52 protein-coding genes (2 of these 52 running past the window's edge) are annotated in these 56345 nt (G+C 66.2%); 24 read left to right on the top strand and 28 right to left on the bottom strand.

Annotated features, from left to right (window positions below):
• Nucleotides 1-1054: the 5' portion of a lipopolysaccharide biosynthesis protein gene (locus AC56LY_RS06760; RefSeq protein WP_499577701.1), read on the bottom strand. 254 nt of this gene lie to the left of the window's left edge; 1054 of the gene's 1308 nt are visible here — the first part of the coding sequence; the start codon lies at nucleotides 1052-1054; its stop codon lies off the left edge, out of view.
• Nucleotides 1055-1297: 243 nt separating this feature from the next.
• Complete coding sequence (locus AC56LY_RS06755) at nucleotides 1298-1774, bottom strand: GNAT family N-acetyltransferase (RefSeq protein WP_499577699.1); 477 nt, start codon at nucleotides 1772-1774, stop codon at nucleotides 1298-1300.
• Between the two features lie 174 nt (nucleotides 1775-1948).
• On the opposite strand from AC56LY_RS06755, the gene AC56LY_RS06750 reads away from it, so the two are divergent.
• Nucleotides 1949-2929: a PP2C family protein-serine/threonine phosphatase gene (locus AC56LY_RS06750; protein ID WP_499577696.1), complete on the top strand. Its 981-nt coding sequence runs from the start codon at nucleotides 1949-1951 to the stop codon at nucleotides 2927-2929.
• A gap of 138 nt (nucleotides 2930-3067) precedes the next feature.
• Nucleotides 3068-4663 (top strand): FHA domain-containing protein, encoded by a 1596-nt coding sequence (locus tag AC56LY_RS06745; RefSeq protein WP_499577693.1) that lies wholly within the window; start codon nucleotides 3068-3070, stop codon nucleotides 4661-4663.
• A gap of 201 nt (nucleotides 4664-4864) precedes the next feature.
• Here the strand turns inward: AC56LY_RS06745 and AC56LY_RS06740 are convergent, their stop codons facing one another.
• The 8 genes from AC56LY_RS06740 to AC56LY_RS06705 form a co-directional block, all read right to left on the bottom strand.
• Nucleotides 4865-5755 carry a pirin family protein gene (locus AC56LY_RS06740; RefSeq protein WP_499577690.1) on the bottom strand — a complete coding sequence of 297 codons (891 nt, stop codon included), beginning with the start codon at nucleotides 5753-5755 and terminating at the stop codon, nucleotides 4865-4867.
• A 69-nt stretch (nucleotides 5756-5824) separates the two neighbouring features.
• Nucleotides 5825-8101, bottom strand: coding sequence for an SUMF1/EgtB/PvdO family nonheme iron enzyme (locus AC56LY_RS06735; protein ID WP_499577686.1), 2277 nt, complete (start codon nucleotides 8099-8101; stop codon nucleotides 5825-5827).
• 7 nt (nucleotides 8102-8108) lie between these two features.
• The gene (locus AC56LY_RS06730; protein ID WP_499577683.1) at nucleotides 8109-10163 is read right to left on the bottom strand and encodes a coiled-coil domain-containing protein; all 2055 of its coding nucleotides are present in this window, start codon (nucleotides 10161-10163) and stop codon (nucleotides 8109-8111) included.
• Nucleotides 10164-10323: 160 nt separating this feature from the next.
• Nucleotides 10324-11331 carry a hypothetical protein gene (locus tag AC56LY_RS06725; protein WP_499577682.1) on the bottom strand — a complete coding sequence of 336 codons (1008 nt, stop codon included), beginning with the start codon at nucleotides 11329-11331 and terminating at the stop codon, nucleotides 10324-10326.
• Nucleotides 11328-12416, bottom strand: coding sequence for a hypothetical protein (locus AC56LY_RS06720; RefSeq protein ID WP_499577681.1), 1089 nt, complete (start codon nucleotides 12414-12416; stop codon nucleotides 11328-11330). The genes AC56LY_RS06725 and AC56LY_RS06720 overlap by 4 nt, the downstream gene beginning before the upstream one ends.
• A gap of 30 nt (nucleotides 12417-12446) precedes the next feature.
• Nucleotides 12447-13010, bottom strand: coding sequence for a hypothetical protein (locus tag AC56LY_RS06715; RefSeq protein ID WP_499577678.1), 564 nt, complete (start codon nucleotides 13008-13010; stop codon nucleotides 12447-12449).
• On the bottom strand, nucleotides 13007-14347 hold the full coding sequence (locus tag AC56LY_RS06710; RefSeq protein WP_499577673.1) for a hypothetical protein: 1341 nt from the start codon (nucleotides 14345-14347) through the stop codon (nucleotides 13007-13009). The genes AC56LY_RS06715 and AC56LY_RS06710 overlap by 4 nt, the downstream gene beginning before the upstream one ends.
• Nucleotides 14348-14384: 37 nt before the next feature.
• Nucleotides 14385-17471: a penicillin-binding transpeptidase domain-containing protein gene (locus tag AC56LY_RS06705; protein ID WP_499577669.1), complete on the bottom strand. Its 3087-nt coding sequence runs from the start codon at nucleotides 17469-17471 to the stop codon at nucleotides 14385-14387.
• A 225-nt stretch (nucleotides 17472-17696) separates the two neighbouring features.
• On the opposite strand from AC56LY_RS06705, the gene AC56LY_RS06700 reads away from it, so the two are divergent.
• Together AC56LY_RS06700 and AC56LY_RS06695 are read left to right on the top strand one after the other, a co-directional pair.
• Entirely contained in the window at nucleotides 17697-17927 is a 231-nt protein-coding gene (locus AC56LY_RS06700; protein WP_499577666.1) for a hypothetical protein, read from the top strand.
• A 163-nt stretch (nucleotides 17928-18090) separates the two neighbouring features.
• The gene (locus AC56LY_RS06695; protein WP_499577664.1) at nucleotides 18091-18666 is read left to right on the top strand and encodes a thrombospondin type 3 repeat-containing protein; all 576 of its coding nucleotides are present in this window, start codon (nucleotides 18091-18093) and stop codon (nucleotides 18664-18666) included.
• Between the two features lie 9 nt (nucleotides 18667-18675).
• Here the strand turns inward: AC56LY_RS06695 and AC56LY_RS06690 are convergent, their stop codons facing one another.
• Nucleotides 18676-20631, bottom strand: coding sequence for a S9 family peptidase (locus AC56LY_RS06690; protein WP_499577662.1), 1956 nt, complete (start codon nucleotides 20629-20631; stop codon nucleotides 18676-18678).
• An 87-nt stretch (nucleotides 20632-20718) separates the two neighbouring features.
• On the opposite strand from AC56LY_RS06690, the gene AC56LY_RS06685 reads away from it, so the two are divergent.
• The 3 genes from AC56LY_RS06685 (at nucleotide 20719) to AC56LY_RS06675 (ending at nucleotide 23371) form a co-directional block, all read left to right on the top strand.
• On the top strand, nucleotides 20719-21387 hold the full coding sequence (locus AC56LY_RS06685) for a ribonuclease HI family protein (RefSeq protein WP_499577660.1): 669 nt from the start codon (nucleotides 20719-20721) through the stop codon (nucleotides 21385-21387).
• On the top strand, nucleotides 21381-22040 hold the full coding sequence (locus AC56LY_RS06680) for an HD domain-containing protein (protein ID WP_499577659.1): 660 nt from the start codon (nucleotides 21381-21383) through the stop codon (nucleotides 22038-22040). The genes AC56LY_RS06685 and AC56LY_RS06680 overlap by 7 nt, the downstream gene beginning before the upstream one ends.
• A 68-nt stretch (nucleotides 22041-22108) precedes the next feature.
• Nucleotides 22109-23371, top strand: coding sequence for a TCR/Tet family MFS transporter (locus AC56LY_RS06675; protein ID WP_499577657.1), 1263 nt, complete (start codon nucleotides 22109-22111; stop codon nucleotides 23369-23371).
• A gap of 261 nt (nucleotides 23372-23632) precedes the next feature.
• Here the strand turns inward: AC56LY_RS06675 and AC56LY_RS06670 are convergent, their stop codons facing one another.
• Nucleotides 23633-25786 carry a TonB-dependent receptor plug domain-containing protein gene (locus AC56LY_RS06670; protein ID WP_499581974.1) on the bottom strand — a complete coding sequence of 718 codons (2154 nt, stop codon included), beginning with the start codon at nucleotides 25784-25786 and terminating at the stop codon, nucleotides 23633-23635.
• Nucleotides 25787-26082: 296 nt separating this feature from the next.
• Between AC56LY_RS06670 and asd the strand changes: the two genes are divergently transcribed.
• Complete coding sequence (gene asd, locus AC56LY_RS06665; protein WP_499581972.1) at nucleotides 26083-26916, top strand: archaetidylserine decarboxylase; 834 nt, start codon at nucleotides 26083-26085, stop codon at nucleotides 26914-26916.
• A 6-nt stretch (nucleotides 26917-26922) separates the two neighbouring features.
• Here asd and AC56LY_RS06660 read toward each other — a convergent pair whose 3' ends face one another.
• Nucleotides 26923-27894: a LysR family transcriptional regulator gene (locus AC56LY_RS06660; protein WP_499577656.1), complete on the bottom strand. Its 972-nt coding sequence runs from the start codon at nucleotides 27892-27894 to the stop codon at nucleotides 26923-26925.
• 108 nt (nucleotides 27895-28002) lie between these two features.
• On the opposite strand from AC56LY_RS06660, the gene AC56LY_RS06655 reads away from it, so the two are divergent.
• The 3 genes from AC56LY_RS06655 to AC56LY_RS06645 all read left to right on the top strand — a co-directional run bounded on the left by AC56LY_RS06655 (nucleotide 28003) and on the right by AC56LY_RS06645 (nucleotide 30085).
• Nucleotides 28003-28599 carry an FMN-dependent NADH-azoreductase gene (locus AC56LY_RS06655; protein ID WP_258837767.1) on the top strand — a complete coding sequence of 199 codons (597 nt, stop codon included), beginning with the start codon at nucleotides 28003-28005 and terminating at the stop codon, nucleotides 28597-28599.
• Nucleotides 28600-28717: 118 nt separating this feature from the next.
• Nucleotides 28718-29533, top strand: coding sequence for a pirin family protein (locus AC56LY_RS06650; RefSeq protein WP_499581970.1), 816 nt, complete (start codon nucleotides 28718-28720; stop codon nucleotides 29531-29533).
• Nucleotides 29534-29614: 81 nt separating this feature from the next.
• Nucleotides 29615-30085, top strand: a complete 471-nt coding sequence (locus AC56LY_RS06645; RefSeq protein WP_499577652.1) for a hypothetical protein — start codon at nucleotides 29615-29617, stop codon at nucleotides 30083-30085.
• A gap of 16 nt (nucleotides 30086-30101) precedes the next feature.
• On the opposite strand, the gene AC56LY_RS06640 is transcribed toward AC56LY_RS06645, so the two are convergent.
• Nucleotides 30102-30737: a hypothetical protein gene (locus tag AC56LY_RS06640; protein ID WP_499577650.1), complete on the bottom strand. Its 636-nt coding sequence runs from the start codon at nucleotides 30735-30737 to the stop codon at nucleotides 30102-30104.
• Between the two features lie 169 nt (nucleotides 30738-30906).
• Between AC56LY_RS06640 and AC56LY_RS06635 the strand changes: the two genes are divergently transcribed.
• Nucleotides 30907-31881, top strand: a complete 975-nt coding sequence (locus AC56LY_RS06635; protein ID WP_499577647.1) for a succinylglutamate desuccinylase/aspartoacylase family protein — start codon at nucleotides 30907-30909, stop codon at nucleotides 31879-31881.
• Between the two features lie 3 nt (nucleotides 31882-31884).
• Here AC56LY_RS06635 and sugE read toward each other — a convergent pair whose 3' ends face one another.
• Nucleotides 31885-32205 (bottom strand): quaternary ammonium compound efflux SMR transporter SugE, encoded by a 321-nt coding sequence (gene sugE / locus AC56LY_RS06630; protein ID WP_499577645.1) that lies wholly within the window; start codon nucleotides 32203-32205, stop codon nucleotides 31885-31887.
• Between the two features lie 148 nt (nucleotides 32206-32353).
• Here sugE and AC56LY_RS06625 point away from each other — a divergent pair, with 148 nt between their 5' ends.
• The 6 genes from AC56LY_RS06625 to AC56LY_RS06600 all read left to right on the top strand — a co-directional run bounded on the left by AC56LY_RS06625 (nucleotide 32354) and on the right by AC56LY_RS06600 (nucleotide 39022).
• Nucleotides 32354-32650, top strand: a complete 297-nt coding sequence (locus AC56LY_RS06625; protein ID WP_499577640.1) for an ArsR/SmtB family transcription factor — start codon at nucleotides 32354-32356, stop codon at nucleotides 32648-32650.
• A gap of 9 nt (nucleotides 32651-32659) precedes the next feature.
• The gene (locus AC56LY_RS06620; protein WP_499453349.1) at nucleotides 32660-33721 is read left to right on the top strand and encodes an alkene reductase; all 1062 of its coding nucleotides are present in this window, start codon (nucleotides 32660-32662) and stop codon (nucleotides 33719-33721) included.
• A 172-nt stretch (nucleotides 33722-33893) separates the two neighbouring features.
• The gene (locus AC56LY_RS06615) at nucleotides 33894-34862 is read left to right on the top strand and encodes an IS1595 family transposase (protein WP_499577635.1); all 969 of its coding nucleotides are present in this window, start codon (nucleotides 33894-33896) and stop codon (nucleotides 34860-34862) included.
• A 179-nt stretch (nucleotides 34863-35041) separates the two neighbouring features.
• Complete coding sequence (gene pepN, locus AC56LY_RS06610; protein WP_499577634.1) at nucleotides 35042-37696, top strand: aminopeptidase N; 2655 nt, start codon at nucleotides 35042-35044, stop codon at nucleotides 37694-37696.
• Nucleotides 37697-37703: 7 nt separating this feature from the next.
• Nucleotides 37704-38471, top strand: coding sequence for a hypothetical protein (locus tag AC56LY_RS06605; protein WP_499577632.1), 768 nt, complete (start codon nucleotides 37704-37706; stop codon nucleotides 38469-38471).
• Nucleotides 38472-38569: 98 nt separating this feature from the next.
• The gene (locus AC56LY_RS06600; protein ID WP_499577631.1) at nucleotides 38570-39022 is read left to right on the top strand and encodes an acyl-CoA thioesterase; all 453 of its coding nucleotides are present in this window, start codon (nucleotides 38570-38572) and stop codon (nucleotides 39020-39022) included.
• Here AC56LY_RS06600 and arsC read toward each other — a convergent pair.
• The gene (gene arsC, locus AC56LY_RS06595; RefSeq protein WP_499577628.1) at nucleotides 39006-39353 is read right to left on the bottom strand and encodes an arsenate reductase (glutaredoxin); all 348 of its coding nucleotides are present in this window, start codon (nucleotides 39351-39353) and stop codon (nucleotides 39006-39008) included. The two genes, AC56LY_RS06600 and arsC, sit on opposite strands and share 17 nt — an antisense overlap.
• 190 nt (nucleotides 39354-39543) lie before the next feature.
• Between arsC and AC56LY_RS06590 the strand changes: the two genes are divergently transcribed.
• Nucleotides 39544-40176, top strand: a complete 633-nt coding sequence (locus AC56LY_RS06590) for a 1-acyl-sn-glycerol-3-phosphate acyltransferase (RefSeq protein ID WP_499577627.1) — start codon at nucleotides 39544-39546, stop codon at nucleotides 40174-40176.
• 40 nt (nucleotides 40177-40216) lie between these two features.
• On the opposite strand, the gene AC56LY_RS06585 is transcribed toward AC56LY_RS06590, so the two are convergent.
• Complete coding sequence (locus AC56LY_RS06585; RefSeq protein ID WP_499577624.1) at nucleotides 40217-40663, bottom strand: ester cyclase; 447 nt, start codon at nucleotides 40661-40663, stop codon at nucleotides 40217-40219.
• 145 nt (nucleotides 40664-40808) lie between these two features.
• On the opposite strand from AC56LY_RS06585, the gene AC56LY_RS06580 reads away from it, so the two are divergent.
• Nucleotides 40809-41669 (top strand): LysR family transcriptional regulator, encoded by an 861-nt coding sequence (locus AC56LY_RS06580; RefSeq protein WP_499577622.1) that lies wholly within the window; start codon nucleotides 40809-40811, stop codon nucleotides 41667-41669.
• A gap of 38 nt (nucleotides 41670-41707) precedes the next feature.
• Here AC56LY_RS06580 and AC56LY_RS06575 read toward each other — a convergent pair whose 3' ends face one another.
• The 10 genes from AC56LY_RS06575 to AC56LY_RS06530 form a co-directional block, all read right to left on the bottom strand.
• Nucleotides 41708-43402 (bottom strand): SulP family inorganic anion transporter, encoded by a 1695-nt coding sequence (locus tag AC56LY_RS06575; protein WP_499577620.1) that lies wholly within the window; start codon nucleotides 43400-43402, stop codon nucleotides 41708-41710.
• A 73-nt stretch (nucleotides 43403-43475) separates the two neighbouring features.
• Nucleotides 43476-44054 (bottom strand): HupE/UreJ family protein, encoded by a 579-nt coding sequence (locus tag AC56LY_RS06570; RefSeq protein ID WP_499577617.1) that lies wholly within the window; start codon nucleotides 44052-44054, stop codon nucleotides 43476-43478.
• A gap of 15 nt (nucleotides 44055-44069) precedes the next feature.
• Nucleotides 44070-44693, bottom strand: coding sequence for an urease accessory protein UreG (ureG, locus tag AC56LY_RS06565; protein WP_499577614.1), 624 nt, complete (start codon nucleotides 44691-44693; stop codon nucleotides 44070-44072).
• Between the two features lie 23 nt (nucleotides 44694-44716).
• Nucleotides 44717-45382: an urease accessory protein UreF gene (locus AC56LY_RS06560; protein WP_499577611.1), complete on the bottom strand. Its 666-nt coding sequence runs from the start codon at nucleotides 45380-45382 to the stop codon at nucleotides 44717-44719.
• 7 nt (nucleotides 45383-45389) lie between these two features.
• Nucleotides 45390-45923, bottom strand: a complete 534-nt coding sequence (gene ureE, locus AC56LY_RS06555; protein WP_499577608.1) for an urease accessory protein UreE — start codon at nucleotides 45921-45923, stop codon at nucleotides 45390-45392.
• Between the two features lie 9 nt (nucleotides 45924-45932).
• On the bottom strand, nucleotides 45933-47633 hold the full coding sequence (gene ureC, locus AC56LY_RS06550; RefSeq protein ID WP_499581968.1) for an urease subunit alpha: 1701 nt from the start codon (nucleotides 47631-47633) through the stop codon (nucleotides 45933-45935).
• On the bottom strand, nucleotides 47633-47971 hold the full coding sequence (locus AC56LY_RS06545; RefSeq protein ID WP_499577606.1) for an urease subunit beta: 339 nt from the start codon (nucleotides 47969-47971) through the stop codon (nucleotides 47633-47635). The genes ureC and AC56LY_RS06545 overlap by 1 nt, the downstream gene beginning before the upstream one ends.
• A 12-nt stretch (nucleotides 47972-47983) precedes the next feature.
• On the bottom strand, nucleotides 47984-48286 hold the full coding sequence (locus AC56LY_RS06540) for an urease subunit gamma (RefSeq protein WP_499577604.1): 303 nt from the start codon (nucleotides 48284-48286) through the stop codon (nucleotides 47984-47986).
• A gap of 27 nt (nucleotides 48287-48313) precedes the next feature.
• Nucleotides 48314-49153: an urease accessory protein UreD gene (locus AC56LY_RS06535; RefSeq protein ID WP_499577603.1), complete on the bottom strand. Its 840-nt coding sequence runs from the start codon at nucleotides 49151-49153 to the stop codon at nucleotides 48314-48316.
• Nucleotides 49154-49256: 103 nt separating this feature from the next.
• Nucleotides 49257-50729: a GGDEF domain-containing protein gene (locus tag AC56LY_RS06530; RefSeq protein WP_499577600.1), complete on the bottom strand. Its 1473-nt coding sequence runs from the start codon at nucleotides 50727-50729 to the stop codon at nucleotides 49257-49259.
• 176 nt (nucleotides 50730-50905) lie between these two features.
• Between AC56LY_RS06530 and AC56LY_RS06525 the strand changes: the two genes are divergently transcribed.
• Genes AC56LY_RS06525 through AC56LY_RS06515 form a run of 3 tightly spaced genes read left to right on the top strand, consistent with a single transcriptional unit; the run spans nucleotide 50906 to nucleotide 53187 of the window.
• Nucleotides 50906-51871, top strand: coding sequence for an SDR family oxidoreductase (locus AC56LY_RS06525; RefSeq protein WP_499577595.1), 966 nt, complete (start codon nucleotides 50906-50908; stop codon nucleotides 51869-51871).
• Between the two features lie 24 nt (nucleotides 51872-51895).
• A complete protein-coding gene (gene ku / locus AC56LY_RS06520; RefSeq protein WP_499577591.1) occupies nucleotides 51896-52951 on the top strand; it encodes a non-homologous end joining protein Ku in 1056 nt (351 codons plus the stop codon).
• Between the two features lie 2 nt (nucleotides 52952-52953).
• Nucleotides 52954-53187 (top strand): hypothetical protein, encoded by a 234-nt coding sequence (locus AC56LY_RS06515; RefSeq protein WP_482898439.1) that lies wholly within the window; start codon nucleotides 52954-52956, stop codon nucleotides 53185-53187.
• Nucleotides 53188-53209: 22 nt separating this feature from the next.
• Here the strand turns inward: AC56LY_RS06515 and ligD are convergent, their stop codons facing one another.
• Nucleotides 53210-55768, bottom strand: a complete 2559-nt coding sequence (gene ligD, locus AC56LY_RS06510; protein WP_499577588.1) for a DNA ligase D — start codon at nucleotides 55766-55768, stop codon at nucleotides 53210-53212.
• Between the two features lie 123 nt (nucleotides 55769-55891).
• Here ligD and AC56LY_RS06505 point away from each other — a divergent pair, with 123 nt between their 5' ends.
• Nucleotides 55892-56345, top strand: the 5' end (the start) of a protein-coding gene (locus tag AC56LY_RS06505; RefSeq protein WP_499577586.1) for a D-2-hydroxyacid dehydrogenase. Its footprint extends 488 nt past the window's final position; 454 of the gene's 942 nt are visible here — the first part of the coding sequence; its start codon is at nucleotides 55892-55894; the stop codon falls past the right edge of the window.

Below are 56345 nucleotides of genomic sequence, written 5' to 3'. Positions count from 1 at the left end.
TGAAACGTTGTGCCAGCGTCCAGCTGGCCCCGCCAATCACGCATTCGAACAACAGAATGGCAAACGGCATCGTCATCGCCGCAAACGACTTGCCATACACCAGATTGAGCAGCCAGGGCGACAGTGCCGCGCCGAGCGCGGCCAGTATCATCAGCGGCATGAACGTCACGCGGAACGTGGTGCGCACGGCCTGGCTCAGGGCTTGTTCATCCCGCCCGGCAAAGCGCGAGAACAGCGCGACCGAGGCCGATTCCTGCACCGCGCCGATCAGGCGCGACGTCGTGAATGCGAGCGCGTAAAAGCCGTATTCGCGGATCGTGCCGCGATTGAGCAAAAACAGCTTGTCAAAATTGACCAGAAACAGGCTCAGCAAACCAATGCCCTGCTGGTGAAAACCATAGCGCAAGACGCCCCAAGGCTGCACCGGCGCCTTGACCTCGGTGTTCAGTTGCCAGATCCGGTGCTTGCGCGCCCACCACAGCCCCATGGTCGTGACACCGACCAGCATCAGCAACTGCGTGGCCAGAATCTGTTCGAACGTCACCACGTCGAACCACAGCACCAGCGGCAGCATCAGGACCAGATTGCCGAACACCTGGGTAAACCGCAGGATGTTGAAGAAATGGAGATCCGAGTGCAGCTGCGTGAGCGTGAAGACATACATCTGGCTCGCCATGAATGCGGCGAACGCCAGCACCAGCCACATGAACCGGTGCAGCTGCACCGCGTCGCTCAATTGCAGGCCGGCTGCCGCCAGTGCAACGGCGAAGATGCTGATACTCAGCAGTGACAGAAGAAAGAAGCGCAGATACGGAAACTGCCTCGCCGCGCCAAAGTGATACAGATAGCTACTGCCCATGCCGCACTGCGCGACACCGGCAGAAAGCGAGGAGATCAGGATGGCGGCCGACAGCAGGCCGCGCCCTTCCGGGCCCAAGATGCGCGCGGTAATCACGGAGGAGATGAAACCCACCACAGTCATGCCCATCGTGGTCATCAGGGTCTTGCCAAACGCGCGCGACATGGAAGGCATCGACGACGCTGTCGCGCTCATGCCCATGTCCCCCGCGCCGCCCCGGCCGGGACGTTTGCAGGAAGTTCGCGGATCAGGTTATTCAGGGTCATCATCATCAAAACTCTTCGAGCACGGCGCACCAATGCGCCGCTCAGGCCCGATCGATACGGAGCGACCGCCATTGTAACCTGCTGCCAAAACGAAAACTTTTGTCGCGCGGCAATATATACTGAAAGTGCACAGCGTGTCACCTGGCGCTTGCGCGACGACGGCCCAACCCGTTCAATCCCCTGCCCAGCCGAGCAGCATCGGATTGAACGACAGTCCCTTGACGCACTGGATCGGCGCCACCCGCACGAAGCCCAACCGTTCATATGCAGGCACGGCGTAGTTCGATGCGTTGACCGTGAAATTGCCGTCCCCGCCGCGCGCGATGGCGGCAGCGCGCGCGGTGTGCCACAAGCGCCGCGCGAGGCCTTGCCGCTGCCAGGCCGTGCCGACGAACAGATGAAACAGATGGCTGTTATCGCGGATCGCGATGAAGCCGGCCAGCCGGTCGCCGTCGAGCGCCACATGGCAGACGTACCCGCGCGCCAGGTAGCCGCGGATGCCGTTCTCGTCATTTTCAGCCAGAAAAGTCGCGGCGCCGAGCGGTGTCGATTCGTGCACGATGAATTCCAGCGCCAGGCTGCGCAGCAGCGCGGCCATGGCCGGCGCCAGGACCGGCACGTCAGCAGCATCGAGGGGGCGAATGTCCATGGCACGATTTAAAAAAGGTGGTGGAAACGTCAACATACCATGACCGCTGTCCCGGGTTGCAGTTTCATTGCCGGTGAGTGAAGCGGATAACAGCCTTTGCTCGACGCATGGCTTGCCTGCAAACAGTAGTACAGTGACATCACTCTGTGTCATCAAACCACCCTGCCCCTGCCCATGCCACCGACGCTTGCCGACTTTCGCTTTGCCCCCTCCTTCGACGTCGCCGTGGCCAGCCGCGTGGGCGTGGGCACCGCCATGCGCAGTGAAAACCAGGACAACCTCGTGCTCATCGATTTCGACGGCCGAGCCTGCCATCTGCACGACCAGCAGCCGCTCGTCACGACGATTGCCGGCTGGCCCGCCGGGCACGGCCGCCTGGCGGTCCTCGACGGGATGGGCGGCCATGGTCACGGACGCGAAGCGGCCGAAGCGCTCGCTGCCGGTCTTCTCGCCATGCCGCCCTGCACATCGCTCGACGGGTTGACAGCGCATCTCGATGCGCTGCACGCGACGCTGCAGGCGCGATTTGCCGATGGCGCCGGCGCAACGGGCCGGCCCGGTACCACGCTGACGCTGCTCGAGCTGCCGCCGGGCGCTGCGCCGCTGCTGTATCACGTGGGCGACTCACGGTTGTACGAACTCGATGCGCAGCAGGCCACGGCGCTGACGGTCGACCACGTGCCGGCGACTGGCGCTGCACTGGCCGGCCGGCTGGGCGAAGCCGAATGGTGGCGCGACGTCCATGGCCGCCACGCGCCGCAGATTGCCCAGGCATTCATTCTGGGCAATGCGTTTGCCGATCCGTCCCGCTTGTCAGACGGCCTGTTCGCCCTGACGCCCGCCAACCTGCCATGCTGGCTGAGCCACCTGCCCGACCGCCGCGCACTGCAATTACGGGCCGACGCCGCGTATCTGCTGGCCACCGACGGGTTCTGGTCGTGCGCGCAGCCGGATGCGTTTGTCGCGCGCTGGCCGGCGCTGCTCGCCGATGCACCGGCGGCGGCAACGCTTGTCGAGCGCCTGTTCGGGCTGATGGAACACGAACCACCGGCCGGCCTGCAGCCGGATAATCTGACGGCGCTCGTCCTGCGCCCCCGGCCGCGCCACGCCGATGAAACGGCCTTGCCACTGGACGACGACAACGTGCATTATTGAACGTTGGAAAGATAACAAATTAATTTGATGCCGTAGGAAAATAATGTTGTTAATCAACGAGCTTGGTGCGCCGTGCCTGATGAAAACAGCGTAAGCTTGCAATACTGTTTTCGACTTTTCCTGACTGGTTAATTTGACATGAATCGCTGCCGCAATCCCGCGCATCCGCATTGCACCGTCTGGGTCGCCCCAGGCGAGGTGCGGTGCGCGCACGGGCATGCCCAGCCCGAGGCAGCGGCCGTTGCCTACCAGGCACATGCGACGCCCTTGCCGCAGTCCGCGCATCCTGTCGTCGATGGCTTGCCGGCCAGTTTCGACACGATCAGCGCCGTGCGCACGCGGCGTGATACGGTCGTCCCGGCAACCTCGCCGGTACCTGAACCGCCCAGCCTGCAGCGTCCGCAATTGCACATCAGCGGGTTCGATCCGCGCGCGGCCGGTGGCCGCCAGGCGCTGCGTCTCGAACTGCGCGGCATGCCGATGGATTGTGCGCCCGACGTGCGCATGCTCGTGCACTCGGCGCTGCGCCTGCACGGCGGCGAAAGCTACGCCTTCCAGCGCACCTCGCGCGGCGACTGGCGGCCGCTGTTTCTCGAATTCTCGTCGCGCGGCCTCGAGCACGGCCAGTACCGCATCGAGATCGAGCTGCACAGCCGCCACGCGCATGCGCCCGAGGCCAGCCGCACCTGGACCTGCTCGCCGGTGATCCTGGTGCCGCGCCAGGACGCGAGCCTGGGCGAAATCCACCAGACCTTCCTCGCCACGCACAAGAACGTGCGCGTCACGGCCGACGATGCCGGCATCGCCCGCGTCAATGCACCGGGCGGCGGCCGGATCGACATCGACGTCGTCGCCCGCAATGCATCCATCGCCCACCTGAACCTGGATGGCGGCAATGGCAGCGGCAAGATCGATATGGGCATGACTACCATTGCCTGGGACGAAGACCTGATCGAGATCGATCTGCCCGCCGAGCCCGCCGCGCATCCGTGCCTGACCGACAGCGCGTGCCTCGTGCACGCCGAAGCCGATTCGGCCACGCAGCGCCACGTGCGCCTGTTCGCGCTGGATGAATTCACGCTCGGCCGCTTCGAACACGACGCACCCGATGCCGACGTGCTGCTGGCCCATCATGGCGACACGGGCATGGATCCCGGTGGCCTGACGCGCCGGCTGTCGGGGCGCCACGCCATCATCCGCCGCAGCCGCGCCGGGTTCGAGATCGAAGACGTGTCGCGCTACGGCGTGCTGCTCGACGGCGTCTGGCCCGGCAAGCACATGCCGGTCCAGCTGCGCCTGGGCATGCGCATCGAACTGACGGCCAGCATCAAGGGCATCGTCACGCTCGAGGTGACGGCGCTGCTGGCGCATGCAGTCGTGCTGCACCGGCTCGACGCCGGCGCCCGCGCCGAGTGTTTTTATCTGATGGCGCCGGATGCCTTGCCGCCTGTTGGTCAGGCGGCGCTCAACGGCGCCAGCGCTGGCGCGCAGCCAGTGACCATGCCGCGCGCTGTCGCCCTGCCGCTGCTGTTCCACCGTGACGGCGGCTTTTGGCAACGCGACCGGGCAAGCGGGCGCGATGCGCCACTGGCTACCAGTGGCACGCTCGATCGCGTGCAACAGCCCGGCATCGGCATGGCGGCGCGCTTTGTCCCCAATGCCTATCCCGAGGCGCGCGCTGACCGCCGCAGCGTCGACCGCCGCAGCCTGCTTGCTGCTGCCCTCAGCGCCTGATCAGCCGTACGACGGCACCAGCACCAGAAAAACCAGCGCCGCACCTGCCAGCATCACTGCCTGCAGGGCGAACACGATCGCCGGCGCACGCAGGTGTTCAGGAATTTTCATGGCATCACCTCATTCGTATTGACACGTACAGGGTGATACCAGATTACGCCCGCCCGCACCGAACGGGCGCGCGTTAGCCGCGCGGCAAGGTCAGTCGCGGCGCCAGGTTGGCGGCCACTGCGGCAGCGGGATGCGTTCGTTGTCGCCTGCCAGGGGCACGAAGCGGTTGTCTTCCCAGTCACGCGCTGCCTGTTCGATCCGCTCACGGCTGCTCGAGACGAAGTTCCAGAAAATGAAGCGCTTGCCGTCGAGCGGCGCGCCGCCGATCACGACAAAGCGTGCGCCGGCAGCGGCGCTCACCCGCACCGCCGCCCCCGGCTCGAGCATGGCCATCGTGTTGGCGGGCACCGGCTCACCGTCGATCTCGATCGTGCCGAATGGCGCGTACAGCGCGGTTTCATCGGGCAAGTCGTCCAGTTCGATGGCGCCACCGGGCGCCAGCTGCACATCGAGATACAGCGTCTGGCTGAAGGTCGGCACGGGCGAGGTCTGGCCGAACGCACTGCCCACCAGCAGCCGCACCGTGGCGCCCGGTAATGTAATTTCGGGAATCCGGTCGGCCGGCGTGTGGCTGAACGCAGCGGGCGTTTCTTCGTGTTCGCGCGGCAGCGCTGCCCACAGTTGCAGCCCGTGCGTGCGGCGCGTGCGCTCGAGCAGATCGTCGGGCGTGCGCTCGGAATGCACGATGCCGCTGCCGGCCGTCATCCAGTTGACAGCGCCCGGCTCAATGCGCTGCTCGGTGCCCAGACTGTCGCGGTGCATGATCGCGCCTTCGAACAGGTACGTGACCGTGGCCAGCCCGATATGCGGGTGCGGCCGCACATCGTGACGGGCGCCGGCAGGCGCTTCCACAGGCCCCATATGGTCGAAAAACAGGAAGGGCCCGATGGATTGCCGGGCCGCAGCGGGCAACATGCGGCGCACGGTGAAACCGCCGCCCAGGTCTTTATCGTGGGATCGAAACAGGTGCGCGATGGCCATGGCAGGTATCGTAAAAAGAAAGGTAATGCCTGACTGTACACCGGATTGCCCGGCGCCTTCCAGTCCTGCCTACATCAGTTCGCGTACCACGCGCAGACCGACGATATCATTCGACAGCACCGCGGAAAAGCCATTGCGCAGCGCCGAGCGCAGGTAGCGCGGGTTATACAGCCACGAGCCGCCACGCAGGATGCGGCGCACCTGGTCGCCCCCCGTTTCCCAGGCGCTGCCGTCGTTTGGCGCGCCGTCGTAGTTGTCGTGCACGACGTCCTGCACCCATTCCCAGACATTGCCGTGCATGTCGTGCAGGCCCCAGGCGTTCGGTGCGAAGGTATCGACCTTCGTGGTGCCGTGCCGGAACTCGCCGCGCGGCCCGCCGTTGTAGGTGAACGTGCCGTCGAAATTGGCCTGCGTCGTGGCGATCGTGTCGCCCGTGTTGAACGCCGTCTTGGTGCCGGCGCGACACGCGTACTCCCATTCGGCTTCGCTCGGCAAGCGATAGCGCTTGCCGGTCGCTGCGCTCAGCCATGCGACGTATTGCAGCGCATCGAACCACGTGACGCCGACCACCGGATGGTCGTCGGTTTGCGGGAAGCCGGGCGCGGCCCAGTCGACTTCACCGGCCGGCTGCCAGGCGCTCGCGCGTGCGAAGGCGCGCCACTCGCCCACCGTCACCGGGTAGCGGCCCATCGCGAACGGGCGCTCGATGCCGATCCAGTGCTGCGGCGTTTCACGCGCGATCCAGTTCTTTTGCGAGCCGGCCGCCATCGCGATGCGGCGCTCGTGCTCAGGCGAGCCCATCTGGAAGCGGCCCGTCTGGATCAGCACCATCGCCGGGCCATTGCCGCTGCCGTCGATGAAGGCATCGCGCAGGATGCCCGTGTCGGCGATCGCCGCCGCCGCCGTTGGCGCATCTGCCAGCGCCACGGCCGCCGCTGCGTCGGGCGCCCGCTCCTGGCTGACCGATTCGCTGGCGCTACCTGCTGCGGCATCCTCGCGTGCTTTTTTCTGCTGCGCCAGATAGGCTGCTGCGGCCTTGAGTTGCGCGGCCTTGCGCGCCGCTTCTTCCTTGGCCGCCTGGGTCTTGGCAACTTCTTCGTCGCGCCGGGCCAGCAATTGCTGGCGCAGCGATTCCTTGCGCGCCAGGCGTGCCTGTTCAGCTTCGAGCCGTTCACGCCGCTGCTGCTCGCGCAGCTGGACGCGGCGCTGCTCGTCCTGCTGCGCCTTGATGACGGCGGCCGCCTCGGCGTCGATCGCACGCCGTGCAGCCAGTTCGCGCGCCACGCGTTCCTGCTCGATGCGCTCGCGGGCATCCTGCGCCGCCAGTTCCACCGCCGACGGCCCGGCCGCCGCGCGGATCGCCGCCAGCAGCGCGTGCACGCTGGCCGGGCGCGCCGCCGGATCGCGCCCGAAGCCGCCGCGCAGCACCTCCCACTGGCGCGCGCCCAGCGTCTCGGGCACGGTGCCGCCGGGCTCGCCGGGCAGCACGCCGGTGAGCAGCTGGTGGATCATGACCGCGACCGCATACACGTCCAGCGTGGGCTCCGGTGTGCGGCCTTCCATCACGGCTTCCGGCGCGCGGTAGCCGGCCGTGCCGGACGTGGCCGGTGCGTCGAGCTGCGACGCCGGGCCACTGGCGCGCGCGCGCGCCGCGATCCCGAAGTCGAGCAGCTTGACGTCGCCCTTGGTCGTGACGAACACATTCCCGGGCTTGATGTCGCGGTGGACCAGGTGATGCCGTTCCCACGCATAGTCCAGCGCAGCGGCGACCGGATCGAGCAAGGCCAGCACGCGCGCCAGTGGCAGGCGGCCTTCGCGCGCCAGTACGGCATCGAGGTCCTCGCCTTCGAGGTATTCCATGATCAGGAAAAAACTCGACGTGGCCGGGTCCTGCGCCCATTCGTAGACGCGCACGATGTGCTCGTGCGCCAGGCGCCGCGCGCGCGTGGCTTCCTGAATCAGGAGCTTGGCGTGGCTGGCGGCGGATGTCGCATGCGCCGGCAGGATCTTGAGCGCGACCTGGGCGCTGTGTCCCAGCTCGGCGTGCGTGGCCAGGTCGGTCGCCTGCCATACCTGGCCCATGCCGCCGTGCGCGATCAGACGTTCGAGCCGGTAGCGCCGGTTTTGCGGGCCGATTTCCTGGCCCGTCATCAGGCCGATTTCGGTGCCCGGGCGCGCTGCAGGCGCAGAAGCGTCGTAGAGCGCATCCGGATCCGCAGGCCGCTCGCCAGGCTGGTAGGCCGCGTCGAGGATCGCGTTCTTGCGCAGCTCGAACTCTTGCCGGCTCAGCAGGCCGTCGTCGTGCAGTGCGCGCAGTTCGCGGATCTTGTCGATGGCTGTTTGCATTGATCGATCAGGCAGACGGCGCCCCGCCGCAGGCGGCGCACACGCGATCGTCGCGTTGCAGGGCGTGGCCGCGCACACACTGGCGCGCGCCCGCCACGCCGGCCTGCGCATGCAGGGCGGCCTTGTTCACGTCGTTTTGAAGGGTCAACAGGTCGAGCTGATGGCGCCGGTCCTTGTCCACTTCGCCTTCGCGCCGCGCCTGTTCATCGCGCACCAGTTGCGCCGCCGCGCGCGCTGCTTCGCCCGGCTCGACCTTGCCGGCGCCGGCGACGCCGGCCAGCGCCGTCAACTGGTCGGCGTCCATGTCGGCATGCACGCGTGTTTTCAGGTAATCGGCCAGCACGACGGCATTGGCGGCGTCGGCCAGGGCCAGCTTGGCCGTGTCGTCCATCGCGCCCAGCGCCGCGGCGCGCTCCAGCGCCAGGCGCGCGAGCGCGATCTCGTGGGCCCGCTCGCCCGCGCGGGCGGCTTCGCCCAGACCGGCGCGGCGTTCGTCGGCATGCAGCGTCACGTCCTGCAGCGAGCGCGCCTGCAGTGCTTCGAGCTCGATCGTGCGCTGCAGTTTGTCCTGCTGGGCCTCGGCATCGAGCTTGCCGGCGCCGCGCCGCGCGCCTTCGATGCGCTGGCGTGCCTGTTCGTCTTCCCATTCCTGCGTGCGGCCGGCCTCGCGCAGGCGCGCATCGTTAGCAAGCTTCAGGGCCTGGTGGCGCGCCTGGTACTCGGCTTCGTCGATTTCGCGCATGCGGCGCGCCGCTTCGGCTTCGCTCTCGCGCAGGCGAATCAGTTCGTCACGCTGGCGCGTCGCGTCCTCGATCAGGCGCGCCTGGTCGATCTTGTGGCGGATCTGCTGCTGCAGCAACTGCTGCGAGAAACGCTGCTGCGCCGACTGGCGCGCATGCTGTGCTTCCTGCTGGGCGCTGGCGACTTCGGCGCGCATGTGCACGCCGGCCAGCGCGCGCAGGTGCTGCCACTGCGCCGCTTCGTCGGCGCGCTGCGCCCCTTTTTGCGCGGCCTCGTGCTGCAGCTCGGCCAGCACCTGGCCAGCGCCCTGCGCCATTGCCTGCTCGCGCGAGGTGGCTTCGAGGATGCGGCCATACAGTTCGATCTGGCGTGCACGCACGCCGTGTGCGCGGTCGGCGCCCTGCAGCGACATTTCGGCGCGCGCAATCGCGTCGTCCTGGCGCAGTTCGGCGCGCCGGATGCGCAGGCGCGCCTCTTCTTCGCTGCGCTTGATGCGCTGCCATTCTTCGGCCGTGTACAGCTCGTCCAGATGGCGCTTGTGCGCCAGTTGCACGTGCTGCTCGTCGGCCGCCAGCCACATGCTGCCCACGCGCGCGCGATTGGCGTCGTATTTGTCGTGGCGCAGCTCCACCGTCTGCACGCTCGTCACGGCCAGGCCATAGTCGGCCAGCAGGAGCTTGAGGCCGCCCTGCAGGCGTTCGTCGAGTTCTTCGCGCAGCGCGCCGCCAGCGGCCATCTCGCGGATCGAGCGCGCGCCGATGAATTCCAGCGCCAGCTGGCGCACCGGATGCGCGAGCAGTTCGCGCAACTCGGGCGTGCCGATGGTGCCAGGCGTGGTCATGAAGTGACGCGCAAAGGCCGGAACGTTCTCGATTTTAATGCTGACCGTGAAGCGCACCGAAATCGCAAGCTGTTCGCAGGTGGGAATGTCGTCGAAGTCGAATGGCACCGGCAGCGCCGTCGTGCGCGTGACGAGGATTTCGGCGTGCTGGTCGCGCAGCAAATGGTTCAGGCGCGTGAAGAAGCCTTCGAGTTCATATTCACCCTGCGGCACCTCGGTCGCCTTGTCGCCCTGCAGGATGAAGCCGCGCGCCGTGGCGGGCACGCGCAGCGTCTTGACGAACAGCCCGGACAATTCACGCAGCCCGAAGAACACGGCCAGTTCATCGGGCGCGGGCACCCAGCGGTTCTCGACCAGTACCGGCTTGCTGCGCGGCGCGCCCAGGATCACGCCGCAGCCCGCGCAGTAGCGTGCATCGACCGCATTCTTGCGCTCGCAGCGCGGGCAGCTGGCGCCATTTACTCCGAACATGTGCAACATAGCCGACTCCGTTTTCTCTCTTGCCTTCTGCTTGCCAACCTGCTGTCGAACCTGTCGACGAATCTGCCGACGAACCTGCCGACGAACCTGCCGATTCTAGCAGCGCACGATCTCTGGCCGCGGTGCGCTCGCGCACACCCGCGATGTCAAACCCGCGATCTCAAATGATGCCGATGCGCTCAACACACGCGAGGCTCGCGCCGCGCGCGCGCAACGCTTCGCGCATGCCCTGGGGCAGCGCGTGTTCCCACGCCTTGGGCAGCAGGATGCGGTCGCCCGGCCCCGCTTCGCGCAGGATCAGCGCGCACTTCGGCGCCAGCGCGTCCACCGCCTCGACCTTGCCTGCATGCCAGGCGCTCGACGTGCCGGTGGCGATCACCCTGCCCCGCGCCATGAATTCGCGGCCCCGCGCGATCCGGTCGGCCATCACCAGCGCCAGGCCGTACGAGTCGCCCGAAAACCCCGTTTCGCCAAAGCGCACCGTGGTTTTCCACTGACCCTGGCCACGGCCATCGAAATGCCGGGCGCCGGCCAGCACGGATCGCACCTGGCCCTGACGCAGTGCATCGAGGTCCGGCACGCTGATCGCGTCGTCATCGTCGCCACCAAGGGCATTCGCCAATGGCCGTACGCTCACCTCGACCCAGCCAAGATCATCGCGGTCGCCGCCGCTGTGCAGCGGGAACCAGGCGCGCGCGCTGGCTGTCGCTGCGCCCGGATCCGGCTGGCCCGTCAGCGCGCCCAGGTGCGGCAAGGCGTCCGGGCCGCCCGCCAGCACGCCATCCGGCACATTGACCAGTGCGCGGCCGTCGATCCGTCCCAGGTGCCAGGCGTCGGACCAGCCATTGGCCACCACGGGTCGCGCCGCTTGATACACGCCGCGTACGATACGGTCGGCCAGCACCGCGGCCAGTTCCCAGTCGCGCGCGGCCGGATCCAACGCGCGATCCGCGCTGAGCACCACCTGGTCGCGGCTGTCGTAACGCGGCTCGGTATGGCGCGCCAGGCGCACCACCTGCTGCATCCGTTCAACCTGCGCCGGCGCACCGGGCACGCTGCACTTGACGTCGGCGCGGCCCGCGCGTGGGCGACGCGTCGCAGTGATCGTGAGCATGCTGCCGTCCGGCAGGATACTGCGGCAGCTTGCTTCAAGAACGGGCGCCGTCATGCCGTCACCTCATCCTGCACCTGCGTGAGACGGCGCGCGCCAGTTTCGACCTCGAGATTGGCAACGATGCGGTCGGCTTCATCGAACAGCACGTCGAGCGGTCCCTCGCCGGCGACCTTCATGCGCGCCAGCAGCGCCCAGGCTTCGTCGAGCGCGGCGGCGGCGCGGCGGCTGTGGCGCGCGCGGCGCAGCTGCTCCTCGGGTGCCAATGGCTGGCCGGGCGCGGCCAGTTCCAGCGCCGGCATTGTGCCGACCGACAGGCTGACCAGATCGAGCCGGCGCAGCAACTCCTGGTGCTGGCGGAACCGCCCCTGATCGGCCGGCAGCACTGCCATGCGCACCGCGCACATCAGGCACGGCAGCTCCAGGAACAGGCGCCGCAATGCGCGGGCATCTTCGCAGGCCGGCACGAATGCTTCCGCTGGCATGATCGTCAACGCCGCAGCGGGTCCGGCCGACGCCCCCGCAGTCGCAAGCACGGCCTGCGCTGCCAGGCGTGCTTCGAGCAGCGCCGAGTAATCGTGCGTTGCGGCGAGATCGACCGGCACGCAATCGTCGACGGTCACGCCAAAGCGCGTGTACATCAACTGGTTGAATCCCGACCGGAACGTATTCCATTCTTCGAGCGTCGTGCAGGGCGGCAGTTCGAGGTTGCCCTGGGCCAGCTCGCGCTGCAGCGCAGTTTGCGCCAATCCGCCAAAGCCCGCGAGGTCGACCGCGCTACCCGCTTCGCTGGCCAGGAACAGGTCGAAACGCTGGTGCGTGGCGCGTGGATCGCTGGCATCCACCGCAAAACTCACGCGCAGGCCGATCTCGGGCGCGCCTGCAAACGGGACGAGGTCACAGGTGTACGGCCCCGGATGAACGCACCAGGCGGTTTCCCCTTCCAGCGCTGCGATGCGGCTGCCCGATGCCAGACGCCGGCTGCGGCCACCACGGTCGACCAGCACGGCAGCGCATGGCGCAGGAATGGTGATGCCCGATGGCGCCGGCAACGCGATCGCCACGCTGCCGAGCAGGGTCGCGTCGAACGCGTCCTGGCGTGGCGGGCGTCGCAGGGGATTCCTGAACAGTGAACCTAGCATCGTTATCCTTGAGCGAATTCGGGAACTGCACTATGTGGATGGGGGCACGGGCATCGCGATGGGCACTACATCGAAGCGCGCCCCGTGCCGTTGAAAATGAAGCGACGGGGTGGCTGCAAACGGCCACGGGCCTTCGCACTCGCCGTCCGCGTCCAGGCTGCCCTGCACGATCACGCTGCCGGCGCCATCGCGCACGGCGATCGTCGCGCGCGATGCCAGCAATTGCGCCGCGCCCGGTGCGTCCAGGTCGAGTTGCACGACAACGCCGGGCACGCCGCCCTGGTCGACGAAGTGAAGGCGCCACATCCGGTCATCCGTGCGCAGCACGTCCAGCGGGGCGCCGCTGTCGGCCGCGCGCAAGAGCCCCGCGCTGCCGGTCCAGCTCATGTGCTGCGTGCGGCGCACATCGGCCAGATGGCGCATGCGGCGCAGTGTCAGGGGCGACGCTTGCAGCGCCGCGCGTTCGCCATGCGTCAGCGGCCGGCTGCCGTCCAACGCCTGCAGCAGAATGGCGTCGGCCAGCATCAGGCCATCGCCTTCCACGCGGCGCGCCAGCAGCGCGCCGGCTTGCAGTTTGCGATCCAGATTCGTCATGCCCATCGTTGTTCCTCCTGTGTTCCAGCCACCTCGTTCAGGCGCAGTATCGCGGCGTCGCGCCGCTTGCGCAGGGTTGGCAGCGAGACGCCGTCGAGCAAGGCCAGCTGGCCCATCGTCGGCAATTCGCCCGTGGCGGGGTCGCACCATTCGGAAGGGTAACAGTCGTCGAATGGTCCGAGCAGCTTGAGGTACACCGCCAGGCGTACCGGCAAGCTGTCCTGCGCCATCCGGCGCGCTGCCCAGCTGGCGCGGTCCTCGACCGTCGCTGCCACCACCAGGTAGTTGGGGGGAAGTGAAACGCAGGGCGCGATGGAGGTCAGTGGTGCAGTCATTGGCGCTTCGATTTCCGGCTCTGCATCCAGGTCGATGTCCAGCGCTTCCTGGCGCGCTTCGAGGATCTGGTCCGGGCCCGGCGTGCTGCCCTGTTCGGACTCGTTCAGCACGCGCCAGTAATCGTCGAGCCAGGCATCAGACGTGCTGGCGTCCTGCAACCAGTCGCTGTCGCGGTTGGCCGACAGCGCGTCGTACTCGCCGATTTCGCGCAGCATCGCGCCGATCTTCACAGGATTCGATTTGAGACTGGCAAAGCGTTTCGAGCGTGTGTGCAGCGGGCCCGGCGCGCCCGTGTGCGCTTCCAGGCTTTCGCTCCAGCGCATGATCCATTCGGGCTTGCAGTCGACGATCGAGCGCAACTGGCGCGCTTCGATCGGCATCGCGTCGATGCTGCGGCCGAGGATCGCGCCGACCTGCGGCGCATGTTCGCGCCAGCTCTCGAACAGGCGCGCGATGTCGTGGTACGCCGTGTCGAGCATGCGGTAGGCGTACATACGGTTCGGGCTGCAGGGCCGGCCGCACGCCACCTGATAGTGATCGCTGTCGACCTTGTCGCGCAACACCGCAAACAAGTCATTGAATTTCTTGCGCAGCAGCGCGTCGCCACCCGCCTGCGTCCAGAACGGGCCGATGCGCGCAGATTCGGTGGCTACGGCCGTGCACAGTGCGGCCCAGTCGGCGGGCCGCGCCTGCAATTCGTAGACGAGGCTCAGGGCCAGCTCGGCAGTCGTTTCGCCATAGCTGTTGCCGGGGGCATGGGCGCGGCTGCCGCCCGCGTGCAGGACCGGCGCGACCGCCTCGATGTACGCGGCGAGCGACCCGTCCGTATCGGCGCCCTGCAAACTGGCGGGGTCGATGCGGGCGAGCGCCTGCAGGGAACACTGACCCAGCAACTTGCGGACCTGCTCCCAGCCGTGCTCCTGATACCGGGTCCCCGGTAAACGCATACCTTCCTCGTCCTCGATTTCGCTGCGCACGTGTTGCACAGTGAAATAGATCATGCCATACAACTACAGCATTCAGGCGCGGTGGAGACCCCTATTTGTGCCTCTTTTCCAACGACTGCCCGGCCATGGATTGCAGCAGCGCCGCGACGACGGGGGCCGCGTGGCCGCCGCCCGTCAACGCCGAGTGGCTGACAAAGGCGGCAAACGCCAGCCGGCGGGTCTGGCCCGGCAAGCTGCCCGGCTCCAGATAACCCATGAACCAGACCGTGGCCAGATCGTCGTTGCCGACCGGCGCGGTGCCTGTCTTCGCATACAGGCCGGGACGCAGCGCATCGAACGCCGGGCTGCGGAATGCACCGGCCGCCGTACCGTAGTCGATCACGCCCTTCATGCCGGCGCGTACACGGTCCAGCCGCACGCCAAGCGGCGCGCCGTCGCTGGAAGCACCGTCGCGACCGTCGAGCGCCAGCAGCAGGCGCGGCGTCACACTGCGTCCTTCGCCGACGCTTGCCGCCACCAGTGCCATTTGCAGGGGCGTCGTCTGCATCCGCAGGCCAATCGCCATCTGGCGCAGTTCATGGCGGCTGTGGACCGGATCGAGCTGCGACGCGGACGCCGACAGCGCATCCCAGTCATTCCACCGATAGTCCGGCGGGAGCAAACCGCCATCCAGCCGCAGCGATTGGCCGAAGCCCAGGCGCGCCGCCATCGCCGCCACCGGCCGCGCGGCGTCGAGCGCACCCGGCTCCAGCGCTGCGGCGCCCGGCATGCCGCCGTCCGGCTGGCCGAGCAGCGTGCGGTCGCTCAGTTCACCGGTCCAGGCAAACCACGTATTGACGCTGTGCGCCATGGCGCCGGCCAGGCCCAGGCGCCCGTCGGCAGCGCGCGCGCCGGTGATCTGGTCGCGGAAATTGGTAATGCGGGCACGCGTGCCGCCCGCCGGGTAGCTGGGCGCATCGGTGTGAAAGTCGTAGCCGCCATCGCGCGAGATACGGTCCACCTGCGCCAATGGCAAGCCGCCCAGCAGCGCATCGAGCTGTTTGTCGCCGCGCGCGGCCTGCTCGAGACCGAGCGCGGTGATCACCTTGAAGGTCGATCCGGGCGCGCGGTGGGCGCCGCCGTCGTGCTGGAATGCGGCAATCCGCAGCGGGCTGCGCGCCGGGTCGGCACGGTCGAAGTCGCGCACCTCTGGCCAGTTGTCCGGCGCAGCAGTATTTCCACCACTCGATGCGGCGGCGAGGATGTCGCCCGTGCCGGCGTCGAGCAGCACCAGGCCGGCGCGCCGATCAACAGGCGCCGCCTGGACGTTGCGACAGGTGCGCCCGTCCCACTGACCGCCCTGCTGACCAATGCAATCGAGCAGTACCTGGGCCCGCGCTTGCAACGCCAGGTCGAGCGTCAGGCGCGCGGCATGGTCGCTCCCACCCAGGCGCGCCAACATGCCGGCCACGCTGCCGTCGTGCTGGCGGTGCACGCCCAGAAGCGGCGCCAGGCCGGCCAGCGTGGCCCGGACCGACGGCGCGCCATCCTGCCACAGGGCGTCGCCGTTGCGATCGACCAGGCGTACCGCGGCGCCGGCGGGCCGCACGCTGCGGCTACCGGCCGGCAGCGCCTGCCACGCGAGCACGCCACGTTCGACCTTCAGATGGCGATAGGCGGCGTCGGCGCCGCCGGACAGTCTCGCCAGGTCGAGCGGCTCGATCTCGACCTTGACCGACGTTGCGCCCGGCAGCGGCGACAGCACCAGGTGCTGCACGGCGCCCGCGTCCGGACAGGCGCGCCCGTCGCAAACGCCACGGGCCGCCACCGTGGCGCCCAGCACGCTGCGTACACGACCGGCGACCAGCAATTCCAGCGGCTTGCCCACTGTCCGGGCGCTGAGGCTCACCAGACTGTCCCGCCGACCGCCCTCCCAGCCGCCGACACGGTTCCACGGCGCCCAGTCTTGCGGCAACTGCGCGAACAGGCGCATCGCTGCCAGCGGCAAGCCTGCCTCGCGTACGGCCGGGCTGCCTGCCACCGCCGCTTGCCAGATTGCCGTTGCGCCAGGCCGCACGCGCCATGCCACCAGCCGCCGTTCGCTATTGAACACGCGCACCTGTTCGCGCACGAAGGCGCCGTCGGCCCGGTGATGCAACCGCTCGAGCAGGCGCCGGTCACCGGCGTCGAGCTGAAAATGCTGCCAGCCGGGCAGCGGCGCGCGTACGGATTCGTCCGCCTGGAGCCAGGCCAGCAAGTCGCGCGGTGCCAGTTCGATCAGGCCGTCGCGGCCAAGGCGCAGCAAGCCCCTCGCCCGCAGGGCCTCGAACAACGCCTGGTCTTCCAGACCGGCGCCCGGGACCAGCGGCACGGTCCAGACACCGGGACGCAAACGCAATGTGACCGGGCCCCCGACAGCCGGGAACGCCTGCACCAGCGCTGCCGTCGCGGCCTGTTGACCAGGCTGAAAATGTTGCAGCACCAGTTCACCGGCCTGCGGGCAGGCGCCGCTCGGCTGGCGCGTGAAGCGCAGTGCCTCGCCACGCCACAACAGCCAGCCTGCGCTGCCCAGCGCAGCCTGGCCCTGGCGCGCATGCGTCGCCACCCCGGCCGTTGCATCGCTGATCCAGCTGGCGGTGCCAAAACCTGCATTCCAGGCAATCGTCAGGCCGGCGCCCGCATTGCCGGTGATGTCGGTACGCGGCATGCTGGACCCATCGCGCGCCAGCAACACGCTGCGCGGTGGTCCATTGCTGCTCCGCGCGAGTGCGGCAGCTTCGCCGAACGGATAACCGACTCGCAGCGGCAACAGCCGCCCGTTCGCCGGATCGAGCATCTGCGTGCACAGGTCGACCCGGACCGCCGGCCCGGCCTGCATGCCGCTGGCAATGACGAGCGCCAGCGCGCCGCGCTGCGTCAGCGACACGCCGCTATCGGCCGGCACGACGAGTTCCAGACCCGGCGCCAGCGGCTGCAGCACCGCCAGCGCCTGCGCACCAGGTACATCCTGCGCATCGCTCGGCAAAGCGCGCGCGTGCAGCGCCAGCGCGACGGCGCCGCCCATCACCAGTGCCAGCGCGGCCCAGGCCCAGGCCGGCCCCAGCGAAATGGTCCAGCCCCGGCGCAGATTGCGGGCGCGCCGCCGCGCCGTGCGCGACGCAGCGATGTTGCGGGACAGGGTGGCGAGGGGGCCGGTCATGCACGTTTCCCGAGGATAGCGTGGCGCCCATGCGCCCTTGCGCAAGGCTAGCGGAGGGACGGTGAAACCGCTGAGCGGAGTAACGCTGCAAGCGCATGGTCAGGGCCTCCCTGATGCAGCTCACCCCCCGTTTTCTGCGGCTCGTCGCACACCGCTGGAAGCCTTGCAGGGACGCGCCTAAAGTACACACATCGACACACCACTCACCCACCAAGGAGAAGCAAAATGAACGTCCTCAAACACATGGAAGCCGTCTTCATCGCTGCCGCCCTGATCGCCGTTCCTGTCGGCTATCTGGCCAAGGTATCGGACGCCAACGCCTTCAATGCAAGCAGCGCGGCCATCGCCAGCGGCGCCAAGGTCGCCACCGTGACCGTGACCGCCAAGCGCCTGAGCAGTGCCGAGAAATCGCAGCTGCTGGCACTGGACACCGTCACTGCAGCGAGCCGGCTGTGAGCGCGGGCGGTCGTCGCGGCGCTGCCCACGGGCGGCGCGCGGCGGCCAGGTGGACCGACAACGCCACCAAACTGTGTCAGATGTAATAACTTGCTTCAGGCTTCGCGTCATCGATCCCGGATTGCTATATTTCGCTTATCCGCTTACGGATCTGGAGACGACCATGAAATCCCCGCTTATTCTTGCAGCCCTGATCGCCATTGGCGCGGCTGCCACCATCCCGCTGTCTGCACAGGCCCAGCCACATGTCTCGGTCGTGATCAGCAACGCCCCGCCCGCCCCCATCTACGAGCGCATTCCCGGTCCGCGTCGCGGTCACGTCTGGGCGCCCGGCTACTGGGAATGGCGCGGTCATCGCCATGACTGGGTGCCCGGCCACTACGTCGTCGCGCGGCCTGGTTACGTGTACGCGCCGCCGAGCTGGCACCATCGCGGCAACCGCTGGGTGATGGAACCGTCGCGCTGGAACCGTGGCCCGGGCCACCACTATGGCCCGCAGCCAGTGTATGTGCGCGGCCATGACGGCTATGACCGCGACCGTGGCTATCGGGACCACCGCGATCGCGATCGGCATCACGGCCGCGGGCGCGGACCGGACTTCGACCGCGACGGCGTCCCAAATTACCGCGACCGCGATCGCGACAACGACGGCATCGGCAACCGCCATGACCGGGACCGCGATGGGGACGGCGTGCGTAACCGCCACGACAGCCGCCCGGACAATCCTTATCGCCGTTGATCGACGCGGTTAATTCACGGCCTGGCGTTTCAGGTGCTTGTCCAGAAACGCCAGGATTTTCGCGCTCGCTTCGGTCTGGTTTTTCTTCTTCGAGAAACCATGGCCTTCGTCGTCGAACACGACATACTCGACATCGACCTTGTTCTTGCGGACCGCTTCCACGATCTCGTCGCTTTCGGGCCGGATCACGCGCGGATCGTTCGCGCCCTGGATCACCATCAGCGGCTTGATGATACGGTGCGCATGGAACAGCGGCGACGTCTCGACCAGAAACTCCTTGTCCTTGACCGGGTCGCCGATCTCGTCATACAGCGCCTTGCGCTGCGCTTCCCAATACGGCGGAATGCTCTCGAGCGTGCGTACCCAGTTGCTCACCCCAAAAATGTCGATGCCAACCTTGAATGCCTCGGGCCGGAACGCCAGCGCCGCCAGCGTCATGTAGCCGCCATAGCTGCCGCCCATGATGCCGATGCGCTCGGGATCGATATACGACTGACTCGCCAGCCAGGTCTTCGCTTCGATGCAATCCCACAGTGGCTCCATGCCGTGCTTGCGGTCGTCCGCGCGGAAGAACGTCTTACCATAGCCCGAGCTGCCGCGATTGTTGATGCCCAGGACCGCGTACCCGTGATTGACCAGATACTGGATCTGCGCGCTGTAGCCGCGCATCGTCTGCCCGCCCGGCCCACCGTGCACGTACACGACCGCCGGCACTTTGGCATTCGGCGCCGCACCCTTCGGCTTGTAGTAGATCGACGGAATCACCGTGCCGTCGAACGATTTGAAGCGCACGACCTCCGCTTCCACCAGGTCGTTCGGATCGATGGCCGGGTTCAGGCTGCGCGTGAGCTGCGTGGTCTTCTTGCTGCCAAAATCGTGCACGTACAGGTTGTTCGGCGAGCGGTCGCCATTCAGATAGAACGCCATCAGGCGGCCACTGGCCGAAAACGTCACCTGGCGCATCTCGCCGCCCGGCAGTTTCGGTAGCGTGACCGGCTTGCCGGCGGCGTCGAACACGCGCACGTCGATGCTGCCGTCGCGGTTAACGATGCTGACCCGGTTAGCGCCATTGCGCGAGTAGCTCGTGTCCAGCAGGTCCCAGTCGGCCTTCTCGACATCGCTCGTCGCGCCACTGGCCAGATCGTATGCGGCGATGCGCGTGAACTCGCCGCCGGCATTGGTGGTGAACAGCAGGCGTTTCGATTGCGGATCGAACGTGGCGGCCGAGTGGCTGGCCGGCGCGGTGTGCGGCGTGATGTGCTTCATCGTGCGCGTCGGCAGGTGGTACACGTAGACGTCGCTGTCGGACGTGGTGCTGGACTTGTCGAATGCGAGCCAGTTGCCGTCGCGGCTGATGTCCGAGACATTCATGCCGCTGTCGTTCTGGTACACCATCGTGCGGTCGTAGCTGCCCGCGTCGTACAGGTAGATGTCGAAGAATTTCGGATCGCGCTCGTTGGTGGCGACGTAGAAGCCGCTGCCGTCGGGCTTCCAGCCGGCGAACGAGGCCTTCAGTTTGCCGGGTGTCAGGTCGCGCTCCTTGCCGCCCGGTTCGAGCACGTACAGGTGATTCTGCTCGTCGCCGCCCGTGTCACGCGTAAACAGGATGCGGTCGTCGTTGTAGAAATAGCCCACCGCGTAGGTCGAATCGACGGTGGACGTGGTCAGCGCGCGCGGCGTGCCGCCACCCACCGGCAGCGTGTACGCATTGAAGATGCCGGACGCGTTACTGCTGAACAGGATCTGCCGCTCGTCCTTGCTGAACGAGGCGCCGGTCACGGACGTCGTCGCCATGAACTGCTCGATGGTGTAGCGCTTGACGTGCTTGCCCGGTTTGAGCGGCGCTTTCGTCGGCGGCTGCGCGCCGGGTTTTTCAACCTGCGCCATGGCCTGCAACGGCATCGACACGGCGCCGACCAGCACGGCGAACAGGGACAATCGGACTGCATGACGGGACGGACGCATCGCTTCTCCTCAGGTTGGACAGCACCGATCCAGTGTTTCAAAAGTCTTAACTTCTGTCAACGAATCAAGATCGGTTATGCTCTCGCCATGAACGACCTGAGCCTTCTGCGCGCCGCCGCATTCAAGACCGAACTGGCGGCCAGCGGGCGCCTGATGGCGCGCGCTGGCCTGACTGAGCTCGAGGCGCTGACCCGCACGCTTACGCACAGCGCCGGCGTCGCGGGCCTGGTGCACCTGCTGGCCGAACGCGCGGCGCTGCGCCAGCATGCGGCGCAGCAGCTAGAGCGGCGCGCGGCGCTGGCCAGCGTAGCGCGCACGCGGGGCGCAGGGGCCGGCAAGACGGCGTGGCGCGCCTGGTTCGACGGTTCGGCACGCCCGAATCCCGGCCGCTGCGGCATCGGCGCCGTACTCGAAGGCCCCGGCGGCGTGCGCATCGACATCTCGCGTGACGCCGGCTATGGCAACAGCAGCGAAGCGGAATACCTGGCGCTGATCGCCGTCCTGGACGCCGCCGTGGTGCACGGCGCACACGATGTGCTGGTGGTTGGCGACAGCCAGGTCGTGATCGACGACGTGAATGGGCCCGCCAGCGCAAGTGCGCCGAGCCTGCGTGACTACCGCACCCGCGCCTCTGCGCTGCTCGCCCGCCTGCCCCAGGCGCAGTTGCGCTGGATCCCGCGTCACAAAAATGCACAAGCCGATGCGCTTTCACAGCGCGCCACGGCGCTACCCTTACCGGAAACAACCGAATGCTAGAAGCCACCCCCACCGATTTCACCGCCTGGCGCACGCAACTCGTTGCGCTGGCAGCGCAGGATGCCGGCACCGATGGCGCCCACGATGGCGCCCACCTCGACCGCGTCTGGCGCAACGCCCAGGCGCTGCTTGCGCACCATCCGGAAGCCGACTGCCTGGTGGTACTGGCGGCCAGCTATCTGCACGACCTGGTGAATTTGCCCAAGAACGACCCCGCGCGCAACCAGGCATCGCGCCGCTCGGCCGAGCTGGCGCGCGAGTTGCTCGGGCCGCTGGGCTTCCCGCCGGAGAAGCTCGACGCGGTGGCGCATGCCATCGAAGCGCACAGCTTTTCGGCGGCGATTCCCGCCACCACGATCGAGGCCAAGATCGTGCAGGACGCGGACCGTCTCGACGGCCTTGGCCTGGTGGGACTGGCGCGCATGTTCTATATCGCAGGCCGCATGGAAAGCGGCCTGGCGCATCCGACCGATCCGCTGGGCGACGACCGCGCGCACGACGATCGCCGCTACGCACTCGACCATATCGTCGTCAAGCTCGACAAGCTGCCGGACATGATGCAGACGGAGGCCGCACGCGCCGTGGGCCGCGAACGCCTCGAACAGTTGATGACGTTCCGGGCGCAGTTTGCGGCCGAATGGAGCGGCGTCTAGCGAGACATTGCGGCATGGCACCGTTGCCGCAATGCTAAGATAGGCGACCGCCAACCGCCGAGGTGTCCATGACCAGTACCACCACCACCCCGCAAGCGTCGAGCGGCAATCTCAATTTCGTTCTGGTCTGCGTGTTTATCGACATGCTCGGCATCGGCCTGATCGTGCCCGTGCTGCCGCTGCTGGTCGGCCAGTTCGTCGAAAGCGCCGACATGCGCGCGCTCTGGTACGGCGTGCTGGCCACCGTGTTCGGCCTGCTGCAATTTCTGTTCATGCCGGCGCTGGGCGCGCTGAGCGACCGCGTCGGCCGCCGCCCCGTCCTGCTGTATTCGATGGGCGGCATGTGCCTGAACTTTCTCGTCACCGCCTGGGCACCGAGCCTGGCCTGGCTGTTCCTCGGGCGCGTCATCGGCGGCATGTCGTCGGCCAGCATGTCAGTGGCCTCGGCCTACGCATCCGATATCTCGACCCGCGAGAACCGCGCCAAGAGCTTCGGCAAGATCGGCGCCGCTTTCGGTCTGGGCTTTATCTGCGGCCCCATGCTCGGCGGCGTGCTTGGCGAAACTAACCTGCACCTGCCGTTCTACGTCGCCGCTGCGCTCTCTGGCGCGAACCTGATATATGGCTACTTCTTCGTGCCCGAGTCGCTGGCACCCGGCGCGCGCCCGCCATTCGCATGGGCGCGCCTGAACCCGTTCACGGCGCTGATGCGCCTCGTGCGGCGCCAGGACATCCGCGGCCTCGTCGTCGCCGTGTTCCTGGCCACCTTCGCCCAGATGATGCTGCAATCGACCTGGGTGCTGTACACCACCTTCCGCTTCGACTGGACGCCGCGCGACAACGGCATCGCCCTCTTCTGCGTGGGCCTGACATCCGTCATCGTGCAGGCCGGACTGCTGGGCATCCTGATCCGCCGCTTTGGCGAGCCGCGCCTGGCCCTGCTCGGCCTCGGTTCGGGCGCCATGGCGTATGCCGCTTACGGCCTGGCGACCGATGGCTGGATGATGTACGTCTTCATCATGTGCAATGTGCTGGCCTACGCCGCCGGTCCGGCGCTGCAAGGCCTCGTCTCGAAATCCTCGCCACCCGAGCAGCAGGGCGAGCTGATGGGCTCCCTGCAGGCGATCGGCAGCCTCGCCGTCATCATCACCCCGCTGCTCGGCACCGGCATCCTCAGCGCCGTCAGCCACTTGCCGCAATCCGACTGGCGCGTCGGCAGCAGCTTCTACCTGTGCGCGTTCATGCAACTACTGGCGCTGATCGTGGCCTGGCGCTACTTCCGCCACCACAATATGGACCCGAACCAGACCAAAAGCCGGGGTCAGGTCTGACATTTGGACACGACCCCAGCATTACAAAGCCGGGGTCAGGTCTGACATTCAGACACGACCTCAGCTTTAAGCAGTTGATTGAGTGATGATTGTGCAATTTCGACGTGCCTTGAGATACCAGTGCGAAACTTATTGTCTTTTTCAAGAACAGTGCTGAGCTCGTGTCCGAATGTCAGACCTGACCCCGGCTTTATGCTGAGCTCGTGTCCGAATGTCAGACCTGCCCCCGGCTTTTTCGGGTGTGCTTCAAGGATTGCAGCGTCAAAACGCCAGCTGATACGTCAGCGTGGCGCGCAGCGGGCCGGCGAAGTAGAAACGGCGTTTTTCCAGGCCCGTTGCCGGGTCGGCGTACGACGGTTCGAAGCCTTCGTTTTCGCGCAGCAGATTGGCCAGCGACAGCCGCAACAGACGCTTGGCATCGATGCGCCAGGCGGCGTATGCATCCAGGTCGGTGCGGGGCGCGGTGTAATAACCGCGGTTGGCGGTCACGCGCACCAGGCCATTGCGCTTGTGCGCTACGCTGCTGCCCAGTGTCAGCGCGCCCTGGCGGTAATCGATCCCCAGGTTGGCCGACAGCGGCGTTTGCCGTTCGAGACGATTATCGGGGCCGGGTACCGATTCGACGCGCGACCAGTGACGCGCCACACCCGCCCGCATGTCGATTTCCGGCGCGCCCGCAAACAGGGACTTCAGCGGAAACTTCGTTTCCAGCTCCACTGAGCGGGTCTCGGCGCGGCCGTCGTTCACCGGCGTGAAGATCCAGCGGTAGCCGTCAAAATAAATGCGGTTGCTCGTGTAGTCGTCAATGCGGCGCAGCGAGGTGGCGATCGAGACCATCGCATTCTCGGCCCAGTAATGCTCGTACCCGGCGTCGATGCCCCACGCCAGTTCGGGCTTGAGGTTCGGATTGCCCTGGAAGTCGGCCTCGGTGGCGCTGTTGTTTTCGAACGCCTGGCGCCGTGGCAGCAGGTTCCACAAGTCCGGCTCCTTGTAGGTGCGCGTGAGTGCAAAGCGCATCTGGTCGCCCTTGCGGCCCGGGATCTTCCACAGGGTCTGCATGACCGGACTCCAGACCCCGGAGCCCGAGCGGGTCGACGCAAACGAATTACCGGATGCGCGGGTGCGGATGCCCTCCCAGCGCAGTCCCAGGTACATCGACCAGTACGGCGTGATGTCCCACTCGTCCTGGGCATACATGGCCAGCCGGGTCACGCGCGCCTCGAACGTTTCGTCCAGCGCCAGCCCGGACGGAAACGTGCGCACGCGATCCTGCTCGATGCGCGTCTCGTCGCGCCAGGTGACGCTGCCGTCCCAGCCAGTGGCAAGCGCGTGACCGCTGCCAAGTTTGCGCATCGCCTTGCCGGTCGAATTGACACCCCGGTCGCGCCGCGCGCCGTCGATGCGACCGTCTGTCTCAGGATTGCCGGTCGCGTCGCGCCCATCGCGCAAACTCACGTTCTCGCTGCGCTCACCCGTCAGGCCAAGCTTGGCTTCGATGCTCGCGCCGGACGGAAAGCCCCTGCTCCAGCGCAGGTCGGTGCGCGCCGTTTCGTCATCGGCGCGGTAGTGCGTGACCAGGTCGGGCGCAGGTGGCGGGCCGCCGATCAGCGTGGTGACAAGGGCATGGCCACGGTTGCGAAACCGGGTTACGTTCACAAACGTTTCGGACGTGATCTTGTCGCCGCCAGCCAGTGTCCACTCCAGGCGCGGCGTCAGGTTCAGGCGTCGCATGCGGCCACGTTCATCGGTCGCCGTCGTGCGCAGCAGGTCGAGCGCGCCGTCGGTTCCCGTGTTCTCCAGCACCATCCCATTGACGCGATCGAGCCGTTCGCTCACGCCATCGCCGGCCAGCGACCAGGCGAAGCCCTCGCGCCGGTCGCTCAAATGCAGGGACGCGTTCGGCCCCCTGAACACATCTGAACCGAGCATGCCCAGCTTGAGCTCGCGCTCCCTGGTCTTGGCCACGTGGCGCAGGACGATGTTGACCGTGCCAGCCACTGCCTGCGTCGACAGGTCTGCCGTCGCGGCGCGCAGCACCTCGATGCGCTCGACCACCTCGGGCGACAGCGTGTCGAAGCTGAAGTTGCCAGGTGCCCGTTCGCCGTTGATCAGTACCTGCGTGTAGCCGGCGCCCAGGCCACGCAGCTGGATCGTTCCGCCCTGACCACTGCTGCCGTCGATCGTTACACCAGGCACGCGCCGCAGCGCATCCAGAATGGAGCGGTCACCATAGCGTGTGAGTTCGTCGCGCTTGATGATGGTCCGGGTGGCGGTATCGTCGCGACGCGCATCGTAGCCGGCAGCGCTGCCCCGGATGTCCACCTGCGGGATGCCAGGTTCAGTCTGGGCAGCCGCCGGTATCGGGACGCTTGCAGCGATCAACAGAGACACGGTGTAGTGCGTTGGCAGTTTCATCACGGCGGCTTCTCCAGGTTATTGAACAGGCCGAGCCAGAATATGCCACTTCATAGCAAAGTGTAAACGTAAATATAGAAATTTTTTGTTCTTTTAAATCGCATATGCAATTACTACCTCATGGCACTTATGAATAGCAAGGAAGCGCATGCGTGCGCTGTCCGCCATCCCCAGGCTACCTGCGGTACACTCGCCTCAACAGTGTTAAAAGCGGCAACAGAATTTCCGTCTGACATGCCCAGCTATAATGCGCACTTTTCCGCGAAAGGCGATCGACCGTGTCCAGACTCAAAGTCCTGCCCCAATATGTAATGCCGAAGCAGGCAATGACCAACCTCGCCGGCCGCGTTGCCGGCCATCGTGGCGGGTCGATGACGACTGGCCTGATCCGTTGGTTTGTGGGCAAATACGGCGTCGACATGAGCGAAGCGGCCAATCCGGACATCGCCAGCTACCCGAGCTTCAACGAATTCTTTACCCGCGCCCTGCGCGATGGCGTTCGCCCGTTGGCGCAGGCCGATTATGTGTGTCCGGTCGATGGTGCGATCAGCCAGTTCGGCGACATCGATGACCACCAGATCTTCCAGGCCAAGGGCCACAAGTTCACCACGGTCGAACTGGTCGGCGGCGACCAGACGCTGGCAGCGCACTTCCAGCACGGCCACTTCGCCAATGTCTACCTGAGCCCGAAGGATTACCACCGCATCCACATGCCGTGCGACGGGCGCCTCACGCGCATGATCTATGTACCGGGCAAGCTGTTCTCGGTGAACCCGACGACGGCGCGCGGCGTGCCCGGGCTGTTCGCGCGCAACGAACGTGTCGTGTGCGTGTTCGACAGCGACGAGTTCGGCCCATTCGTGATGACGCTCGTGGGCGCAACGATCGTCGGCAGCATGGCTACCGTCTGGCATGGCGTCGTCAATCCGCCGCGCATGGCGCGCATCTGCGACTGGCAGTACGAGCCGGGCCAGGTCACGCTGAAAAAAGGCGACGAGATGGGCCGCTTCCTGCTCGGCTCCACCGTCGTGATGCTGTTCCAGAAAGGCGCAATCCGCTTCAATCCGGCCTGGGCGCCCGAGGGCAAAGTGCGTCTGGGCGACGTGATGGGCAATCGGCCGCTGCGCTGAGCGGTCTCAGGCAACGTCCGACGCACCGTTCTCCAGCGCGGCCTTCGCCCTGAAGGCCGCAGCGATCTGTTCCGGCCCGTGTCCGTGGGCCGTACAGGTTTCTTCCATCATGGCCAGAAATGCGCGCGTCTTGGCCGGCATCAACTTGCGGCTCGGGAACACGGCCCAGCCATTCGCGGTCGGCATTTCCCATTCGGGCAGCACCCTCACCAGTTCACCCGTCTGCATGTACGGTTCGGCGAACAGCGTCGAGCTGAGCGCGATCCCGGCGCCGCGCGCGGCGATGCGCGCCAGCAGGTCGGGTGAATTGGCCGTCAGCCGGCTTGGCAGCGCGCGCTGCCAGCGCACCTTCCCGCGAATCAGCGTCCATGGCATTGGGCCGCCGCTGCGGCTCAGGATGCACAGCACGTCGTGCGTGGCCAGATCGTCCGGATGTTCGGGAATCCCGTGCCGCGCCAGGTAAGCCGGTGATGCGAACAGGCCCGGTTGCTCGAGGATGAACGGGCGCGCACTGAGCGTGGCGTCGTCCGGCAAGTCACCCATGCGGATGGCGATGTCGAAGTTCTCGGCCACCAGATCGACCCGGCGCGGCGTCAGGTCCATCTCAAGCGTGACGGACGGATAGCGCTCGAGAAAGCGCGCAATCACGTGATTCAGGGTGCTGTTGGCGAAGTCGCCCGGCGCCGAGATGCGCAGCTTGCCGCTCGGCTCACCCTGGCGGTGCTGGGCCAGCGCGCCGGCCGCCTCCACTTCATCGGCCAGTCGCCGCGCGTGTTCATACAGGCTGGCGCCGAATTCGGTCACCACCAGCTTGCGCGTCGTGCGCTGTAGCAGTCGCTCGCCCAGGGTCGTCTCGAGTAGCGCCAGACGCCGCGAGACCGTCGACTTCGGCAAATTGACGCGATCGGCGGCGCGCGTGAAGCTCCCCGCTTCGACGATGCGGGCAAACAACAGCAGGTCATTCGGTTCGACATCCATGATTGTCCCATCAGCAGAATAATGTTATCCATTTTACGGGCTTTCGCATTGTTTTTGGAAAGACTAAAGTAGACCCATCGCTACTCCAACCACGAAGGGACCACCACCATGAACATCCTGCACATCACCTCGAGCATCCGCGGCGACGCCTCCGAATCGACCCGCGTCACGCAACAGATCGTCGACAAGCTGGTCGCCGCCAACCCGGGCGCCACCATCGTGCGCCGCGACCTGGGCGCTGCCCCGGTGCCGCTGCTCGACGGCGCGGCCCTGGGCGCGCTGTTCACGCCGGGCGAGCAGCGCACCGCCGCGCAACTGGCGCGTGTGGAGCAGGACGATGCGCTGATTCTCGAAGCACAGGCAGCCGACGTGATCGTGCTGGGTGCGCCGATGTACAACTTCTCGATGCCGGTGCAGCTGAAAAGCTGGTTCGACGCCATTGCCCGCGCTGGCGTAACGTTCCGTTATACCGAGACCGGTCCGGAAGGCCTGCTGAAGAACAAGAAGGTCTATGTGGCCGCAGCGCGTGGCGGTGTCTACGAAGAGGCGCAGGATCCGCAAGTGCCGCAGATGCGCGCGCTGCTGGGCTTCCTGGGCCTGGTTGACCAGACCTATATCTACTCGTCGGGCATGGCGATGGGCCCCGATGCCGTGGCTGCGGGCCAGGCAGCGGCCAACGCCGCCATCGAAGCGGCACTGGCGTAATACTTGCAACACCCCGGCCGCCGTCAGGCGGCGCAACCAACAGGAGAACAGATTGACCACTACCGTCCCGCAACCGGTCACCACGGCGCCTCTCGTCAAAAGCCGCGGCGTCGAGCGCATGATCAACGGGCAGTTCGTGATGGATGGCGCGGGCGTACGCATCAACCGTATCCTGACTGGTCCCCTGCAGCGCCGCCTGGACCCGTTCCTGATGCTCGACGCCTTCGGCAGCGACAAGCCGGGCGACTACATCGCCGGCTTTCCGGAGCACCCGCACCGGGGCTTCGAGACCATCACTTACATGCTGGCCGGGCGCATGCGCCACCGCGACAGCGCCGGCAACGAAGTCCTGGTCACCGATGGCGGCGTGCAGTGGATGACGGCCGGGCGCGGCGTGATCCATTCCGAAATGCCGGAGCAGAATGCCGGCCTGATGGAAGGGTTCCAGCTGTGGCTCAACCTGCCCGCAAGCGACAAGATGACGGCGCCGTGGTACCGCGACATTCCGCTCGAGGAAGTGCCTCGCTTGACCACTGACGACGGCGTGACCGTGCAGGTGATCGCGGGCCGCACGCACGGCATCGACGGCGCGGTGCAGCGGGCGCATACCGAGCCGCTGTATCTCGACCTCGAGATCCCGGCCGGCGTGACGTTCGAGCAGCCGATTCCGCCCGGGCACAATGCATTCGTCTATGTGTTTCGTGGAGAAGCCGTCATCGACGGCAAAGGCGTGCCGCAAACGCGCATGGCGATCCTCGACAATGCCGCCGGCGCTGACGGCGTGCGGATCAAGGCGATCGCACCGACGCGCCTGCTGATACTGGCCGGGCGTCCTTTGAGCGAGCCGATCGCGCAGTACGGACCGTTCGTGATGAATACCCAGGCCGAGCTGCATCAGGCGGTCGAGGATTTCCGCGCCGGTCGTTTCGCGTAAGCGCTTCGTCAGCGGCCATCCCACGTACCTGGCAGGCATGCGCTACACTCTCGAGATGACACAAGCGCAACACAGCCTGCCATGGCACTGCTAGACACCCTGGGCGACCTGCTCGCCCGCGCCAGCTATGCGCTGGGGCTGGAAAACGCCGACCGCTTCCCGCGCGGGCACGCTTCCCCGTACACCCGCTGGAACAAGGCGTACTTCGACATCCCGTCCGATCTCAAGGCCGAGCGGATGGAAACGATCATCTGCGCGGCCATCACCAACACGCCTTACGTGTTCGGCGAAATCCGCAATCCTACTCCCCGCATGCAGCGCGCGCTACTTGCCATCATCGAAGCGCGCTTGCGCCGGGCCGATGCGCCGGCCGATCTGGTGGCGCTGCTGGTCAAGGCGTATCGTCAGCCGCATACGCCGGACATCGTGCCGGGCCTGCGCGCGACGATTGCGGCCAATGCGCAGTTCGATGCCAATATCCAGGCGCATGCGGTGCTGGCGTATCTGGGCGATGCGCCAGCCGGATTTGGCGTGATCGACGCACACGGGTAAAACGCAACCGGACGCGCTAACCTTTCGAAGGCTGCGTCGCTGCCGGCGACGGGCTGGCCTTGGCGACCGGCGGCGTGTCGGGTTTCACAGCCGTGGTGCTCGTGCCCGCCGCAGCACCTGCACTTGCTGCGGCACTCCCCCCTGCACCCGCTGCATCGGCCGGCTTGCCCGCCTGCGGCTTGGTGGTCAGAACCGCAGCATTGACGAAGTTCTGCGTCGTCTCGAACGTCTTGAGCAGGACCCTGAACAGGGGCTCCACGTTCTCCGGTTTGATCGCGCCATTGAGGTAGAACTGGCACAGCGCGAACATACCCGTGCGAAACGCGTCGAGCGGCGCATTGCGCGATGCAAGGACCGTGACGGCAGTGCTGAAATCATCCTTGAGCGTCGCACTTTTGCCTGGCAGCGTAAGGGAGGTATCGACGCTCGCCTTGATACCTGTTGCCGTGTCCGGCGGCGGCTCGGCGCAAAAACGCGGCTGCGGATGCTCTGTCGCGGCAACGATGACCGTACGCCGGTCGGCCGACAGCGACACCGTTCGGACCGGACCGATCTCGTCTTCGACCACCGGACGATTAAAGAACGTGCCCGTCGTCGCGGCGCAACCCGCCAACGCAGAGAGAACGGCAAACATAACGAGGATGCGGAACATGGCAGCTCCTGGTGCGACCCCGGGCATCGCTCAGGTAGTCTACCTGTCAGACTCGCGGGCCGCGCAGGCGTGCCCCGAACCTGACAGCCGTTTGCGCCTGCACAAACCTGTTGTCAGGCCAGAGTTTCCCGCTAGAATATCGCCACATTTCCTTTCCCGGCCCGACCTCATGACTTCCGCCCGCCAGTTCCAGTTCAAATCCATCAACTACACCGGCCTGCAGACGGGCCCGCGCGTCATTATCATGGGCGCGACCCACGGCAACGAGGTGTGCGGCACCAAAGCCATCCGGCGCGTGATGGACGAGATCGACAGCGGCGCGCTGCACATTGCGGCCGGGAGCGTGACGTTCGTCCCGATCGTCAATCCGCTGGCGTACCAGCAAGTCACGCGCAATGGCGACCGCAACCTGAACCGCGACCTGTTCCCGAAGGCGAATCCGCAGGATTTCGAAGACCAGATCGCGAACTGGCTGTGCCCCCTGCTCGGCCAGCACGACGTGCTGCTCGATATCCACTCGTTTGCCGCTACGGGCGAGCCGTTCGTAATGGTTGGTCCGCTCGACAATGACGGCACGCTGCAGCCGTTCCGCCACGCCGAAAAAGAACGCGCGTGGGCGCGCCGCCTGGGCGTGCGCCGCTTCGTCGATGGCTGGCTGGCGACCTATGGCGACGGCGTGCAGCGCCGCAGCCGCAGCGCCGACGAACTGGAAACCGTCTTGCGCTACGGCGTGGGTACCACCGAATACATGCGCAGCACGGGCGGCTACGCGCTGACGCTCGAAGCCGGCCAGCACGACGATCCGGCCGCGCCCGACGTGGCCTACCGCGCGATCATGAACACGCTGGCGCACCTGGGCTTGATCGCCGCGCCCGACCCGGTGCCCGTTGATTTTGACGCCATGGAAGCCCTGTCGATGGTCGTCGTACATGACAAGCTGCACGCGGATGATGCGTTCTCGCGTCCGTGGAAAAGCTTTGACCCGGTGGCCGAAGGTGAACTGATCGGCACCCGCGCCGACGGCACGCCGGTGACCGCAGAATTCGGTGGCCGCATCCTGTTCCCGGCCGCGAGCGCCGCTGCCAACACCGAGTGGTATTACCTCACCCGCCCGAACCCGCTGTTCGGACGCGAACAGAACTGATCTTCACGCCGGCGACAGCAGCTTGAGCATCACGATGCCGCTGATGATCAGCGCGATCGCCAAGAGGCGCAGCGCGCCGGCCGGTTCGCCCAGCATCAGCATGCCGAAGATTGCCGTACCAACGGTGCCGATGCCGGTCCAGATGGCGTAGGCGGTGCCCAGCGGCAGCTGGCGCAGCGCCAGGCCCAGCATGCCGACGCTGGCCGCCATCGTCGTTACCGTAAACACCGATGGCCACAGCCGGGTAAAACCCACCGTATATTTCAGGCCGACGGCCCAGGCCACTTCCAGCAGGCCGGCGATGACAAGATAGATCCAGCTCATGGGGCTTCCTCACGCGTTGTCAGGTCAAAAGGCGGCGAGTATACCACCGGCCCGTGAGCGAAAATCGGGCCGCCGCCAACAGACTTTTTTTGAATATCGTAAGATGACGATATTCGGATCGAAAGATCCCGATATAAGGAACCAACCGATGGACATCGACGCGATCCACAAGGCCCTGGCCAACCCGGTGCGGCGCCAGATCCTGCACTGGCTGAAGGATCCGCAGCTGCACTTCAGCGAGCAGGAACACCCGCTCGAGATGGGTGTGTGCTGCAAGCTGATCGACGGACGCACCGGCCTGTCGCAATCGACGGTGTCGGCGCACCTGGCCACGCTGCAGCGCGCGGGCCTGGTGGGCACGCGCCGCGTCGGCCAGTGGGTTTTTTATCATCGCAACGAGGAAGCCATCGCGGCCTTCCTCGCCCAATTGAACGACGCAATCTAGGAAAACAAGATGACTACCATGTTTGATCCGATCAAGGTCGGCGCACTCGAATGGCCAAACCGCATTGTCATGGCGCCGCTGACCCGCTCGCGCGCCGATGCCGGCCGTGTCCCCAATGCCCTGATGGCCGAATACTATGTGCAGCGCGCGTCGGCAGGCCTGATCCTGTCCGAAGCCACCTCGGTCACCCCGATGGGCGTGGGCTACGCCGATACGCCGGGCATCTGGTCCGACGAGCAGGTCGAAGGCTGGAAGCTCGTGACCGACGCCGTGCACGCCGCCGGCGGCCGTATCTTTTTGCAGCTGTGGCACGTCGGCCGTATCTCGGACCCGTCGTTCCTGGACGGCCAGCTGCCGGTGGCCCCATCGGCGATCAAGCCGGACGGGCACGTGAGCTTGCTGCGCCCGAAGCGCGAATACGTCACCCCGCGCGCGCTGGACATTGAAGAAATCCCGGGCATCGTGTCGGCCTACCGCAAGGGCGCCGAGAATGCCAAGCTGGCCGGTTTCGACGGCGTGGAAATCCATGGCGCCAATGGCTACCTGCTCGACCAGTTCCTGCAAGATTCGACCAATCAGCGCACCGACGCGTACGGCGGCTCGATCGAGAACCGCGCACGCCTGCTGCTGGAAGTGACCGATGCCTGCATCGACGTCTGGGGCGCCGACCGTGTCGGCATGCACCTGGCGCCGGCACGCGACTCGCACGATATGGGCGACTCGACGCCGGCCGAAACCTTTGGCTACGTGGCGCGTGAACTGGGTCGCCGCAAGATCGCGTTCATCTTCACCCGCGAAGGCCAAAGCCCGGACGAACTGGGCCCGATGATCAAGAAAGAATTCGGCGGCGTGTGGATCGCGAACCAGCAACTGAGCAAGGAAAAGGCCGAGGAACTGATCGCCAGCGGCACGGCCGATGCCGTCTCGTGGGGCCAGCTGTACATCGCCAACCCGGACCTGGTGGAACGCCTGCAACTGAACGCACCGCTCAACAAGCCGAACCCGGACACGTTCTACCATCCGGGCGCAACCGGCTACACCGATTATCCCGCGCTGCCGGCCACGGTGTAAGCATCCCTTTCTCCGCGCCCTCGCCCGCTCTTGCCGGCGAGGGGCGGCGCTTCTTCGAACAGGACCTGCGGGTCCTGTTTTTTTTGGCGCAGTCAACGTTAAATAGAGCCGAGCTATGAACTGATCAGCGGTCCGATGGTCCAACGCCTGTCCCCAGCGTCAGGAGTCGATCATGAAAGCGCCCCGTTTCAAGAACTGGTTTGCCAGGTTGCCAGCGCTGAATCAGCCACAGCGCCGGCAAGTGCTCGACGCCCTGCATCCCGCAGCTGGCCTCGACCAGGTAGTGGCACTGATCGCGCAAGCAAGAGCGCCAGCGCGCTGCTGCCCCAGTTGTGGCAACGAACGCTGCAATCGGCACGGATTCGCCAACGACCTGCAGCGCTTTCGCTGCTGCGCCTGTGGCCGCACGTTCAACGACCTGAGCGGCACGCCGCTAGCGCGACTCAGGCACAAGGCCAAATGGCTCGCTTATTCGCAGGTGCTACTCGATTCACTGTCCGTGCGCAAGGGCGCAGACCAGGTCGGCGTGCACCGCAACACGGCATTCCGGTGGCGCCACCGCTTCCTCGATTGGGTCAAACTCGACCGGCCTGCATCGCTCAACGGCATCGTGGAGGCCGATGAGACATTCCTCCTCGAATCGCAAAAAGGATCACGCACGCTCGACCGCCCGCCACGCCGACGGGGCGGGAGCGCGCCCAAGCCGGGCATTTCCCGCCATCTCGATTGCATTCTGGTGGCGCGCGACCGGAATGGCCGCACCATCGATGCCGTCACTGGTCGTGGCGCACTCACGGCCGCGCAACTCGAACGCGATTTGCTGCCCAGACTTGATCCGCAGGCGCTCCTGGTCAGCGACAGCCATGCCGCGTACCGGGCCTTCGCACGCAAGCACAGTATTGCGCACGAGACCGTCAATCTGCGCGCCGGCGTGCGCGTCAGGCATATGGGCAGCCGCGCCATCCACGTACAGAACGTGAACGCGTATCACGAGCGTTTCAAGGACTGGCTACGAGGCTTTCGCGGGGTGGCATCGCGCTACCTGCCCAATTACCTGGGATGGCGCTGGGCCCTGGATGGTGGGCGGGTCAGTTCCGCAGAACAGTTGTTCTGCATCGCAGTCGGCGTCATCAACAGATAAGGTTGACTGAGCTTTTTCTTCGTATTGACGCTTGAATGAAGCATATGTATGCCATATGCATGGGCAAAAAAGGATCGTCGTGATGGGTGTCCAGCCACGAACGTTAGTGATATTCTTGCGCGATTGTTAGATTGTTACTGTGCGCACGTCTCGATGCGCCTACCGAGAGAGGATTTTCAGTGAACGTTCCAGCACACCGCGCCATGGCGCTTGCCATCGCTTCCGCCATCGCCTTGGGCGGCGCCGTCCACGCTGCGCCGGCAGCCCAGGGCGCGCGCGCCGAGACGCCGTTCCTGTCACAGGTCGACGCCTTTGCCCGCTCCGCACGCGTATCGAACGTGGACTATGTGCTGGACTTCACGCTGACCGGCAAGGAAACCTTTGCCGGCACGACCACCGTCACGTTCGACCTGAAGGATGCCGACGCGCCGGTCACGCTCGACCTGAAGGACGCCACCGTCAAATCGGTCAGCGTCAACGGCAAGCCGGTCGCCACGCGCTACAACAAGTGGTTCGTCACGCTCGACGCGGCCAGCCTGGCCAAGGGCCGCAATACGGTTGTCATCGATTACGAGCGCCTGCACAGCACCAATGGCGAAGGCCTGCACCGCATGGTCGATCCGGCCGATGGCCGCGTCTACACCTATTCGCACTTCGAGCCGGTCGCCGCCCAGCAGATGTTCGCGGTGTTCGACCAGCCCGACCTGAAAGCCAGCTACACGGTGTCGGTCACCGCGCCGCGCGACTGGCACGTGGTCACGACCACGCGCGAAACCAAGATCGACGAGCGTGGCGCAAACCGCCACTGGACCTTCAAGACCACCAAGCGACTCAGCCCATACAACTTCTCGCTGCACGCCGGCCCGTACCAGGTCTGGGAAGACAACAGCGGCAAGTACCCGATGCGCCTGTTCGCGCGCCAGTCGCTGGCCAAGCTGGTGGTGCCAGACGACTGGTTCCGCCAGACCAAGGCTGGCCTCGGCTTCTTCGAAGAATACTTCGGCGTCCCGTATCCATTCGAAAAATACGACCAGCTGATCGTGCCGGACTTCCTGTACGGCGCGATGGAAAACGCCGGCGCGATCACGTTTGCCGAAGCGCGCTATGGCGTGGCCAACATGACGGCCGAGCAGAAGCAGTCGCTGACCGAAGTGATCATGCACGAGATGGCGCACCAGTGGTTCGGCAACCTGGTGACCATGAAGTGGTGGAACGGCCTGTGGCTGAACGAAAGCTTCGCGTCCTTCATGGGCGTGCTGGCGACCGTCGAATCGACCGAGTTCAAGGATTCGTGGCAGAAGTTCTACCAGAGCGGCAAGCAGCGCGCCTACATCCAGGACCAGACTGCCAGCACGCACCCGATCGAAGTGCCGGTGCCGTCGTCGAGCAATGCCTTCGACAACATCGATGCGATCACCTATTCAAAAGGCGGCTCGACGCTCAAGCAGCTGCGCCACCTGCTGGGCGAAGACGTGTTCCGCAAGGGCGTGCACAACTACCTGGTCAAGTACTCGTGGAAGAACGCGACGCTCGACGATTTCATCGGCAGCCTCGGTGAAGCGGCCGGCCGCGACCTGTCCGGCTGGACCAAGCAGTGGCTGTACAACGCCGGCGTGAACACCATCGCCGCGAACTACAGCTGCAGCGGTGGCAAGATCCGCAACTTCACGCTGGCGCAGACCGCGCCATCGAAAGACCTGCCGACGCTGCGCGAACAGCGTGTGCAGATCGGCGCCTTCAAGATCGACGGCGGCAAGCTGACGCTCGTGAAGAACGTCCCCGTCACCTACACGGGCGCCAGGACCGTCGTGCCGGACATGAATGGCATGGCCTGCCCGGATCTGGTCTACCCGAACTACCAGGACTGGGGCTACGCCAAGGTCAAGCTGGACAAGCGCTCGTTCGCCACCGCGCGCACCAGCCTGGCCAAGGTCGACGATCCGCTGCTGCGCGCGATGTTGTGGCAAAGCCTGTGGGATGGCGTGCGCGACGCCGAGATGCCACTGAATGACTTCATCACCGTGGCGCTGAACAATGCGCCGCTCGAGAAGGATTACACGCTGCTGGGCGATGTGCTGGGCAAGGTCAGCGAGTCGAAGGCCTACCTCAATGCGATGAACCTGGATAACGCCTACACGCGCCAGACCACGCTGGCACTGGAAAAAATGGCGTGGGACGGCGTGCTGGCCAACAAGGGCAACGCAGACTTCCAGCGCCGCTGGTTCAACCAGTACATCGGCGTTGCCAGCAGCCCGGACGCGCTGACACGCCTGGCCGGTATCCTGGGCGGCCAGGTCGATGCGGCCGGCGTGCCGGTGGGCCAGCCGCAGCGCTGGTCGATCATCGCGCGCCTGAACCGGTACAACTATCCGGGCGCGTTCGACCTGATCGCGCAGGAGTCGGCGCGCGACAAGTCGGACGCCGGCCAGATCGCGGCCGTGGCAGCGACCGTCATCCGCCCCGATGCCGCCGTCAAGGCGGACTGGGTCAAGCAGATCGAAGACCAAAAGACGGCATTGCCGTTCTCGCGCATCCGCACCGCGATGGGCAGCATCTTCCCGGCCGAACAGGGCGCACTCAATGAGCGCGATGCCGATGCGCGCCTGGCGCGCCTGCCGCAGGTGGACAAGACGGGCGGTCCAGTCTTCATGCGCGCCTATGCGGGCACGATGATCCCGGCGACCTGCACGCCGCAAAGCGTGGCGCGTCTGAGCCGCGCGGCGGCCACGATGACGGACCTGTCGGCGTTCACGCGCCGCACGCTGCTCGACACACTGCAGGACGATCAGCGCTGCGTGGCGATCAAGGCAAAGCTGAGCGCACCAAAAGGCTGATCGCCACATGCTGGCTGCCTGGGTCCTGACGCCACGCCGCGCGCCCGGCTGGCCGCTTGCGGTCACCCTTGGCCTGCACCTGCTGCTGGGCTGGTGGTGGTTGCAGGTGACCGGCGTACGGGTGCTGCCGGCGACTATGTCGGCGCCCCGTGAGTTCATCGTGGTGGCAGTGTTGGCGCCAGCGCCTTCGCGTTCTTCCGCTGCACCCGCTGCACCCGCTGCCGCAGCGTCACCACGACCGCGCGCAGCGCAGGCACTTCCTGCGCGCGCCGCCCCTGCCGCGCCGCCAGTGGCGCTACAACCGATCACGCCAGCGCCTGCAGACACCGCGCCGCCTGCGGCCACGAGCGAACCTGCTGCAGATCCCTTCCCCACCTCGCCCGGCGCAGCACAAGACACCACCGCCACAGGCGACGACAGCCTGGCCAACCGCGGCAAGCGCACGGCAGGCGCGGTCGATCACGAGCTGCGCAAGGGGAAGCTGGCGCCGCTGGACCCAGGCGACAGCAAATGGCAGCGCTTCGCGGAGGCCGTCAGCAATGCCCGCGTGGACACCTCGCGCACGCTGATATCGGAAAGTTATACGGCGCCGGACGGCGTTGTCGTGTACCGTTTCCGCCTGGCCGGGCGCACCTGGTGCCGCACCGGCGGCGGCATCAGGCCGAGCCCGTTCGGCGCCCAGGCTGGCGGCGCGGAGCTGTTCGACAAGGCCGGTGGTGGTGGCTTTGCTGGCACGGTCCGATGCCCGACCCGGGTGGAGTTCAAGCCCGACTGAACTGCTGGCACGCGTCGTGCACTCGCCACTCACCGTCACGCGACCCTGCCGTAAAATGGCCGGACTTGCGGCTCCCTGCCGCTCACGGAGACAACACATTGGACTGGGATTATCCGCAACCGTTCATCCTGGCGGTGACGCCACAGGCCGGCGACATCGATGGCCTGAACCATACAAATAACGCGGTGTACGTGCGCTGGTGCGAACAGGCCGGCTGGGCGCACTCGGACAGTCTGGGCCTGTCGCTCGACGACTACCGGCGCCTGGACCGGGCGATGGCGATCCGGCGCGGCGAATACGATTACCTGCTGCCCACGTTCGTTGGCGAAGCGCTGCGCCTGGCCACCTGGCTGGTTGGGGGCGACGGCAAGCTATCCATGGAACGGCGCTTCCAGCTCGTGCGCGAGAGCGATGGCGCCACCGTGTTGCGCGGGCGCTGGGACTTGGTCTGCATCGAACTCTCGAGTGGCCGGCCGCGCCGCATGCCTGCGCCATTCCTGGACACGTATATGCCGGTGATCGTGGGCGGCGCGCCTACAGGATCTCGTTGACGCGCGTGAACGGCCGGCACAGCCGCACGCCGTTGGGTGTCACGACAAATGGCCGTTCGATCAGGATCGGATGCTCGACCATCGCGTCCAGCAATGCGTCGTCACCCGTGCCGGGCTGATCCAGGCCTAGTTCCTTAAATACCGATTCCTTGCTGCGCACAGCCTCACGCACCGTGATGCCGGCATCGGCAATCAAGCGGGTCAGCGTGTCACGCGTTGGCGGATTGGCCAGGTAATCGATGATCTGCGGTTCGTGGCCGGCGTCACGGATGGCAGCCAGGGTATTGCGCGAGGTGCCGCAGCGGGCGTTGTGGTAAATCGTGATGGCCATGGTCATAGCAAAGGAGTGGTTCCTGTCAGGTTGTGGTGAATGAGACAGGCACATGATAACCACAGCGCATACCCGTCATCACTATTTCGCTTGTCCCCCCTCCCCGCACGGGCTAGAATCGCACGCTTGATTTTCTTGCGCGTAGCCAATTGCAACCCTTGCAATGTGTTGACGCCACCCTGGAGACCAGATGACCGACTACCTGCTGCGCCCTGCAGCCCTGCCTACCCTGCGCCAGCGCGCGGCGCTGCGCGTGCTGCAGTTTTTTGGCTGGAAGGTGTTCTTCAAACCGTTGCCAGGGCCGCATGGGGTCTGCGTCATCTACCCGCACACGTCGAACTGGGATTTCCCGATCGGCCTGCTGGCCACGTGGGCCATGGGCACGCAGTTCAAATGGCTGGCCAAGGACACGCTGTTCCGGGGCCCGATGGGCCGCCTGATGCGCCACTGGGGCGGCGTGCCGGTCGACCGCCGCGCACCGATGGGCGCAACGCGCCAGCTGGCGGATACCATGCTCGCCGCGCCATCGTTCTGGATCGGCATCACGCCCGAAGGCACGCGCGCCTACCGTGCGAACTGGAAGAGCGGCTTTTACCACCTGGCCGTCACGGCCAACGTGCCGATGGTGCTGGTGCGCTACGACTATGGGAAGAAAGAGCTGAGCCTCGTCGACACGATGACGCCGACCGGCGACGTCGAGCGCGACATGGACGCCATCCGCGCCGTCTATGTCAACAGCCAGGCGCTGTACCCGGAGAATGCCGCGCCGATCGTGCTGGCGCCACCGCGCGACGAACAGCCGGCGCAGCGCAAGCGGGCCTGACCGCTGGCGGTTCGTACAATTTTCGTGGTTGTAACGACGCTCAACCTTGTGGCGGGAACTGGCCAAGCTGCATAAACAGACCAAACCAGTCCTCCATATGCCAGGTCTTGGTGATCAGGCCGCCTTCGAGCGTGTGAAACTCGTGTAACCGGAAGCTCACTTTTTTTCCGGTGGGCGCGATGCCGAACAGCGCGCCCAGATGCGTCCCGCTGATCTCCGCGCGCACGGCAACCTTCCCGGGCTCCTGAATCGTGTCATGGATGGTGATGTGCACGTCCGGAAATGCGGCCGCCAGCATCCGGATGATCGGCTTGATGCCAGCAGGACCCGGGCCCTGCTCCGGGGCCAGCGGAATGTCCTCCCACGCCGGGGAGAGCACGGCATCGACAAGATCCGGGTTTTGTTCGCTGAATGCGCGGTACAGCGTTTCCACGACGGTGAGTTCGGTGCGCAGCTGGTGCGCCAGGGCTGTCGTTGATATCGTCATCGGAAGGATCTGCTCGAAGTTGAATGAAGCGCCAGTGTGTTCCCCGCAGTTCGATCAGTCCAACAAATAACCGATATACCGTATTATTCGGCTCATGGATTTTCATGGCCTGGATTTGAATTTGCTGGTTGCGTTCGATGCGTTGATGAACGAACGCAATGTCACGCGTGCTGCAACGCAGGTAGGCGTCAGCCAACCGGCAATGAGCGCTGCCTTGTCGCGTCTGCGGACCTTGCTGGGCGATCCCCTGTTCCAGCGCAGCAGCACTGGCTTGGTCCCCACCGCACGCGCACGCGATCTGGCCGCGCCCGTGGCCGCGGCGCTGCGTCAGATCGAATTGGCGATGCTGACGCAGCCCGCGTTCGAACCCGGAACGGCATCGATGACATTCAAACTGGGTCTGCAGGATTACCCGACACTGATCCTGTTACCGGCGCTCGTGGAAGCGCTCGAACGGGCCACGCCCGGCGTATCGTTGAATGTGCTTGCATACAACGACCGGGATACTGCCGTCGACCTGCTCGATGCCGGATCGATCGATGTCGCCATTGGCGTCGCGCCGACCGTCATGGATGCCCGCATCCTCACGCGGCCTTTGATGCGCGATACCTTTGTCACGATCGTATCGACCGACCATCCGGCGGCCAGTCACCCGATGGACTTGCGCACCTATCTCGACCTGCAGCACGTGCTCGTGTCACCCGAAGGGCAGTTGCATGGTCTCGTCGATCAAACCCTCGCGCAACAGGGCAAGCAACGCAAGCTTGCCTTGACCTTGCCGCAACTGTTTGCCGTGCCCGCGGTGATTGCGCGCACCAATATGGCGGCCACCATCCTCAAGCGCGTGGCAATGCATGCGCAGGCCAACCACCGGCTCGTGATGTTCCCACCACCCCTGGCACTGCCGGACATCACGTTTCACCTGATATGGCACCGCCGTAGCGACAGCAACCCAGCGCAACAATGGTTCAGGGAGTTCATTGCAGCGCAGTCAGCTGCAATGTAATCATCGGTTGGGTTGAATGCAGCAGCGCACGCGTACTGCTACTGCGCATCCGCCCGCTGCGTGGCGGCTGCCGGTGTGCCGGCTGCACGCGATCCGGCCAGCTGGTCCCAGGCGATGGCGGCGCTCAGGAATATTTGGCCGTTGAGTTTACTCAGAAGATCGCTTTCCTTGAGCCGGTCCATGACCGGCCCCTTCACTTCGGCCAGGTGCATCAGCACGCCGCGCTGGTTCAGCGAGCTGTTCAACTCTTCGAGGCCGAACAGCGCCGACGTGTCGATCGCATTCACGGCCGACAGCACCAGCACCAGATGGCGCGTGCCCCCATGCGCGACGAGTTCTTCATCGATGCGCTCGTTGACTGCATCCACATTACCGAAGAACAGGCCCGCATCGACGCGCAGCATCAGCAGCCCTGGTGTCGTTTCGGCCGAGTAGCGGTCGACGTTGCGGAAGTGTTCGGTGCCATGGATGCGGCCCAGCACCGCGATGTGCGGCCGGCTGGCGCGCCAGATCAACACCACCATCGACAGCGCCACGCCCACCAGTACCCCCGCTTCGACGCCCAGCACCAGTACCCCGCCGGCGGTGGCCAGCAGCGCCAGCGCATCGGCGCGGTCGTAGCGCCAGGCGGTACGCAGCGTCGACAGGTCGAGCATCCCGAGCACGGCCACGATGATCGTCGCGGCCAGCGTCGGCAGCGGCAGCAGTGCGAGCCAGCCAGTGGGCAGCACGAGCGCCAGCGCCAGCAGGCCAGCCGTGATCATGCTGGCCAGTTGCGTGTTGGCGCCGGCCGCGAAATTGACGGCCGATCGCGACAGGCTGCCGGTGACGGGGAAACCGCCGGTCAGCGCGCTGCCGACGTTGGCGGCGCCAAGGCCGACCAGTTCGCGGTTGCTGACCAGCTTCTCGCCACCGCGCTTGAGCGCCAGCGCCTGCGCGCCCGACATGCTGATCAGGAACACCATGAAGCCGATCAGGAGCGCCGGTTGCAGCAAGGCTTGCCAGTGCTGCGACGACGTCGCCAGGTTCAGGCCCGGCAAGCCGGTCGGCACGGCGCCCGTGGTGGCCACGCCCATCTGTGCGAGACCCAGCTGCTGCACGAGCGCCATTGCGCCCAGCACGACGGCGATCGGCGCCAGCTTGGACCCGACGTCGGCCGCCGCTGCGGGCACGCGCAGCCGGCGCAGCAGCGGCGCCAGGTGGCTGCGCGCGGCCAGCAGTAGCACAAGCGAGCCCACACCCAGCAGGATGCTCGGCCAGTGCGGCCGCATGCCGAGCTCGATGGGGCCACCTACCAGCGTGCGCAACTGGCCCCAGGCGATCATGATCGCCGAGCCGATGGTGAATCCGCTCATCACTGGCCGCGAAAAGAAATTGGCGAGAAAGCCGATGCGCAGCAGGCCGCATAGCAGCAGCACCACGCCGGATAACAGCGCCAGTTGCGCCGCCAGCACGCCATACAGCGCCGTGCCGGGCGTGGCCAAGGGCGCCAGCGTTGACGCCGTCATCAGGGAAATGATCGCCATCGGTCCGACCGATTGCGTGCTGCTGGTGCCGAACAGCGCGTACAGCAAGGGCGGGACGATGCTGGCGTAGATGCCGACCGCCGGCGGCAGGCCCGCCACCAGAGCGTAGGCCATGCCCTGCGGGATCATCATCATCGCTACCACGATGCCGGCGCTGATATCGCCCGGCAGCGCGGCGCGCCGGTAGGGGCGCAACCACTCAAGCATGGAAAGTCCTGGCCGGGACGGCCGACGGTAAAAAGAGCGCTAGCGTAGCATAATTACCCGTACCGGCCGGGCATCAGCCGGCCAGCGCCACGAGCCAGATGCCCGCCGCGCCGATGGCCGCAGCCAGGGGCCGGCGCAGGCGCTCGCCCGGGATGGCGCCGAGCAGCATCAGCCCGGCGCTGGCCAGGAGAAAGCCGGCGCCGCTGGCCATGCCGGTCAGTTCATTGCCGTGCGCGAGGCCATGCACGAAGGCGCAGGCGCCGACAGTGAGCACGGCCAGTTGCGACTGCTGCAGACGCGGCGCGCATGCCGCCAGCACGCCCAGCAGCAGCACCGTGGCGGCAATGGACAGTTCAAGCGCCGGCAACGCGACGCCGCCAGTGCTGGCCGCGCCCAGCGCCATCATCAGGAGGAACGTCGGTGCGAGCAGGTAGCCATGCTGCTGGCGGCTCCAGAGGCCGACCGCGAGCAACGCCAGCAAATGGTCGACGCCCGTTACCGGGTGCAGCAGGCCGGCCACGAAGCCGCTGTCAGGCGCGTGACCGGGATGCGCGGCCGCCGGCAGCGCCAGTGTCAGAGCGATGACGGCCACGCCCGCGCGCACCAGGTGATTGCGGGTTGCGTGGCGCAGCGAAATCAACTGTTTCATCATGATCGTCTCCTTGTCTTATTGGTGGACTGCGTCGAGCAGGCCCTGTTCGCGGATGAACGCGACCACGTCCTGCACGCCCTCGCCCGTGCGCAGATTGGTAAACACGAATGGCCGCTCGCCGCGCTGGCGGCGTGCGTCGCTTGCCATCACCGCCAGGTCCGCCCCCACATGCGGCGCCAGGTCGGTCTTGTTGATGATCAGGAGGTCCGAGCGCGTGATGCCCGGGCCGCCCTTGCGAGGGATCTTCTCGCCGCCGGCGACATCGATCACGTACAGCGTCAGGTCGGACAGCTCCGGACTGAAGGTCGCGGCCAGGTTGTCGCCGCCCGATTCGACCAGCACCAGTTCCAGGTCGGGAAAGTCAGCCTGCAAACGCGCGATGGCTTCCAGGTTGATCGACGCGTCTTCGCGGATTGCCGTGTGCGGGCACCCGCCCGTCTCCACGCCCATCAGGCGCTCGGGCGCGAGTGCGCCGGCGCGCAGCAGGATGTCCATGTCTTCGCGCGTGTAGATGTCGTTGGTGATCACGGCCATGTCGTAATCGTCGCGCATGTGGCGGCACAGCAGTTCGCACAGCGCGGTCTTGCCCGAGCCTACCGGCCCGCCGATGCCTACCCGCAGCGGATTGGAGGTTGTCATGCCTGCTCCTTCTTGATGAATGATCACGACCGGTACAACCGGCCATGCTGCACTTCGTGGCGCATCGACAGCATTGACAGGCCGGGCGCCCAGTTCGACAATTCGTCGTCCGGCAAACACCGCGCCAACTCAACCGCGCGCTCGATCTCGGGCCGCAGCGACAGCAGCAGGCGCTGGCCGGCGACCTGCCCCAGCGGCACCGACTTGACGCACACCAGTACCTGGTTCTCGACCCACGCGAACACCATCGCCAGCAGCGCTTCTTCGTGCGGGATAGCCAGTCCGTCGACGGCGCAGGCAAATGCCAGCGGCAGCGTGACGTCCTCGCCCAGCGCGCGCGTGTCGGCCACGCCCAGCTCCGCGATCAGGCGCCCCAGCGAATAGCCCATCTGGACCGATTCAGCGCGCAGTTCGGCCGTGTCGCGCGACGCCAGGAAGCACCCGCCCCAGTGCGCGATCGCTTCGGCGTCGCGCGCAGCGAACGCTGTCAAAAGACGCCACAACACCGGCGCATCCCAGCGCGCCACCACGTCATGCAGGTAGTGCACGATCCACGCGCGGGCGCTATCGGCATCCGTGACCAGGCCTTCTTCCAGCGCCGCTTCGAGACCCTGTGAATAGCTGTAGCCGCCAATCGGCAGGGCCGGACTGGCAAACTGCAGCAGGTGCAGCAGGCTGGCGGCGTTCATGTCGCACTCATGTGAGATTCGGCTCGACCGGCGCACCGTCCGACGGCCGGTGAATCTTCTGGCGCAGGGGCACCGGCGCCAGCAAGCCGCCCGGCCCCTGCTCGTGATGGTGCCCGTGACCGCCGCCATACGCGCCCGCCTCTGGCTCGAATTTCGCGAGCTCTTCACCAACGTCCGCCCCCAGCCCTTCGACCATCTCGCGCAGCACCGGATCGACACGGATGCGCAGCCAGCCCGGGCCGACCTGCGTCTGCGTATGGCGGTTCCCCAGGTGGAAAGCGCAGCGCGCCAGCAGCGTCGCGTCGCCGCAGCGCACGACATAGGTCGGCTCGAGCGCGGCCTCGACGCGCACCACGCGCCCGCCTTCGCCCAGCAGCAGGTCGCCATCGCGCAGCACGGTGCCGCGCACGAGGAACAACGCGACCTCTTCGCCCGAGACCAGGCGCGCGCGCTGGCGGCAGCGCTCGCGTTGTTCGAACGGCAGCAGCAGCGTGTCGTGCACGACGTCGGCGACAACGATGCGGGTATGCAGTGAAATCATGGATGGCCTCTAGAACAGGAAGTAACGCTGCGCCAGCGGCAGCACGCTGGCCGCTTCGCACACCAGCAGGCGGCCGTCGGCGCGCACTTCATAGGTTTCGGGATCGACTTCCATCTGCGGCGTGGCGCCGTTGTGGATCATGTCGCGCTTGCGCAGGCCGCGCGTGCCACGCACGGCGATCGTCGTCTTGCTCAAGCCCAGCGTGCCTGCGATGCCCGCCTCGAACGCGCTTTGCGACACGAACGTGAACGACTTGCGCAGGCCGCCGCCAAACGCGCCGAACATGGGCCGGTAATGCACCGGCTGCGGCGTCGGGATCGATGCATTCGGGTCGCCCATCAGGCTGGCCGCGATCATGCCGCCCTTGACCACCATCGACGGCTTGACGCCAAAGAAGGCCGGCCGCCACAGCACGATGTCGGCGATCTTGCCTACTTCCAGCGAGCCGACGACATGCGCGATGCCGTGGGTAATGGCGGGATTGATCGTGTACTTGGCGATGTAGCGCTTGACGCGGGCATTGTCGTTGCGTGACGAGTCGCCTGCCAACGCGCCGCGCTGCACCTTCATCTTGTGCGCCGTCTGCCAGGTACGCATGATCGTCTCCCCCACGCGGCCCATCGCCTGCGAGTCCGACGACATCATCGAGATTGCCCCCAGGTCGTGCAGGATGTCCTCGGCGGCGATCGTCTCGCGCCGGACGCGCGACTCGGCAAACGCCACGTCTTCGGCAATCGCCGGATCAAGGTGGTGGCAGACCATCAGCATGTCCAGGTGCTCGTCGAGTGTATTGACCGTGAAGGGCCGCGTGGGATTGGTCGACGATGGCAGCACGTTGTCGTAGCCCACGGCCGCGATGATGTCCGGCGCGTGCCCGCCGCCGGCGCCCTCGGTGTGAAAGGTGTGGATCGTGCGGCCCTTGAACGCCGCCACGGTCGACTCCAGAAATCCCGCTTCGTTGAGCGTGTCGGAGTGCAGCGCCACCTGCACATCCAGCCGTTCGGCTACCGACAGGCAGTTGTCGATCGCCGCCGGCGTGCTGCCCCAGTCCTCGTGCAGCTTCAGGCCCACGGCGCCGGCATGGACCTGCTCTTCGAGCGGGCCGGGCTGGCTGACGTTGCCCTTGCCGAAAAAGCCCAGGTTCATCGGGAACGCGTCGGCCGCCTGCAGCATCGAATGAATATGCCAGGCGCCCGGCGTGCAGGTGGTCGCCGCGGTGCCGACGGCCGGCCCGGTGCCGCCGCCCAGCATCGTCGTCATGCCCGAGTACAGCGCCTCGTCGATCTGCTGTGGACAGATGAAATGGATGTGCGTGTCGACGCCGCCGGCCGTGACGATCATGCCTTCGCCGGCGATGATCTCGGTCGCCCCGCCGATGGCCATCGTGACATTCGGCTGGATATCCGGGTTGCCCGCCTTGCCGATGGCGGCAATCAGGCCATCCTTGATGCCGATATCCGCCTTGACGATGCCCCAGTGGTCGACGATGACGGCGTTGGTGATGACGGTGTCCATCACGCCCTCGCGCAGGCGCTGCGACTGGCCCATGCCGTCGCGGATGACTTTGCCGCCGCCGAACTTGACCTCTTCGCCGTAGGTCGCGAAGTCGCGTTCGATCTCGATCACGAGCTCGGTGTCGGCCAGGCGAATCCGGTCGCCCGTGGTCGGACCATACATGTCGGCGTAGGCCTGGCGGCTGAGCGTGACCATCATGCGTCCCCTGGGGTTAGAGACACCGCCGCGGGCAACGGCCCGGACACGCGGCCCTGGAAACCATGCACGATCCGCTCGCCCGCCAGGTCGACCAGTTCCACCGTGCGGCGCTGGCCCGGCTCGAAGCGCACTGCCGTGCCAGCCGCAATGTTCAGCCGCATGCCGAGCGCCGCTTCGCGCTCGAACTGCAGCGCCGGATTGACTTCATAAAAGTGGTAGTGCGAGCCGACCTGCACCGGCCGGTCGCCCGCGTTGGCCACGACCACGGTCAGCGTGCGCCGACCGACGTTGAGTTCGATATCGCCGTCGTCAAGAAAGTATTCGCCTGGGATCACGATAAGCTCCGGCTAGGGGATCGGATGGTGGACGGTTACGAGCTTGGTCCCGTCCGGGAACGTCGCCTCGACCTGGATATCGGGGATCATTTCGGGCACGCCCTCCATTACGTCGGCGCGCGCGAGGATCCTCGTGCCTTCGCTCATCAGCTCGGCCACGCTGCGGCCATCGCGCGCGCCTTCCATGATGGCAGCCGTGATCAGGGCCACCGCTTCCGGATAATTCAGCTTGAGGCCGCGCGCACGCCGGCGTTCAGCCAGCAGCGCAGCAGTAAAGATCAGCAGCTTGTCTTTTTCGCGGGGCGTCAGGTCCATGGGCGGGTCCGTTCCAGGTGAGCCAGTCTAGGTGCGCCAAATACGCGGCGGGCACGCCGGGCGCTCGAGCAGGTGGGGCCGCAGCAATGCCCACACCTGGGCCATGACGGCGCGCGCCGCTTCGCCGTCGTCGCCGAGAAAGCGCGCAACGAACACCGACTTCACCTGGCTCGACGCCAGTTGCGGGTCGAGCGCGCGCACGCGCGCCTGCAGCGCCGGGGGCACGGGCCGACCGACGGCAAGAAAGGTCGCGCACACGGCGTGGCCGCGCATGCCGAGGGGACTGGCGATGCGGTCCGGGGTCAGGATGCCCTGCTCCCACCACAGCAGGTGGCCCTCCTGGCGGATCCGCGTGCGCTGGCGTATCCGTCCGCGCGCAAACGCTTCGCCGGCGGCCACGCGACCGAAGCACAGCACTTCGCTGCCGATATAGATGCTGCCGGCAGCCAGATCGACGTCGTGTTCCAGGTCGACGCTTGCTGCGTCATAGAAGATGGTTTCCTGCGGCAGCCACTCGATGGCAGCGCCCGCGCCAACCCGCAGGCGCACCGCCTGCTGCGACACGCGGCCGTTCGCGCGGTACCACTTGGCCGCGCCGGGACTGGTGGCCAGCACGTTGCAAGCGGGGCCGGCGTCGACGTCGATCTCGAGCCGGTCGCCCCCGACCACGCCACCCGGCGGGTGCACGACGATCACGTGGCAGGCGCCAGGGCCTTCCGGATACAGCGCCTTCTGCACACGCAGCGGGCCGCAGTGCGTGCGGCGCACGAGACGCGTCGTATCGCCATCGCGCACGAAACCCAGCGCCAGGCTGGCTTGCCAGGCAGGAAAGACGGTGGGTGCATCGGTGGGGGTGCAATCGCGCATGCTTGATGAAACAGCACGATGCGTGCCAGCGTCCTTACGTGGCGCGGGACGACTATTTTGCAAGCGACGCGCACCGCGAAGGTGCGCGCTGCACCTGAACGCGTCAGGACATCGCCAGCTCGATGCAGTTGCGGCCGGCCCGTTTGGCGCGCGCCAATGCGGCGTGGGTACGCACCGCCATCGAGTCGCCGCTTTCGCCCTCGCCCAGCTGGGCTACGCCGAGGCTGATCGTCACGTGGTCGCAACCGGGTATTTCCACCTGTTCGATTGCCGCGCGCAGCTTCTCGGCCATCTTCAGCGCGTCGATGGCGCTCGTGTGCGACGCGATGACCTGGAATTCCTCGCCGCCCGAGCGCACCAGCACGTCGCTGGCACGCAGCAGCGCGCGCGCCGTGTCGGCCACCGTGCGCAGCACGAGGTCGCCCACCGGATGACCGAAGGTATCGTTGATATGGCTGAAGCGGTCGATATCGAAAGCGATCAGCGCGAGCGGCAGCCGGTAGCGGCGTGCGCGCTTGATCTCCTGCTCCAGCAAGGCTTCGCCATGGCGCCGGTTGGCCAGATCGGTCAGGGCGTCGGTCGAGGCCAGGTGCGTGACGCGCGCCAGCAACGCCTCGTTCTCGCGCGAGGCCTCGGCCATGCGCAGGCCGTGGGCGGCCAGCCCGGCCAGGGCGTCCAGCGCCTGCAACTGCGCCAGAGAGAGCGGCCGCGCGTCGCTAAACAGCAGGCACAGGGAACCCATGGGCCCGCCCGGCCCCTGCCCCGGGACCGGCACGCCGACGACCATGCGTGCACCAAACGCTTCCAGGCGCGCGGCAAGCGCCGGGTCAGCAAGCGTGTCGAGCGCATCGACCAGCGTCAGCTCGCCGGTCGATGCCGCAAGCAACCCCGGGAACGCATGGCGCAGCGGCGACGGCAAGAGCCTGCCCTCGTGCTCGAGCAGCGCCGCCAGATGCAGGCCAGCGGCGCCCTGCTCGCCCTCGAGATGCAGGTCGCCGTCGCGATGCTGGAACAGCGCCACATGCACGACGCCCGGCCAGCCGGACAGCGCTGCGCACAGGCGCGCGGCAAAGCGGGCGCTGTCGTCGGCGTCGTCCAACGCCTGCTGGCAGGCGGTACGCAGCGCGAGCAGCGTGCGCAGTTCAGTTTCGATCGGCGTGGGCGCAGCTGGCGTTGCCACGGCAAAGCCGGTGCGCATGCGCGCGGCCAGCAGCGCGCGCGTTTGCTGCGCGCGCAGCGGACCGATCGCGTAGTCGAGTGGCCCGAACGCCATCAGCGCCGGCAGCCAGCGCGCGTTCGTGAAAGGACACAGCACCAGCACCGGCGCTCCGGCGCGCGCGCCGATCAAGGCCCCCAGCGACGGCAGATCGACGCCAAGATCGCAGCGTTCGAGATCCAGCACGAGCAGGTCGGCAGGTTCGCGTACCAGCAGGCCGCGCGCCTGCTCTGCGCCGGCGGCCACGCGCAGGTTGGCAAACATGCCATCGCAGCCGTGCTGAAAGTCGGCCCGGCGCTGGCCGACCGGATTGACGAAGACGCAGGTAAAGTCGTCACGCGCGCCGTCTTCTTGATGCATGTTGATTCTCCAGATTGAGTCCAGCCGCACCGTGCCGGCATGGCTGCAAAGCAAGTTTGCCATAAGCGGGCGTGCCAAGCATAGCAATTGTCGTCCTGTGTGTGGGAGCGCACCGTCGTACCACGGTGTGCACCGAATACTCTCTTGAACGAATCCATACTCACGGGAGAATCACCATGGCACATCAAGACGACGTGGCAGCGAAACAGCGCGCCATCCAGCAAGAGCAGGATGCACGCGACGCCGGCAAGACCGAATCCGACAGTAAAGACGCTGTCCAGACTGGCGTCAACCAGCCGGCGCCACCGATGCCGGCGCAGCACCTGGCCAAGCCGGGCCTCGAAGCCGATATGGAAAGCAAGCCGAAATTCATGGCCGAGGGCTACAAAGGCAGCGGCAAGCTCGAAGGCATGGCCGCCATCGTCACCGGCGCCGACTCGGGCATCGGACGCGCGGTGGCGGTGCTGTTCGCACGCGAAGGCGCCGATGTCGCCGTCATGTACCTGAACGAAGACGTCGATGCGGCAGAAACCAGGCGCTGCATCGAAGCCGAAGGCCGCCGCTGCATCACGATCGCGGGCGACGTCAAGGATCCGGCATTCTGCAACGACGCCGTGCAGCAGACACTCAAGGCATTCGGCCGGCTGGACATCCTGGTCAACAACGCCGCATTCCAGGAGCACGCCGATTCGATCCTCGATATCACCGAAGAACGGTTCGAAGAAACCTTCCGCACCAATATCTTCGGCTACTTCCACATGGCCAAGGCCGTCGTGCCGCACCTCAAGCGTGGCGCGTCGATCATCAATACCGGCTCGGTCACGGGCCTGAAAGGCTCGTCCAAGCTGATCGACTATTCGTCGACCAAGGGCGCGATCCACGCGTTCACGATGTCGCTGGCCGGCAGCCTGCTCGACCAGGGCATCCGCGTGAACGCGGTGGCGCCAGGCCCTGTCTGGACGCCACTGAACCCCGCCGACAAGGGCCCGGACGACATCACCGAGTTCGGCGCCAGCACCGACTACCGGCGCCCGGCCCAACCCGAAGAACTGTCGCCAGCCTATGTGTTCCTGGCCTCACCCGTCTGTTCGGGGTACATCACGGGCATCGTGTTGCCGGTCACCGGCGTGGTTGGCGAATAACGTCCGCAGAACGAGGAGCAGGCAATGGCACGCAGCATGTGGAAGGGCGCGATCAGTTTCGGACTGGTCCACATTCCGGTCGATATGTACCCTGCGGTCGAGACCAAGGGGCTGGACCTGACGATGCTCGACCGGCGTGATTTTTCGCCGGTGGGGTTCAAACGCTACAACAAGGGCAATGGCAAGGAAGTCGTGTGGGACGACATCGTCAAGGGCTACGAATACGAGGATGGCGAGTATGTCGTGCTGTCGGACGAAGACCTGCGCCGCGCCAATCCGGAAGCGACGCAGACGATCGATATCCAGGCCTTCGTCGATGCCGGCGATGTGCCGCTGATCTACTACGACCAGCCGTATTACCTGGCACCCGGCAAGGGCGGCGCGAAAGTCTATGCGCTGCTGCGCGAAACGCTGCGCGAAGCGGGCAAGATCGGCATCGCGCACGTGGTCATCCGCGTCAAGCAGCATCTGGCGGCGCTGATCTGCGTGGGCGACACGATCGTGCTCAATACGCTGCGCTACCCGGACGAAATGCGCGACGCGGGCGAACTCAAGATCCCGTCGCCCAATTCGAAGACGGCGTCCGTCACCGTCAAGGAACTCAAGATGGCGATGGCCCTGGTCGAGGGCATGAGCGAAGACTGGGCGCCAGCGCAGTACCACGACAGTTACCGCGAAGACGTGCTGGCCCTGGTCAAGAAGAAGATCAAGGCGAAGCAGACCAAGACCATCACCCAGCCCGAGCCGGAAAAAGAAAAGCGCACGACTGGCAAGGTCATCGACCTGGTCGCGCTGCTCCAGGCCAGTCTTGGCAAGAAGCCGGCCAAGGCGGCGCTGGCGGCGCTTGACGACGATGATGATGACGACGATCCGCCACCGCGCCAGTCGCGCAAACCGGCCGACGACGAGGACAGCGAGGATGACCAGCCACCTCCACGTGCGCGCAAGGCGGCAGCGACGTCAGGGGCCCGTGCCACGGCCACCAAGTCTTTGGCCAAACCGGCAGCCAAGGCACCGGCCAAGAAGGCGGCGGCGGCCAAGTCAGGCACCAGGGCGCCTGCGCGCAAGAAGGCGGCGTGAGGATGGACGGATTCATCGACTTCCTCCAATGGCCTGCGATGGCCGTCAGCCTGATTGCCGCCTACCTGGTCGGCGCCAAGCGCGCCGAGCGCCGCATCCTGGGATTCTGGACCTTCATCTTCAGCAACGTGCTGTGGATCGTCTGGGGCTGGCACGACGAAGCCTGGGCGCTCATCGCGCTGCAGGTTGCGCTGCTGGCGATGAACGTGCGCGGCATCTTCCGGAACGAAGCCTAGGGCACCGCGCCCGCCCACACCTTCAGGGCACGAACCCGAGCTGCTTCATCGCCTTGGTCAGTGTCTTCGCCGCCGTGGCGTAGTCCTGCCACGGCGTATTCCCGACATCGAGCCGCTCGTGCACATTGGCGATCGTCCACTGGTCGCTCGACGTCAGCCTGTCCAGCTCATCCCAGCCCAGCGGCACCGAAATCCCCAGGCCCGGGCGCGAACGCGCCGACCATGCGGCCACCGTCGTCGCGCCCTGCCCGTTGCGCAGGTAATCGATGAAGATCTTCCCCACCCGGTTTTTTGGCCCGCTTTTGAAGGCAAAGCGCTCCGGCAACGTCTGCGCCATGTGGTGCACGATCGCCTGCGAGAAGCGCTTGACCGTGTCCCAGTCGTGGTTACCCTTCATCGGCACCACAACATGCAAGCCCTTGCCGCCGCTGGTTTTCAGGAACGCCGGCAAACCCAGTTCGTCCAGGAAGGCATGCATCAGCTGTGCTGCTTCCTGCATCTCGGGCCACTTGATGCCATCGCCCGGATCGAGGTCGAATACCATCCGGTTCGGCTTCTGGTAACTGCCCTTGAATGCATTCTGGGTATGGATCTCCACCACGTTCCACTGCGCCGATGACAGGATGCCCAGCGGCGTGGCCACCTCCAGCATCGGTGGGTGTTCCGGGTCGAGCGCCTGGTCCAGGTCGCGCAGGCCTGGCATCTTGCGCACATCGACGTGCTTCTGGAAAAACAGTTCGCCGCCTACGCCCTCCGGCGCGCGCACGAGCGAAACCGGGCGCCCTTTCAGGTGTTCCATCATCAGGTCGCCCACCAACGCGTAATAACGCACCAGCGCCAGCTTGGTGGCGCCGGTCGCCTTGTCGATCACGCGCTCGCCATTGGTGATCTTCAGCGACGCGGGCAATTTGCCCTGCGCGGCCACCGGCTCGTCATCGGCAGCGACGTCCTCCACCGGGAGCGCCTGCTCGCGGGTGATGTTTTTGGCCGGCTTGTCCTTGCGCAGCCCCTGGAACACCGGATGGCGCACGGCACCGCCGCTCGTCCAGTCCGAGAAACTCACTTCCGCCACCAGCACCGGCTTGACCCAGTGGTGCGCGCGCCCCGGTACGGCGCGCGGCGGGAACGGGCTCGTGTCAGTGCGCAACGCCTCGAGATGTTCCGCGATGCTGGTCAGGGTCGAATGGTTGAAACCCGAGCCGACGTTGCCGGCGTAGCGCAGCACGCCGTCTTCGTCATGGACCCCGAGCAGCAGCGCGCCGATGCCGGTGCGCGCGCCTTTCGGGTCGGTGTAGCCGCCGATGACGAATTCCTGGCGCCGGCCGCATTTGAGCTTGATCCAGTCGGGCGAGCGGCGCGACACATAGCGCGCGTCGCGCCGCTTGCCGATCACGCCTTCGAGGCCGATCTTGCAGGCGGCGACGATCAGTTCGTCGGGGTTGGCGCCGAATTCGGCGGAAAACCGCACCTTGTCGGATCTGGCTTTCTTGAGCACCTGTTCGAGCACCGTGCGCCGGTCGACCAGCGGCATCTCGCGCAGGTCGTGGCCGTCAAAATACGGCACATCGAACAGGAAGTAATCGATGTCGACGGCGCCGTTGCCATCGAATGCCGCCTGCAGCAGGCCGAAATCGGGCTTGCCATCGTCGTCGTGCACGACGATTTCGCCGTCGTACCAGCCGTCGGGCAGCGCCATGCGTTCCAGCTCTTCCCTTAGTGGCGTGAGCTTGTCGGTCCAGTCGTTGGCGTTGCGCGTGATCAGGCGCACGGCGCCGTCCTCGATGCGGGCGAGCATGCGGTAGCCGTCGAACTTGACTTCGAACAGCCAGTTTTCGGGGTCGGGGGGCGGTGCGTCGACGAGCGTGGCCAGTTCGGGCGAGAATTTGGCGGGAAGCGGCGACTTGGCGTCCTTTGTCGTGGCGCGCTTTGCCGGCGCCTTCTTTGCTGCCGCTTTTTTGACGGGTGCTTTCTTTGCAGGCGCCGCCTTCGCTTCTTCGCGCAGCGCCTCGACCTTCTGCGCGGCCCGCTTGGGCATCGGCAACGCCTTCACGCTGTCAGGCAGTTCGTCGACCAGCGAGAATTCGGCGGCCGGACGTGCGTAATCGTCCTTCTCCTTGATCAGCAGCCAGGGCGGCTGCTTTTCGCCACGGCCCTTCATCCGCACCAGCGTCCAGCGGCCGTGCATCTTGTGACCGTGCAGCGCGAACTTGATGCTGCCCTTGGCAAAGCCCGCGCGCGGGTCTTCCAGCGGCTCCCAGGTGCCCTTGTCCCAGATGATCACCTTGCCAGCGCCGTACTGCTTGGCCGGGATCGTGCCTTCGAAATCCGAGTACGAGATCGGGTGGTCCTCGACCTCCACGGCCATGCGCTTGTCGTGCGTGTCGTAGCTGGGGCCTTTCGGCACGGCCCAGCTTTTCATCGTGCCGTCGAGTTCGAGCCGGAAGTCGTAGTGCAGGCGGCTGGCCCAGTGCTTCTGGATCACGAAGGTCAGCACGTCCTGCCCCGCCTCCCCGCCCTCGGCCGGCTCGGTCGTGATATCGAAATTGCGTTTGGCTTTGTAGGCTTTGAGCGCGTCCGTCATGGCAACCTCTGGGAAATTCGATGATTGCCAGCGTAGCCCGGTAGTGCGCCGCAGACTGTACGGCAACTCACGCTGACAGGGGCTGCTATGATTACAGCAAGCCGCCAATCGCGAAAGGACCCCATGCAGCGAATCGTTTTTCTCGACCGTGACAGCCTGCGCGCCAATGTTCGCGTGCCCGCCTTCGAACACGCATGGGAGGACCATGCCGCCACCGCCACCGAGGATGTCGTGGCACGTCTGGCCGGCGCCACCGTGGCGATCACCAACAAGGTGCCGCTACGGGCCGATGCCATTGCCCGCCTGCCCGACCTGAAGATGGTCGCCGTCGCCGCGACCGGCACCGACAATGTCGATCTGGCGGCCTGCCGCGCGGCCGGCATCGTGGTGGCGAACATCCGCAATTATTCGCTGGTGTCGGTGCCCGAGCACTGCTTCACGCTGATCCTGGCGCTGCGCCGCAACCTGCGCGCCTACGCGGCCGACGTCGAGGCGGGCAAGTGGGAAACCTCGAGCCGCTTCTGCCTGCTCGACCACCCGATCGGCGACCTGGCCGGCACGCGCCTGGGCATCGTCG

The organism is Telluria sp. ZT3P25 (genome assembly GCF_059685895.1).
This window is presented reverse-complemented; position numbering and strand designations above follow the sequence as displayed.

Excerpts from the sequence above, each read along its gene's own strand:
- AC56LY_RS06625 (WP_499577640.1), top strand. The coding sequence starts at position 32,354 with ATGGACATCGACGCGATCCACAAGGCCCTGGCCAACCCGGTGCGGCGC.
- AC56LY_RS06745 (WP_499577693.1), top strand. The coding sequence starts at position 3,068 with ATGAATCGCTGCCGCAATCCCGCGCATCCGCATTGCACCGTCTGGGTC.
- AC56LY_RS06615 (WP_499577635.1), top strand. The coding sequence starts at position 33,894 with ATGAAAGCGCCCCGTTTCAAGAACTGGTTTGCCAGGTTGCCAGCGCTG.
- ureE (WP_499577608.1), bottom strand. The coding sequence starts at position 45,923 with ATGATTTCACTGCATACCCGCATCGTTGTCGCCGACGTCGTGCACGAC.
- AC56LY_RS06620 (WP_499453349.1), top strand. The coding sequence starts at position 32,660 with ATGACTACCATGTTTGATCCGATCAAGGTCGGCGCACTCGAATGGCCA.
- AC56LY_RS06685 (WP_499577660.1), top strand. The coding sequence starts at position 20,719 with ATGAACGACCTGAGCCTTCTGCGCGCCGCCGCATTCAAGACCGAACTG.
- AC56LY_RS06605 (WP_499577632.1), top strand. The coding sequence starts at position 37,704 with ATGCTGGCTGCCTGGGTCCTGACGCCACGCCGCGCGCCCGGCTGGCCG.
- ligD (WP_499577588.1), bottom strand. The coding sequence starts at position 55,768 with ATGACGGACGCGCTCAAAGCCTACAAAGCCAAACGCAATTTCGATATC.
- AC56LY_RS06755 (WP_499577699.1), bottom strand. The coding sequence starts at position 1,774 with ATGGACATTCGCCCCCTCGATGCTGCTGACGTGCCGGTCCTGGCGCCG.
- sugE (WP_499577645.1), bottom strand. The coding sequence starts at position 32,205 with ATGAGCTGGATCTATCTTGTCATCGCCGGCCTGCTGGAAGTGGCCTGG.
- AC56LY_RS06585 (WP_499577624.1), bottom strand. The coding sequence starts at position 40,663 with ATGACGATATCAACGACAGCCCTGGCGCACCAGCTGCGCACCGAACTC.
- AC56LY_RS06700 (WP_499577666.1), top strand. The coding sequence starts at position 17,697 with ATGAACGTCCTCAAACACATGGAAGCCGTCTTCATCGCTGCCGCCCTG.
- AC56LY_RS06710 (WP_499577673.1), bottom strand. The coding sequence starts at position 14,347 with ATGATCTATTTCACTGTGCAACACGTGCGCAGCGAAATCGAGGACGAG.
- ku (WP_499577591.1), top strand. The coding sequence starts at position 51,896 with ATGGCACGCAGCATGTGGAAGGGCGCGATCAGTTTCGGACTGGTCCAC.
- AC56LY_RS06575 (WP_499577620.1), bottom strand. The coding sequence starts at position 43,402 with ATGCTTGAGTGGTTGCGCCCCTACCGGCGCGCCGCGCTGCCGGGCGAT.
- AC56LY_RS06705 (WP_499577669.1), bottom strand. The coding sequence starts at position 17,471 with ATGACCGGCCCCCTCGCCACCCTGTCCCGCAACATCGCTGCGTCGCGC.
- ureC (WP_499581968.1), bottom strand. The coding sequence starts at position 47,633 with ATGGTCACGCTCAGCCGCCAGGCCTACGCCGACATGTATGGTCCGACC.
- AC56LY_RS06530 (WP_499577600.1), bottom strand. The coding sequence starts at position 50,729 with ATGCATCAAGAAGACGGCGCGCGTGACGACTTTACCTGCGTCTTCGTC.
- AC56LY_RS06650 (WP_499581970.1), top strand. The coding sequence starts at position 28,718 with ATGATCAACGGGCAGTTCGTGATGGATGGCGCGGGCGTACGCATCAAC.
- AC56LY_RS06635 (WP_499577647.1), top strand. The coding sequence starts at position 30,907 with ATGACTTCCGCCCGCCAGTTCCAGTTCAAATCCATCAACTACACCGGC.
- ureG (WP_499577614.1), bottom strand. The coding sequence starts at position 44,693 with ATGACAACCTCCAATCCGCTGCGGGTAGGCATCGGCGGGCCGGTAGGC.
- AC56LY_RS06670 (WP_499581974.1), bottom strand. The coding sequence starts at position 25,786 with ATGAAACTGCCAACGCACTACACCGTGTCTCTGTTGATCGCTGCAAGC.
- AC56LY_RS06750 (WP_499577696.1), top strand. The coding sequence starts at position 1,949 with ATGCCACCGACGCTTGCCGACTTTCGCTTTGCCCCCTCCTTCGACGTC.
- arsC (WP_499577628.1), bottom strand. The coding sequence starts at position 39,353 with ATGGCCATCACGATTTACCACAACGCCCGCTGCGGCACCTCGCGCAAT.
- AC56LY_RS06515 (WP_482898439.1), top strand. The coding sequence starts at position 52,954 with ATGGACGGATTCATCGACTTCCTCCAATGGCCTGCGATGGCCGTCAGC.
- AC56LY_RS06730 (WP_499577683.1), bottom strand. The coding sequence starts at position 10,163 with ATGTTGCACATGTTCGGAGTAAATGGCGCCAGCTGCCCGCGCTGCGAG.
- AC56LY_RS06645 (WP_499577652.1), top strand. The coding sequence starts at position 29,615 with ATGGCACTGCTAGACACCCTGGGCGACCTGCTCGCCCGCGCCAGCTAT.
- AC56LY_RS06580 (WP_499577622.1), top strand. The coding sequence starts at position 40,809 with ATGAACGAACGCAATGTCACGCGTGCTGCAACGCAGGTAGGCGTCAGC.
- AC56LY_RS06735 (WP_499577686.1), bottom strand. The coding sequence starts at position 8,101 with ATGCAAACAGCCATCGACAAGATCCGCGAACTGCGCGCACTGCACGAC.
- AC56LY_RS06690 (WP_499577662.1), bottom strand. The coding sequence starts at position 20,631 with ATGCGTCCGTCCCGTCATGCAGTCCGATTGTCCCTGTTCGCCGTGCTG.
- AC56LY_RS06720 (WP_499577681.1), bottom strand. The coding sequence starts at position 12,416 with ATGCTAGGTTCACTGTTCAGGAATCCCCTGCGACGCCCGCCACGCCAG.
- AC56LY_RS06725 (WP_499577682.1), bottom strand. The coding sequence starts at position 11,331 with ATGACGGCGCCCGTTCTTGAAGCAAGCTGCCGCAGTATCCTGCCGGAC.
- AC56LY_RS06715 (WP_499577678.1), bottom strand. The coding sequence starts at position 13,010 with ATGACGAATCTGGATCGCAAACTGCAAGCCGGCGCGCTGCTGGCGCGC.
- AC56LY_RS06590 (WP_499577627.1), top strand. The coding sequence starts at position 39,544 with ATGACCGACTACCTGCTGCGCCCTGCAGCCCTGCCTACCCTGCGCCAG.
- AC56LY_RS06655 (WP_258837767.1), top strand. The coding sequence starts at position 28,003 with ATGAACATCCTGCACATCACCTCGAGCATCCGCGGCGACGCCTCCGAA.
- AC56LY_RS06525 (WP_499577595.1), top strand. The coding sequence starts at position 50,906 with ATGGCACATCAAGACGACGTGGCAGCGAAACAGCGCGCCATCCAGCAA.
- AC56LY_RS06570 (WP_499577617.1), bottom strand. The coding sequence starts at position 44,054 with ATGATGAAACAGTTGATTTCGCTGCGCCACGCAACCCGCAATCACCTG.
- AC56LY_RS06660 (WP_499577656.1), bottom strand. The coding sequence starts at position 27,894 with ATGGATGTCGAACCGAATGACCTGCTGTTGTTTGCCCGCATCGTCGAA.
- AC56LY_RS06680 (WP_499577659.1), top strand. The coding sequence starts at position 21,381 with ATGCTAGAAGCCACCCCCACCGATTTCACCGCCTGGCGCACGCAACTC.
- AC56LY_RS06535 (WP_499577603.1), bottom strand. The coding sequence starts at position 49,153 with ATGCGCGATTGCACCCCCACCGATGCACCCACCGTCTTTCCTGCCTGG.
- AC56LY_RS06540 (WP_499577604.1), bottom strand. The coding sequence starts at position 48,286 with ATGGACCTGACGCCCCGCGAAAAAGACAAGCTGCTGATCTTTACTGCT.
- AC56LY_RS06560 (WP_499577611.1), bottom strand. The coding sequence starts at position 45,382 with ATGAACGCCGCCAGCCTGCTGCACCTGCTGCAGTTTGCCAGTCCGGCC.
- AC56LY_RS06695 (WP_499577664.1), top strand. The coding sequence starts at position 18,091 with ATGAAATCCCCGCTTATTCTTGCAGCCCTGATCGCCATTGGCGCGGCT.
- AC56LY_RS06675 (WP_499577657.1), top strand. The coding sequence starts at position 22,109 with ATGACCAGTACCACCACCACCCCGCAAGCGTCGAGCGGCAATCTCAAT.
- AC56LY_RS06640 (WP_499577650.1), bottom strand. The coding sequence starts at position 30,737 with ATGTTCCGCATCCTCGTTATGTTTGCCGTTCTCTCTGCGTTGGCGGGT.
- AC56LY_RS06740 (WP_499577690.1), bottom strand. The coding sequence starts at position 5,755 with ATGGCCATCGCGCACCTGTTTCGATCCCACGATAAAGACCTGGGCGGC.